Annotated in this window: 56 protein-coding genes (2 of these 56 only partly in view); 38 read left to right on the top strand and 18 right to left on the bottom strand. The window is 69.6% G+C overall.

Annotation, left to right across the window (positions count from 1 at the left end):
- A protein-coding gene (glgX, locus tag EQ874_RS05615) for a glycogen debranching protein GlgX (RefSeq protein WP_064062936.1) crosses the window boundary here: on the bottom strand, nucleotides 1-1,668 show its 5' portion. It extends 606 nt beyond the left edge of the window; 1,668 of the gene's 2,274 nt are visible here — the first part of the coding sequence; its start codon is at nucleotides 1,666-1,668; the stop codon falls past the left edge of the window.
- Between the two features lie 47 nt (nucleotides 1,669-1,715).
- Nucleotides 1,716-3,794, bottom strand: a complete 2,079-nt coding sequence (locus EQ874_RS05610) for an acyltransferase family protein (protein ID WP_129976169.1) — start codon at nucleotides 3,792-3,794, stop codon at nucleotides 1,716-1,718.
- A 150-nt stretch (nucleotides 3,795-3,944) separates the two neighbouring features.
- Between EQ874_RS05610 and EQ874_RS05605 the strand changes: the two genes are divergently transcribed.
- From EQ874_RS05605 to EQ874_RS05575, 7 genes are all read left to right on the top strand, one after another.
- A complete protein-coding gene (locus EQ874_RS05605; RefSeq protein WP_129976167.1) occupies nucleotides 3,945-5,234 on the top strand; it encodes an adenosylmethionine--8-amino-7-oxononanoate transaminase in 1,290 nt (429 codons plus the stop codon).
- A gap of 92 nt (nucleotides 5,235-5,326) precedes the next feature.
- The gene (locus tag EQ874_RS05600) at nucleotides 5,327-6,466 is read left to right on the top strand and encodes an 8-amino-7-oxononanoate synthase (protein WP_129976165.1); all 1,140 of its coding nucleotides are present in this window, start codon (nucleotides 5,327-5,329) and stop codon (nucleotides 6,464-6,466) included.
- A complete protein-coding gene (gene bioD / locus EQ874_RS05595) occupies nucleotides 6,463-7,176 on the top strand; it encodes a dethiobiotin synthase (protein WP_064062940.1) in 714 nt (237 codons plus the stop codon). The genes EQ874_RS05600 and bioD overlap by 4 nt, the downstream gene beginning before the upstream one ends.
- Nucleotides 7,177-7,252: 76 nt before the next feature.
- Complete coding sequence (locus tag EQ874_RS05590; RefSeq protein WP_026003506.1) at nucleotides 7,253-7,540, top strand: hypothetical protein; 288 nt, start codon at nucleotides 7,253-7,255, stop codon at nucleotides 7,538-7,540.
- A complete protein-coding gene (locus tag EQ874_RS05585; RefSeq protein ID WP_064062941.1) occupies nucleotides 7,537-8,373 on the top strand; it encodes a hypothetical protein in 837 nt (278 codons plus the stop codon). Before EQ874_RS05590 ends, EQ874_RS05585 begins: the two co-directional genes overlap by 4 nt.
- 53 nt (nucleotides 8,374-8,426) lie before the next feature.
- Nucleotides 8,427-10,343 (top strand): fumarate reductase/succinate dehydrogenase flavoprotein subunit, encoded by a 1,917-nt coding sequence (locus tag EQ874_RS05580; RefSeq protein ID WP_064062942.1) that lies wholly within the window; start codon nucleotides 8,427-8,429, stop codon nucleotides 10,341-10,343.
- A gap of 1 nt (nucleotide 10,344) precedes the next feature.
- Complete coding sequence (locus tag EQ874_RS05575) at nucleotides 10,345-11,091, top strand: succinate dehydrogenase/fumarate reductase iron-sulfur subunit (protein WP_016935037.1); 747 nt, start codon at nucleotides 10,345-10,347, stop codon at nucleotides 11,089-11,091.
- Nucleotides 11,092-11,109: 18 nt separating this feature from the next.
- On the opposite strand, the gene EQ874_RS05570 is transcribed toward EQ874_RS05575, so the two are convergent.
- Nucleotides 11,110-12,105 (bottom strand): iron-siderophore ABC transporter substrate-binding protein, encoded by a 996-nt coding sequence (locus tag EQ874_RS05570; protein ID WP_129976163.1) that lies wholly within the window; start codon nucleotides 12,103-12,105, stop codon nucleotides 11,110-11,112.
- Nucleotides 12,106-12,128: 23 nt separating this feature from the next.
- Here EQ874_RS05570 and EQ874_RS05565 point away from each other — a divergent pair, with 23 nt between their 5' ends.
- The gene (locus EQ874_RS05565) at nucleotides 12,129-13,820 is read left to right on the top strand and encodes an MFS transporter (protein WP_129976161.1); all 1,692 of its coding nucleotides are present in this window, start codon (nucleotides 12,129-12,131) and stop codon (nucleotides 13,818-13,820) included.
- Nucleotides 13,821-13,857: 37 nt separating this feature from the next.
- Here EQ874_RS05565 and EQ874_RS05560 read toward each other — a convergent pair whose 3' ends face one another.
- From EQ874_RS05560 to EQ874_RS05535, 6 genes are read right to left on the bottom strand one after another with little or no spacing between them, the layout of a single operon-like run.
- Nucleotides 13,858-15,015 (bottom strand): VWA domain-containing protein, encoded by a 1,158-nt coding sequence (locus EQ874_RS05560; protein ID WP_129976159.1) that lies wholly within the window; start codon nucleotides 15,013-15,015, stop codon nucleotides 13,858-13,860.
- A complete protein-coding gene (locus EQ874_RS05555; RefSeq protein ID WP_129976157.1) occupies nucleotides 15,012-17,213 on the bottom strand; it encodes a DUF5682 family protein in 2,202 nt (733 codons plus the stop codon). Before EQ874_RS05555 ends, EQ874_RS05560 begins: the two co-directional genes overlap by 4 nt.
- Nucleotides 17,210-18,337, bottom strand: a complete 1,128-nt coding sequence (locus EQ874_RS05550) for an AAA family ATPase (RefSeq protein ID WP_129976505.1) — start codon at nucleotides 18,335-18,337, stop codon at nucleotides 17,210-17,212. Before EQ874_RS05550 ends, EQ874_RS05555 begins: the two co-directional genes overlap by 4 nt.
- Nucleotides 18,338-18,384: 47 nt before the next feature.
- Entirely contained in the window at nucleotides 18,385-19,785 is a 1,401-nt protein-coding gene (locus EQ874_RS05545) for a DUF5691 domain-containing protein (protein WP_129976155.1), read from the bottom strand.
- Complete coding sequence (locus EQ874_RS23350; RefSeq protein ID WP_129976153.1) at nucleotides 19,782-21,074, bottom strand: SWIM zinc finger family protein; 1,293 nt, start codon at nucleotides 21,072-21,074, stop codon at nucleotides 19,782-19,784. The genes EQ874_RS05545 and EQ874_RS23350 overlap by 4 nt, the downstream gene beginning before the upstream one ends.
- A gap of 42 nt (nucleotides 21,075-21,116) precedes the next feature.
- Nucleotides 21,117-21,743 carry a TetR/AcrR family transcriptional regulator C-terminal domain-containing protein gene (locus tag EQ874_RS05535; protein WP_129976151.1) on the bottom strand — a complete coding sequence of 209 codons (627 nt, stop codon included), beginning with the start codon at nucleotides 21,741-21,743 and terminating at the stop codon, nucleotides 21,117-21,119.
- Between the two features lie 161 nt (nucleotides 21,744-21,904).
- On the opposite strand from EQ874_RS05535, the gene bioB reads away from it, so the two are divergent.
- On the top strand, nucleotides 21,905-22,918 hold the full coding sequence (bioB, locus tag EQ874_RS05530) for a biotin synthase BioB (protein ID WP_016934226.1): 1,014 nt from the start codon (nucleotides 21,905-21,907) through the stop codon (nucleotides 22,916-22,918).
- Nucleotides 22,918-23,118 (top strand): hypothetical protein, encoded by a 201-nt coding sequence (locus EQ874_RS05525; RefSeq protein ID WP_064062949.1) that lies wholly within the window; start codon nucleotides 22,918-22,920, stop codon nucleotides 23,116-23,118. The genes bioB and EQ874_RS05525 overlap by 1 nt, the downstream gene beginning before the upstream one ends.
- Nucleotides 23,119-23,148: 30 nt before the next feature.
- Here EQ874_RS05525 and EQ874_RS05520 read toward each other — a convergent pair whose 3' ends face one another.
- On the bottom strand, nucleotides 23,149-23,715 hold the full coding sequence (locus EQ874_RS05520) for a DUF488 domain-containing protein (RefSeq protein ID WP_026003309.1): 567 nt from the start codon (nucleotides 23,713-23,715) through the stop codon (nucleotides 23,149-23,151).
- A gap of 27 nt (nucleotides 23,716-23,742) precedes the next feature.
- Nucleotides 23,743-24,726 carry an SDR family NAD(P)-dependent oxidoreductase gene (locus EQ874_RS05515; RefSeq protein ID WP_129976149.1) on the bottom strand — a complete coding sequence of 328 codons (984 nt, stop codon included), beginning with the start codon at nucleotides 24,724-24,726 and terminating at the stop codon, nucleotides 23,743-23,745.
- Between the two features lie 110 nt (nucleotides 24,727-24,836).
- Here EQ874_RS05515 and EQ874_RS05510 point away from each other — a divergent pair, with 110 nt between their 5' ends.
- On the top strand, nucleotides 24,837-25,466 hold the full coding sequence (locus EQ874_RS05510) for a TetR/AcrR family transcriptional regulator (RefSeq protein WP_129976147.1): 630 nt from the start codon (nucleotides 24,837-24,839) through the stop codon (nucleotides 25,464-25,466).
- 62 nt (nucleotides 25,467-25,528) lie between these two features.
- The gene (locus tag EQ874_RS22860) at nucleotides 25,529-25,669 is read left to right on the top strand and encodes a hypothetical protein (protein ID WP_016934221.1); all 141 of its coding nucleotides are present in this window, start codon (nucleotides 25,529-25,531) and stop codon (nucleotides 25,667-25,669) included.
- A gap of 15 nt (nucleotides 25,670-25,684) precedes the next feature.
- Here the strand turns inward: EQ874_RS22860 and EQ874_RS05505 are convergent, their stop codons facing one another.
- The gene (locus EQ874_RS05505; protein WP_064062953.1) at nucleotides 25,685-26,395 is read right to left on the bottom strand and encodes an NUDIX domain-containing protein; all 711 of its coding nucleotides are present in this window, start codon (nucleotides 26,393-26,395) and stop codon (nucleotides 25,685-25,687) included.
- 82 nt (nucleotides 26,396-26,477) lie between these two features.
- Between EQ874_RS05505 and nadA the strand changes: the two genes are divergently transcribed.
- The 4 genes from nadA (at nucleotide 26,478) to EQ874_RS05485 (ending at nucleotide 31,609) form a co-directional block, all read left to right on the top strand.
- Nucleotides 26,478-27,509, top strand: a complete 1,032-nt coding sequence (gene nadA / locus EQ874_RS05500) for a quinolinate synthase NadA (RefSeq protein ID WP_064062954.1) — start codon at nucleotides 26,478-26,480, stop codon at nucleotides 27,507-27,509.
- A complete protein-coding gene (locus tag EQ874_RS05495; RefSeq protein ID WP_129976145.1) occupies nucleotides 27,506-29,101 on the top strand; it encodes an L-aspartate oxidase in 1,596 nt (531 codons plus the stop codon). The genes nadA and EQ874_RS05495 overlap by 4 nt, the downstream gene beginning before the upstream one ends.
- Nucleotide 29,102: 1 nt before the next feature.
- Nucleotides 29,103-29,969: a carboxylating nicotinate-nucleotide diphosphorylase gene (gene nadC, locus EQ874_RS05490; protein WP_129976143.1), complete on the top strand. Its 867-nt coding sequence runs from the start codon at nucleotides 29,103-29,105 to the stop codon at nucleotides 29,967-29,969.
- Nucleotides 29,970-30,166: 197 nt separating this feature from the next.
- On the top strand, nucleotides 30,167-31,609 hold the full coding sequence (locus EQ874_RS05485; protein WP_129976141.1) for a wax ester/triacylglycerol synthase family O-acyltransferase: 1,443 nt from the start codon (nucleotides 30,167-30,169) through the stop codon (nucleotides 31,607-31,609).
- 52 nt (nucleotides 31,610-31,661) lie between these two features.
- Here the strand turns inward: EQ874_RS05485 and EQ874_RS05480 are convergent, their stop codons facing one another.
- From EQ874_RS05480 to EQ874_RS05465, 4 genes are all read right to left on the bottom strand, one after another.
- The gene (locus EQ874_RS05480) at nucleotides 31,662-32,780 is read right to left on the bottom strand and encodes an alpha/beta fold hydrolase (protein WP_129976139.1); all 1,119 of its coding nucleotides are present in this window, start codon (nucleotides 32,778-32,780) and stop codon (nucleotides 31,662-31,664) included.
- A gap of 68 nt (nucleotides 32,781-32,848) precedes the next feature.
- Nucleotides 32,849-33,259: a hypothetical protein gene (locus EQ874_RS05475; RefSeq protein ID WP_129976137.1), complete on the bottom strand. Its 411-nt coding sequence runs from the start codon at nucleotides 33,257-33,259 to the stop codon at nucleotides 32,849-32,851.
- A 108-nt stretch (nucleotides 33,260-33,367) separates the two neighbouring features.
- Nucleotides 33,368-35,110 carry an alpha/beta fold hydrolase gene (locus EQ874_RS05470; RefSeq protein WP_242496660.1) on the bottom strand — a complete coding sequence of 581 codons (1,743 nt, stop codon included), beginning with the start codon at nucleotides 35,108-35,110 and terminating at the stop codon, nucleotides 33,368-33,370.
- Between the two features lie 123 nt (nucleotides 35,111-35,233).
- Nucleotides 35,234-35,617 (bottom strand): helix-turn-helix transcriptional regulator, encoded by a 384-nt coding sequence (locus EQ874_RS05465; RefSeq protein WP_129976135.1) that lies wholly within the window; start codon nucleotides 35,615-35,617, stop codon nucleotides 35,234-35,236.
- A 121-nt stretch (nucleotides 35,618-35,738) separates the two neighbouring features.
- Between EQ874_RS05465 and hisD the strand changes: the two genes are divergently transcribed.
- Genes hisD through EQ874_RS05435 form a run of 7 tightly spaced genes read left to right on the top strand, consistent with a single transcriptional unit; the run spans nucleotide 35,739 to nucleotide 41,011 of the window.
- Complete coding sequence (gene hisD, locus EQ874_RS05460; protein WP_064062959.1) at nucleotides 35,739-37,061, top strand: histidinol dehydrogenase; 1,323 nt, start codon at nucleotides 35,739-35,741, stop codon at nucleotides 37,059-37,061.
- Complete coding sequence (locus EQ874_RS05455; protein ID WP_129976133.1) at nucleotides 37,058-38,185, top strand: histidinol-phosphate transaminase; 1,128 nt, start codon at nucleotides 37,058-37,060, stop codon at nucleotides 38,183-38,185. The genes hisD and EQ874_RS05455 overlap by 4 nt, the downstream gene beginning before the upstream one ends.
- A complete protein-coding gene (gene hisB, locus EQ874_RS05450) occupies nucleotides 38,182-38,796 on the top strand; it encodes an imidazoleglycerol-phosphate dehydratase HisB (RefSeq protein ID WP_129976131.1) in 615 nt (204 codons plus the stop codon). Before EQ874_RS05455 ends, hisB begins: the two co-directional genes overlap by 4 nt.
- Nucleotides 38,797-38,799: 3 nt before the next feature.
- A complete protein-coding gene (locus EQ874_RS22855) occupies nucleotides 38,800-38,955 on the top strand; it encodes a hypothetical protein (protein ID WP_016696019.1) in 156 nt (51 codons plus the stop codon).
- Between the two features lies 1 nt (nucleotide 38,956).
- On the top strand, nucleotides 38,957-40,114 hold the full coding sequence (locus tag EQ874_RS05445; RefSeq protein WP_064062962.1) for an MFS transporter: 1,158 nt from the start codon (nucleotides 38,957-38,959) through the stop codon (nucleotides 40,112-40,114).
- A 10-nt stretch (nucleotides 40,115-40,124) separates the two neighbouring features.
- On the top strand, nucleotides 40,125-40,760 hold the full coding sequence (gene hisH / locus EQ874_RS05440; protein WP_129976129.1) for an imidazole glycerol phosphate synthase subunit HisH: 636 nt from the start codon (nucleotides 40,125-40,127) through the stop codon (nucleotides 40,758-40,760).
- Entirely contained in the window at nucleotides 40,757-41,011 is a 255-nt protein-coding gene (locus EQ874_RS05435) for a hypothetical protein (RefSeq protein ID WP_207213497.1), read from the top strand. Before hisH ends, EQ874_RS05435 begins: the two co-directional genes overlap by 4 nt.
- Before the next feature lie 113 nt (nucleotides 41,012-41,124).
- On the opposite strand, the gene EQ874_RS05430 is transcribed toward EQ874_RS05435, so the two are convergent.
- A complete protein-coding gene (locus tag EQ874_RS05430; protein WP_033097642.1) occupies nucleotides 41,125-42,111 on the bottom strand; it encodes a YafY family protein in 987 nt (328 codons plus the stop codon).
- A 62-nt stretch (nucleotides 42,112-42,173) separates the two neighbouring features.
- Between EQ874_RS05430 and EQ874_RS05425 the strand changes: the two genes are divergently transcribed.
- The 6 genes from EQ874_RS05425 (at nucleotide 42,174) to EQ874_RS05400 (ending at nucleotide 47,464) form a co-directional block, all read left to right on the top strand.
- On the top strand, nucleotides 42,174-44,453 hold the full coding sequence (locus EQ874_RS05425) for an excinuclease ABC subunit UvrA (RefSeq protein ID WP_129976127.1): 2,280 nt from the start codon (nucleotides 42,174-42,176) through the stop codon (nucleotides 44,451-44,453).
- A gap of 72 nt (nucleotides 44,454-44,525) precedes the next feature.
- Nucleotides 44,526-45,260 (top strand): bifunctional 1-(5-phosphoribosyl)-5-((5-phosphoribosylamino)methylideneamino)imidazole-4-carboxamide isomerase/phosphoribosylanthranilate isomerase PriA, encoded by a 735-nt coding sequence (gene priA / locus EQ874_RS05420; RefSeq protein ID WP_016934938.1) that lies wholly within the window; start codon nucleotides 44,526-44,528, stop codon nucleotides 45,258-45,260.
- A gap of 3 nt (nucleotides 45,261-45,263) precedes the next feature.
- Nucleotides 45,264-46,106, top strand: coding sequence for an inositol monophosphatase family protein (locus tag EQ874_RS05415; protein WP_129976126.1), 843 nt, complete (start codon nucleotides 45,264-45,266; stop codon nucleotides 46,104-46,106).
- On the top strand, nucleotides 46,103-46,876 hold the full coding sequence (gene hisF / locus EQ874_RS05410) for an imidazole glycerol phosphate synthase subunit HisF (protein ID WP_006554068.1): 774 nt from the start codon (nucleotides 46,103-46,105) through the stop codon (nucleotides 46,874-46,876). The genes EQ874_RS05415 and hisF overlap by 4 nt, the downstream gene beginning before the upstream one ends.
- Complete coding sequence (hisI, locus tag EQ874_RS05405) at nucleotides 46,873-47,238, top strand: phosphoribosyl-AMP cyclohydrolase (protein ID WP_016935787.1); 366 nt, start codon at nucleotides 46,873-46,875, stop codon at nucleotides 47,236-47,238. The genes hisF and hisI overlap by 4 nt, the downstream gene beginning before the upstream one ends.
- Before the next feature lie 46 nt (nucleotides 47,239-47,284).
- On the top strand, nucleotides 47,285-47,464 hold the full coding sequence (locus tag EQ874_RS05400) for a 4-oxalocrotonate tautomerase family protein (RefSeq protein WP_016935788.1): 180 nt from the start codon (nucleotides 47,285-47,287) through the stop codon (nucleotides 47,462-47,464).
- Nucleotides 47,465-47,586: 122 nt separating this feature from the next.
- Here EQ874_RS05400 and EQ874_RS05395 read toward each other — a convergent pair whose 3' ends face one another.
- On the bottom strand, nucleotides 47,587-48,072 hold the full coding sequence (locus tag EQ874_RS05395; protein WP_129976124.1) for a MarR family transcriptional regulator: 486 nt from the start codon (nucleotides 48,070-48,072) through the stop codon (nucleotides 47,587-47,589).
- 106 nt (nucleotides 48,073-48,178) lie between these two features.
- Here EQ874_RS05395 and EQ874_RS05390 point away from each other — a divergent pair, with 106 nt between their 5' ends.
- The 9 genes from EQ874_RS05390 to pyk all read left to right on the top strand — a co-directional run.
- Complete coding sequence (locus EQ874_RS05390; protein WP_129976122.1) at nucleotides 48,179-48,967, top strand: class III extradiol ring-cleavage dioxygenase; 789 nt, start codon at nucleotides 48,179-48,181, stop codon at nucleotides 48,965-48,967.
- Between the two features lie 44 nt (nucleotides 48,968-49,011).
- The gene (locus tag EQ874_RS05385; protein WP_207213496.1) at nucleotides 49,012-50,595 is read left to right on the top strand and encodes an anthranilate synthase component I; all 1,584 of its coding nucleotides are present in this window, start codon (nucleotides 49,012-49,014) and stop codon (nucleotides 50,593-50,595) included.
- Entirely contained in the window at nucleotides 50,592-51,257 is a 666-nt protein-coding gene (locus EQ874_RS05380) for a TIGR02234 family membrane protein (protein ID WP_006554062.1), read from the top strand. The genes EQ874_RS05385 and EQ874_RS05380 overlap by 4 nt, the downstream gene beginning before the upstream one ends.
- Nucleotides 51,258-51,348: 91 nt before the next feature.
- Nucleotides 51,349-52,158 carry an indole-3-glycerol phosphate synthase TrpC gene (gene trpC / locus EQ874_RS05375; protein ID WP_016696041.1) on the top strand — a complete coding sequence of 270 codons (810 nt, stop codon included), beginning with the start codon at nucleotides 51,349-51,351 and terminating at the stop codon, nucleotides 52,156-52,158.
- Between the two features lie 112 nt (nucleotides 52,159-52,270).
- A complete protein-coding gene (trpB, locus tag EQ874_RS05370) occupies nucleotides 52,271-53,533 on the top strand; it encodes a tryptophan synthase subunit beta (protein ID WP_129976503.1) in 1,263 nt (420 codons plus the stop codon).
- Entirely contained in the window at nucleotides 53,530-54,333 is an 804-nt protein-coding gene (gene trpA / locus EQ874_RS05365) for a tryptophan synthase subunit alpha (RefSeq protein ID WP_016935009.1), read from the top strand. The genes trpB and trpA overlap by 4 nt, the downstream gene beginning before the upstream one ends.
- A complete protein-coding gene (gene lgt, locus EQ874_RS05360; protein WP_064062975.1) occupies nucleotides 54,330-55,340 on the top strand; it encodes a prolipoprotein diacylglyceryl transferase in 1,011 nt (336 codons plus the stop codon). The genes trpA and lgt overlap by 4 nt, the downstream gene beginning before the upstream one ends.
- Nucleotides 55,337-56,251, top strand: a complete 915-nt coding sequence (locus EQ874_RS05355; RefSeq protein ID WP_064062976.1) for a TM2 domain-containing protein — start codon at nucleotides 55,337-55,339, stop codon at nucleotides 56,249-56,251. Before lgt ends, EQ874_RS05355 begins: the two co-directional genes overlap by 4 nt.
- A 92-nt stretch (nucleotides 56,252-56,343) precedes the next feature.
- On the top strand, nucleotides 56,344-56,920 hold the beginning of the coding sequence (gene pyk, locus EQ874_RS05350; RefSeq protein WP_064062977.1) for a pyruvate kinase. Its footprint extends 845 nt past the window's final position; the window shows 577 of its 1,422 coding nt (coding positions 1-577); it begins with the start codon at nucleotides 56,344-56,346; its stop codon lies off the right edge, out of view.

The raw sequence follows: 56,920 nt of genomic DNA, 5'->3' as shown, positions 1-56,920 counted from the left end.
CCCGCGCAGCGCGAGGACCTCGGGATCGTCCGTGGGACCTTCCACCCCGCAGTTCCACGACCGGTTGTGCGACTCGCCGTCGCGATTGTCCTCACCGTTGGCGTCGTTGTGCTTCTCGTTGTACGACACCAGATCCGCGAGGGTGAAACCGTCGTGGGCGGTGACGAAGTTGATCGACGCGCCGGGGCGGCGGCCGGTGTCCTCGTACAGATCGGACGAGCCGGTCAGGCGCGACGCGAACTCACCGAGGGTGGCCGGTTCGCCGCGCCAGTAGTCGCGGACCGTGTCGCGGTACTTGCCGTTCCATTCCGTCCACTGACCGGGGAAATTGCCCACCTGGTAGCCACCCTCACCGATGTCCCACGGCTCGGCGATGAGCTTGACCTGCGAAACCACCGGATCCTGCTGGACGAGATCGAAGAAGGCCGACAGGCGGTCGACGTCGTGCAGCTCGCGCGCCAGAGTCGACGCGAGGTCGAAGCGGAAACCGTCGACATGCATCTCGGTGACCCAGTAGCGCAGCGAATCCATGATCAGCTGCAGGGTGTGCGGGTGACGGGCGTTGAGGCTGTTGCCCGTTCCCGTGTAGTCCATGTAGTAGGCCTTGTCGTCGTCGACGAGGCGGTAGTAGGCGGCGTTGTCGATGCCGCGGAAGCTGATGGTGGGACCGAGATGGTTCCCCTCGGCGGTGTGGTTGTAGACCACGTCGAGAATCACCTCGATGCCGGCCTCGTGGAAGGTCCGCACCATCGCCTTGAACTCGGCGACCACCGCGCTCGGCTTGTTCGACGACGAGTACTCGGCGTGCGGCGCGAAGAACCCGAAGGTGTTGTACCCCCAGTAGTTCCGCAGGCCCTGGTCGAGCAGCACCTGGTCGTGCATGAACTGGTGCACCGGCATCAGCTCGATCGCGGTGACCCCGAGGTCGAGGAGATGGTCGATGATCGCCGGATGCGCGAGCCCGGCGTAGGTGCCCCGCATGTGCTCGGGGACGTCCGGGTGCGTCGCCGTCATGCCCTTGACATGAGCCTCGTAGATGACGGTCTCGTTGTAGGGACGCCGGGGCTGGCGATCCATCGCCCAGTCGAAGAACGGGTTGATCACCACCGTCGTCATGGTGTGGCCCAGCGAGTCCAGTGCGGGCAGATCCGCGGCCGCGTCGGAGGTCCGTCCCGTCGCGATCGCCTCGGGTTCGGCGGTGTCGTCGGGCGCGGTGGCGCCGCCGTCGGTGTCCTCCGATGCCTCGTCCGTGGCCGGGCCGGTCTCGGGCTCGGCGCCGGGCAGCGGGTAGGAGAACAGCGACGGATCGCCGTCGAACGAACCGTCGAATGCCTTCCCGTACGGATCGAGGAGCAGTTTGCTCGGATCGCATCGGTGTCCGTTCTCGGGGTCGAACGGGCCGTGCACGCGATAGCCGTAGCGCTGGCCGGGTGAGACCGTGGGAAGGTATGCGTGCCAGACGTATCCGTCGACCTCTTCGAGAGGGATGCGGGTCTCCGTCCCCTCGCGTGAGATGAGGCACAGTTCGACCTTCTCGGCGATCTCGGAGAACAGCGCGAAATTCGTGCCGGCCCCGTCGTAGGTCGCTCCGAGGGGGTACGGGGATCCCGGCCACACTTCCAGCGTCTCGGGCATCTCGTCGGTAGCACTCGCTTCGGTGGACTCCATGCCCGCCAACAGTAGTCTTCCGGCGGCCCGGGCACCGGGTGAGCGCGTCACCACCAGCCGGTGGCGGGACCGAGTTGTCTGCCGAGCTCGGGCGTCAGCGTGCGGACGTAGGTGGTGGTGAGGTGGTTCTCGTCGCGGTAGATGAGGATGTTGCCCTCCACCGCCCGGCACAGGTCCGGGCGGCAGAACTGGTCGGACAGGTCGAGCAGCGACACGGTGGGCAGGTGCGCGGAGGCGGCGACGGCCGGGTCGACCGGGTCCAGCGCCTCGCCCCGGGGCACCCCGCACGTCTCGGCGTTGCCGCCCCCGGCGAGGCAGTCGGCGGCCCGGTACGCGACATCGTCGCGGAAGAGCCACGGGTTGTCGCGGATCGCGATCACCGGGATGCCGTAGTCGGCGAGCGTCTGCCACAGGTCGATGTACCAGAACGGAACGAAGTCGCCCGGCCCTTCGCCCTGATCCTTGGTGCGCGTCGAGGTGGTGAACACGTAGTCGGGCGGATCCGCGCGCAGTTCCGCGAGCACGGCGGTCGACCACGTGTCGCACTCGATCGTCGGGGACTCCTCGACGAGCGGGGCGAGCGGATCGGACAACGGGCACCCCACCTTGAGATAGGTGTCGAGGCGGAAACCGTGTTCGATACCGAGCGCGTCGAGCGCGGCGAGCCAGTGCTCCGAATGCGACCCGCCGGCGAGCACCATGCGGCGCGTCGCGAGCGGATCGCCGTAGGTGCAGGTCAACGGCGTGCGATTGGTGTGCTGGGCGATGCAGTTGTCGAGTGTCGCAGGAGGCAGGTCGCGATGGGCGACCAGTAGCGGTGGTTGCACCGGCTGCGGCTCGGTGGAGACGGCGGGATCGAAGACGGCGGCGCCCGGATACAGCTCCGCCGGCAACGCCGAGGTGCGCTCGACCGTCTCGGCCGAGCGGTCGACGTAGGTGTGCCAGAGATTGCCGGCCCCGACGAGCGCGACGGCCGCGACCGTCACGAGACCGAGCACGGCCGTCCGGGACGGCCGAGGAGGGGCGACGCGACGGAGGGGCTCCTCGAACCACCGGGTCGACGCCTCGGCGAGCAACAGCGACAGGACGATCACACCGAGCCCGCCCACGAGACCGGCCGACGGGTGCCCGCGCACGATCAGGTAGCCGATGAGGAGCGGCCAGTGCCACAGGTACAGCGAGTAGGCGATCGCCCCCAGACGCACCATCGGTGCGGACGCCAGCAGTCGCGCCGACGGGGTGTCGTGGTCGGGACCGGAGCCGACTCCCGCCACGACGAGAGCCATCGCCGCGCCGACGGGCACGAGCGCCCACGGACCGGGGAACAGGGCGTTGCCGTCGAGGACGAAACCGCACGCGAGCAGCACGACGAGTGCGAGCCCACCGAGCACGATCCGCAGCACACGCGGAACCCGCAGCCACGGTGACAGGCACACGAGCAGTCCGCCGAGGGTCAACTCCCAGGCGCGGGCGGCACTGTCGTAGTACAGCCACGACTGCGCCCGGTCGGACAGCACCGCGTACGCCAGCGAGGATGCGGTGAGTGCCGTGAGCAGCACCGTCAGCGGGATACGCACCGGCATCGACATCCGGCGCAGCAGCCATGCGAAACCGAACACCACCACGAGCGCCGCGACGTAGAACTGGCCCTGCACCGCGATCGACCACAGGTGCTGGAGCGGGCTGACCATGGGATCCGCGGCCAGATAGTCACTGGCGGTGAGGGCGAGGTACCAGTTCTGGACGAAGAGCAGCGACGCCCCGGTCTGGTCGGCCACCGCGAGCCACTGTGTGAACGGCTGCAACACGACCGTGGCGACGGCGACGGCGCTGAGCACGAGGACGAGCGGGGGCAGCAGACGCCTGCCGATCCTCCGCAGGACGGGACGCGGGTCGAGCGGCGCCGGGGATTCGGCGGTCCGCAGCAGCGAGCCCACGAAGAAGAAGCCGGACAGTGCCAGGAAGACGTCGACCCCTCCCGAGACGCGGCCGAACCAGACGTGGAAGATCACCACGAGCGCGATCGCCAGTCCGCGCAGTCCGTCGAGATCGGCGCGCCGCGCGGGGCGGGTGCCCGCCGTCCGCGCGGCACTCTCGAGTTCTCGTCCCGAGGTGTGGACGGACATGTGACGGATACCCCCGGTGTCATGCGTGTTCGGCTGTACTGCCGCCCGGCGCCGATCGGTGCACCGGACGATTGCCGTGAGTGTTGTTCACGGCAACTCGGCAGACTACGCGGCTGCGGTGGGGGGCGGCCAACCGCCTACAGTCTGGGCGTGAGCAACTCCTCCCTCTCTCTCGAACGGATTCGCACTCTCGACAGCCGGCACCTGTGGCATCCCTACGGCGCGTTTCCGGCGCCCGCCGAATCGCTCGTGGTCGACCGCGCCCACGGTACCCGGCTCGTTCTCGCCGATGGACGCGAGCTGATCGACGGGATGAGTTCGTGGTGGGCGGCAGTGCACGGATATCGCCATCCGGTTCTCGACGCCGCGGTCCGGGACCAGCTCGAACGGATGAGTCACGTGATGTTCGGCGGCCTCACCCACGAGCCCGCCGCGCGGCTCGCGGAACTGCTCGTCGACATCACCCCCGAGGGTCTCGACACGGTCTTCCTCGCCGATTCGGGCTCGGTGGCGGTCGAGGTCGCCGTGAAGATGGCGGTGCAGTACCAGCGCGCTGTCGGCAGGCCCGGACGGCGTCGTCTGCTCACCTGGCGGGGCGGCTACCACGGCGACACCTTCGCCCCGATGAGCGTGTGCGATCCGGAGGGCGGCATGCATGCGCTGTGGACCGACATGCTGGCGCGGCAGATCTTCGCTCCCGCCCCACCGGCGCATTTCGATCCCGGCTACGTCGCGCAGTTCGAGGCGGTCCTGCTCGAGCACGCCGACGAGCTCGCGGCGATCGTCGTCGAACCGGTCGTCCAGGGCGCCGGCGGTATGCGCTTCCACGACCCGCTCTATCTGCGTGAGCTACGCAGGATGTGCGACGAGCACGGACTGGTGTTGATCTTCGACGAGATCGCGACCGGTTTCGGGCGCACCGGGGAACTGTTCGCGGCCGACCACGCGCAGGTGAGCCCGGACGTGATGTGCGTGGGCAAGGCGCTCACCGGCGGGTACATGACACTCGCCGCGACGCTGTGCACCCGGGCCGTCGCCGAAGCGATCAGCGCCGGCGAGGGCGGCGGCGTGATGCACGGCCCGACCTTCATGGGCAACCCGCTCGCGTGCGCCGTCGCGGTCGCGGCCGTCGAATTGCTGCTCTCCCGCGACTGGCGCGCCGAGGTGGGGGCACTGAACGCGGGCCTGACGGAGGGGCTCGCCCCGGCCCGCGAGCTGCCGGGGGTCACGGATGTTCGGGTACTCGGGGGTATCGGTGTGATCGAACTCACCGAGCCGGTGGACATGCGTGCGGCGACCGACGCGACGGTCGCGGCCGGTGTGTGGCTTCGTCCGTTCCGCAATCTCGTCTACGCCATGCCTCCTTACGTGTGCTCCACCGCCGACGTCGCGGAGATCACGTCGGGGATGATCGCCGCGGCGGGCGCCCAGGTCGGGTAAGCCGCCGCGGGGGCATGCCGCGGGACGTTCGACGCGGCATCGACGCGGGCCGGCGCGCCGACTTGAACAGCGTTCAAGTATGGTTACCGTTCATGACCGCACATCCCGCCCTGGCGTGGCTCGACGACACCGCGGCGGCGCGACGCGCAGCGGGTCTGCACCGGGAACCCGTCGTCCGAACCCCCGGCTCGGCCGTCGTCGACCTCGCGTCCAACGACTATCTCGGTCTGTCCCGCCATCCGGAGGTCCTCGCGGGGGCCACCGCCGCACTGCGGCGCTGGGGAGCCGGTGCCACCGGATCGCGGCTGGTCACCGGCACCACCGCCGAACACGAACTGCTCGAACGCGAACTCGCCGACTTCGTCGGGGCGGACAGCGGTCTGGTGTTCTCGAGCGGATACGCCGCGAATCTCGGTGCCGTCGCCGCCCTCGGCGGCAAGGACGCGCTGATCGTCTCCGACGCCGGGGGGCACGCGTCGCTCGTCGACGCGTGCCGGCTGTCCCGCTCGAGAATCGTCGTCACTCCTCACAACGACGTCGACGCGGTCGCGCACGCCCTCGCGACCCGCGCCGAGGCGCGCGCGCTCGTCCTGACCGACTCGGTGTTCAGTACCGACGGAGACCTCGCCCCGTTGCGGCGGCTGCACCGCATCTGCCGCTCGCACGACGCGTTGCTCCTCGTCGACGAGGCCCACGGGGTGGGAGTCCGCGGCGCGGGGGGCCGCGGACTCGTCCACGAAATGGGTCTCGCCGGCGAACCCGACGTGGTCGTCACCGCGACGCTGTCGAAATCCCTTGCGTCCCAAGGAGGAGTGGTGCTGGCCGACCGGCGTGTGCGCGAACACCTCGTGGACACCGCCCGAACGTTCATCTTCGACACCGGCCTGGCACCGGCCGCGGTCGGTGCCGCCCGGGGAGCGTTGAAGGTGTTGCGCGCCGAACCCGCCCGTGCCGCGGCCGTACTCGAGCAGGCCGCGCACCTCGCGCGCGTCACAGGCGTCGACGCACCGCCGTCCGCGGTGGTGTCGGTGATCCTCGGCGACCCGCATGTCGCCGCCGATGCTGCTGCGCAGTGCCGCGAACGCGGTGTGCATGTCGGCTGCTTCCGGCCGCCGTCGGTACCGGCCGGCACCTCGCGGCTGCGGCTGACCGCCCGCGCGAACCTCACCACCGACGAACGCGCACTCGTCGACGAGGTGCTCACCGATGTCCTCGCGGGGGCCCGCGCGTGAGCATCCTCGTCGTCACCGGTACGTCGACCGATGTGGGAAAGACCGTCGCGACCGCCGCGCTGGCCGCGAGCGCCGTGGCGGCGGGGCTGCGGGTCGCGGTGTGCAAGCCCGCCCAGACCGGAGTGGCGGACGACGGCCCGGGCGACCTGCAGGAAGTCCGCCGGCTGGTCGGGGGCTCCGTCCACCTCGTCGAACTCGCTCGGTACCCCGACCCGCTCGCACCCGATACCGCCGCGCGGCGCAGTGGACGCCGGTTGCTCGACCTCGACGAGGTCGTCGACGCCGTCCGGAGTCTCGACGCCGGATACGACCTCACCCTCGTCGAAGGCGCCGGCGGCCTGCTCGTCCGCCTCGGCGCCGGGGGCTTCACTCTCGCCGACGTCGCTGCGGCGCTGGGCGCACCCGCGGTGGTCGTCGCGGCGGCAGGGCTGGGCACGCTCAACCACACGGCGCTCACCGTGGCCGCACTCCGCGCGGCGGGGATCGCCTGTCCGGGAGTGATCATCGGATCCTGGCCCGCAGCACCGGATCTGGCGGAGCAGTGCAATCTCGACGACCTCCCGGCCGTCACCGGCGTCCCCGTGGTCGGCAGGATCCCGGCCGGCAGCGGGGCGATCGACGCGGCCCGCTTCGCTGTCCGGGCCTCCGAGTGGCTGGCGCCGCCGCTCCGGACGAAACGGCATGCGAGCGAAGCTTCCGCTGTACTGTGATGGATGCCACACTGCAACGGCCTGTCCCATCGTGTCGGCCGGCGCGACATGCCGACCGCTCGGCCCGGAGGTACGGATGTCCACCAGCGAAGTGCAGGAACTCCAGCGCACCGCCGCCCACCTGCGCCACTGCCTCGGATCACTACGATCGCGCTACGGGGACGCAGCCCCCGTCCGGAGGCTGGCGAACGACCTCGAACGCCTCGACATCGACATACGCGACTTCGCCGAACATCCTCCACGCGAGGCCGTCAACAGTCTCGGTGAACGCATCCCGATCCCCGACACGCCGTACGACGACTCGTTGTTCCGCGGAACGGATACGGACGACGAAGGTCTCGGCGGGCTGCACGGCTCGCGGTGAGCACGTCCGAGGCGTCACCGGCGGCCCGCGGCACGCCCGCGACCGGCGTGCGCTCCGCGGGCCGCGCACGGATCGCCGCACGTACGCTGCGGAACGACCGCTGGTGGCAGACCCCCGCACTCACCGTGCTCGGCCTCGGTGTGTTCGTGGTGTACGCGACGATCCGCTCGTTCGTGCGCAGCGCCTACTACGTCGAGGACTACCACTATCTGACGCCGTTCTACTCTCCGTGCGTGAGCGCGTCCTGCGTGGACGGTGCCCGCCATTTCGGAACGTGGGTCGGCGAACTCCCGATGTGGATTCCGCTCGCGTTCCTGTCGCTCCCGCTTCTCCTCGGTTTCCGACTGACCTGCTATTACTACCGCAAGGCCTACTACCGCTCGTTCTGGTTGTCGCCGCCCGCGTGCGCGGTGGCCGAACCCCACCGGCGCTACACCGGCGAAACGCGGTTGCCGCTGATCCTGCAGAACTCGCACCGCTACTTCTTCTACGCCGGTTTCGTGGTGTCACTGATCAACACCTACGACATGATCGCGGCCTTCCGTAGTCCGAGCGGATTCGGCATCGGGCTCGGCAACCTCATCCTGCTGATCAACGTGATACTGCTCTGGGGATACACGCTCTCGTGCCATTCGTGTCGGCACGTCACCGGAGGGCGGCTGCGGCACTTTTCGAAACATCCTGTGCGGTACAGGATCTGGACGTTCCTGTCGAGGCTCAACGTCAGGCACATGCAGTTCGCGTGGATCACGCTGGGCACCCTGATCCTCACGGACTTCTACATCATGCTCGTGGCGAGCGAGACCATCACGGATCTCCGGTTCGTCGGCTGACGGACCCGAGCAGTACGGCGGAAGGGCAGGCGACCGGAAGAGGGGAAGCTCAGATGGTGGATGTCGAACGGCACAAGGTCGACGTCGTGGTGATCGGAGCGGGTGGCGCCGGACTCCGCGCGGTCATCGAGGCGCGGCAACGCGGTTTCTCCGTCGCCGTGGTGTGCAAGTCGCTGTTCGGTAAGGCCCACACCGTGATGGCCGAAGGCGGGTGCGCCGCCGCGATGGGCAACGCCAATCCCCGCGACTCCTGGCAGATCCACTTCCAGGACACGATGCGCGGCGGCAAGTTTCTCAACAACTGGCGGATGGCCGAACTGCACGCGCGCGAAGCGCCCGACCGGGTGTGGGAACTGGAAACCTACGGAGCGCTGTTCGACCGGACACCCGACGGACGGATCAGCCAGCGCAATTTCGGTGGCCACACCTATCCACGACTCGCCCACGTCGGCGATCGCACCGGACTCGAACTCATCCGCACGATGCAGCAGAAGATAGTGTCGCTGCAGCAGGAGGACCACGCCGAACACGGGGATTACGAGGCGCGGGTGCGGGTCTTCGCCGAATGCACCATCACCGAACTGGTGAAGGACGCGGAGGGTCGCATCGCCGGAGCGTTCGGATACTGGCGTGAGACCGGGCGATTCGTGTTGTTCGAGGCGCCCGCCGTCGTCATCGCCACCGGCGGCATCGGCAAGTCGTGGAAGGTGACGTCGAACTCGTGGGAGTACACGGGCGACGGTCATGCGCTCGCCCTGCGCGCCGGTGCCGCCCTGATCAACATGGAGTTCGTCCAGTTCCACCCCACCGGGATGATCTGGCCGCCCAGCGTCAAGGGCATCCTCGTCACGGAGGGCGTCCGCGGCGACGGCGGGGTGCTGAAGAACTCCGAGGGGGAGCGGTTCATGTTCTCCTACATCCCTCCGGTGTTCAAAGGCCAGTACGCCGAAACCGAGGAGGAGGCCGACCGCTGGTACGACGATCAGGAGAACAATCGCCGTACCCCCGATCTGCTCCCGCGCGACGAAGTGGCCCGCGCCATCAATTCGGAGGTCAAGGAGGGCCGCGGCACCCCGCACGGCGGAGTCTTCCTCGACATCGCCTCGCGGATGCCGGCCGCCGAGATCATGCGGCGGCTGCCGTCGATGCACCACCAGTTCAAGGAACTCGCCGACGTCGACATCACTGCCGAAGCGATGGAGGTCGGCCCGACCTGCCACTACGTGATGGGTGGAATCGAGGTCGACCCCGACACCGGCGCGGCCTCCGTGCCGGGACTGTTCGCGGCCGGGGAGTGCTCGGGCGGGATGCACGGGTCGAACCGCCTGGGCGGAAATTCGCTGTCGGACCTGCTGGTCTTCGGCCGCCGGGCCGGTATCGGCGCGGCCGACTACGTCCAGGGCCTGACGACGCGACCGGCCGTGATCGAAGCCGACGTCGACGCCGCGGCACGCGCGGCACTCGCTCCCTTCGATCCGGCCGAGGCCGACCGCGCCGAGAACCCGTACACCCTGCACACCGATCTGCAGCAGGTCATGCAGGATCTCGTGGGCATCATCCGCCGCGCGGACGAGGTCGAACGCGCGCTCGCCGAACTCGACGGGCTACGGTCCCGGATCCGAAACGTCGCAGTGGAGGGACACCGCCAGTTCAACCCGGGCTGGCATCTCGCCCTGGACCTGCGGAACATGCTGCTCGTGTGCGAATGCGTCGCACGAGCTGCGTTGCAGCGCACCGAGAGTCGCGGAGGGCACACCCGCGACGACTATCCGTCGATGGATGCGCAGTGGCGTCGCACACTGCTCACCTGCCGCCTCGACGGGGGCGACCCGTTCGTCCCGGACGTCTCGGTCACCGCCGAGCGGCAGGAGCCGATGCGCCCCGACCTGCTGGAACTGTTCGACATCGACGAACTCGGCAAGTACTACACCGACGAGGAACTCGCGGATCATCCCGGACGGAGGGGTTGAGATGGGATATCGGGCGGCGTTCAGGATCTGGCGGGGCGACGCCGACGGTGGACAGTTGCGCGACTACACCGTCGAGGTCAACGAGGGTGAGGTCGTCCTCGACATCCTGCACCGCCTGCAGGCCACCCAGGCACCGGATCTCGCCGTGCGCTGGAACTGCAAGGCGGGCAAGTGCGGATCCTGCTCGGCGGAGGTCGACGGCCGCCCGCGCCTGACGTGCATGACCCGCATGTCGCTGTTCGATCCCGACGCGACCGTCACGGTGACGCCGATGCGCACCTTCCCGATCATCCGCGATCTCGTCACCGACGTCTCGTTCAACTACCGGAAGGCACGCGAGATACCGGCCTTCGCGCCGCCCCCGGATCTCGCGCCGGGGGAGTACCGGATGCAGCAGGTCGATGTGCAGCGCTCTCAGGAGTTCCGCAAGTGCATCGAATGCTATCTGTGCCAGAACGTCTGCCACGTGGTGCGCGACCACGAGGAGAACAAGGAGGCCTTCGCCGGTCCCCGCTATCTCATGCGCATCGCGGAACTCGAGATGCACCCGCTCGACGTCGCCGATCGGCGCGACGTGGCGCAGGACGAGCACGGCCTGGGCATGTGCAACATCACCAAGTGCTGCACCGAGGTGTGCCCGGAGAACATCCACATCACCGACAACGCGCTGATCCCGATGAAGGAACGCGTCGCCGGCCGCCGCTACGACCCGATCGTCTGGCTCGGCAACAAGCTGTTCCGGCGCTGAGTCACAAGCAGAGAGGGCTCAGTTCACGCGTTCGGCGACCAGCGGAACCAGCTCGTCGAGCGCGAACGGCACCGACAGCACCGAGTTCGTCGAGAACGCCGCAGAGATGTCGGAATCACTGTCGAGCACGAGGAACCGGCCGTCGCGCACCGCCGGGATCTGCCGGAAGACCGGATTGTCGGTCACCTCCGCCGCCGGTACGTAGATCGGCAGCACGATCAGTAGATCCGCATCGAGCAGGTTCAGGTTCTCGTCGGAGACGGTGATGAAGAAGTCGTCCGACGCCGCGGCCTGCACCTGCGGATTGTTCACGAAGCCGAGTTCGGTCATGAAGTCCACGCGCGAATCGCCGACGACGTAGGCGCCCCACCCCTCCGACGTGTACGAGGCGACGGTGACGGTCCTGCCCGCGAACTCGGGATTGTCGGCCGCGGCCTGCTCGAAATCCGCATCGATCTGCGACAGCAACTCGGCACCCTTGTCCGGGACGCCGAGAGCCGCTGCCACGGTGGTCACCTGGTCGTCGAGCGACGTGAGGTAGGCGTCGCTGCCTTCCGGGCCGGCGACGGTCGGGGCGATCCCCGAGAGCGTCTCGTAGCGGGCCGGCTCACCGGAGCTCTTGGTGTCGAGGATCAGATCGGGATCCTGTGCCGCGAGCAGCTCGAAGGACGGCTCGATCGTGCCGATGAGCTCCGGCGGCGAGTCGTACAGCCCCTGCGCCCACGGCCCGACGCCGTCGCCACCGAAGTCGAGCCAGTCGCTCGCGGCCACCGGCCGAACACCGAGTGCCAGTGCGGTTTCCGCGTCGCCCCAGCCCAGAGCCGCGACACGCTCGGGGGCGGACTCGACGGTGACCTCCCCGAATTTCGTGTCGACGGTGACGGGGAAGGCGCCGTCGGACGCGGCCGAGCCGGACTCCGTCTCCGTGTCGGACGATCCGCACGCGGTCAGCGCGATCGCGGTGGCCGTGAACAGGGCGGCGGAACGGAGCAGCGCGGCGGATCGGCGTGTCATCGGGGCCTCGAGTCTGTCGAACAATGAGTGAGGTGATCCTAACCCGGCAGGATGGGCAAGGTGAAAACCCGTCGGAAACCGCGCAGGACAGCGGCCCGAGCGCGCACTATGTGTCCGTGACCCCACCCGAGGACGGTCGTCCTGCGCAGGCGAGCCTGGTGCTGGCCTCGCTGATCCTCGTCGCCGCAGTGGCGAACCTGAACCTCGCCGTCGCGAACGTGGCGCTACCCGACATCGGGAAAGCGTTCGACGCGAGCCAGACCGAACTGAATCTCGTCGCGGTCGGCTATTCCGTCGGCCTCGCTGCGTCGGTGCTGTACCTCGGGGCCGTCGGCGACCGCTACGGGCGCAAGACGATGCTCCTTACCGGCATGGCGTTGTCGGTGCCCGCCTCGGCGGTCGCCGGGTTCGCACCGAACGTCGATGTGCTGTTCGCCGCCCGGGTGCTCGGCGGCGTCTCCGCCGGTCTGGCGTTCCCCACCACCCTGGCGCTGATCACCGCGTTGTGGTCGGGCGCAGCACGGACCCGCGCGATCGCACTGTGGTCGTCGATCGGGGGTGGTCTCACCGCATTGGGCCCGCTCGTCGCCGGCACCCTGCTCGAACAGTTCTTCTGGGGATCGGTCTTCCTCGTGACGATCCCGCTGGCGTTGATCGCCCTTGTGTCGACCTGGGTGTTCGTGCCGAGTCACGTCAACGAGTCGACCGAGCCGGTCGATCATCTCGGCGGGATCGTCTCGGTGGTGCTCGTCGGCTCGCTCGTCCTGGGCATCAATTTCGTGCCCGTCGACGGGATGGAGACCATCGCGGTGTCCGCCCTCGTGATCGCTCTCGTCGCGGTGATCCTCTTCGTGATGCGCCAGCTGCGCGCGGCGAATCCCCTGTTCGACCTGCGCGTCGCGCGGCGCCGGGTGTTCTGGGTCGCGGCCGTGGCGGGCATCATCGTGTTCGGCACCCTCATGGGAACGATGTACATCAGCCAGCAGTACCTGCAGAACGTGCTCGGCTACTCGACGCTCGCGGCCGGATCGGCGGCGCTGCCCGCCGCATTCGTGATGGTGCTGGTGGCACCGCAGTCGGCGAAACTCGTCGGGTCTCGCGGTTCTCGTTTCACCCTGCTGTCGGGTTACGTCGCGATCGTGGCCGGACTCGTCGTCGCGCTGATTCTGTGGGACGAGGACGCGCACTACTGGGTGATCGCCCTCGGATACATGTGCCTGGGAGCCGGTGTCGGTCTCGCCGGTACCCCGGCCTCGCATTCGCTCACGGGATCGGTGCCGGTTTCCCGCGCCGGAATGGCCTCCGGCACGGCCGATCTGCAACGCGACCTCGGTGGAGCGATCGTCCAGTCGATCCTCGGCGCGCTGCTCACGGCCGGATACTCGGCCTCGCTCGCGGCGACGATCGCGGCGAGTCCGCAGGCCGCGTCGGTCGACGAGCAGACCGAGACCGCGTTGGAGAAGTCGTTCGCGGGCGCCGTCGGCATCAGCGAGCACTATCCGCAGTACGCGCCACAGATCATTGCGGCCGCCCGCACGGCGTTCCTCGACGGCGACACCCGCGCCTACACCGCCGCGATCGCCATCGTGCTGATCGGAGCGGCACTGGTGGCCTTCGCCTTCCCCTCCCACACGGCCGAGACGGCGCTGCTCGCCCGGTACGCCGAGGAGGACGGTGACGCGCAGGCCGATTCCTCCGGCGAACCGGCCCGCTGATCCCGGGCCGTCACGCCGTTCGGGGCCGGTCCGGCGTTCACCTCGACTGCGACCAGCGCCCGACGTCGCCCCGTTCGAGCGCGACGGCGAGCAGCTCCGGGAAACGGTCGGGTGTGCACGCGAAGACGGGCACGCCGAGTGCGGCGAGCGCCGCCGCGTTGTCGCGGTCGAAGGACGGCGCCCCGTCGTCGGACAGGGCCGGCAACACCACGACCTGCACACCTGCCCCGACCATCTCCCGGATACGGGAGAGCATCTCGGCGCGGATACCGCCCTCGTACAGATCGGAGATGAGCACGAACAGCGAATCGGCCGGCCGGGTGATCAGCGACCTGCTGTAGGCGATCGCCCGATTGATGTCGGTGCCGCCACCGAGCTGGGTGCCGAACAGCACATCCACCGGATCGGCGAGCAGGTCGGTCAGATCCACCACGGAGGTGTCGAAGACGACCAGCGACGTGCGCAACGCCCGCATCGAGGCCAGGACCGCCGCGAACACCGACGCGTACACGACGCTCGACGCCATCGACCCGGACTGGTCCACCGCGAGCACCACATCGCGTTTCACCGCCCGGGAACGACGCCCGTAGCCCACCAGCTTCTCGGGCACCACCGTGCGATGCTCCGGCAGGTAGTGGGCGAGGTTCGCACGAATCGTGCGGTCCCAGTCGATGTCGCGCGGCTTCGGATTCGACGTCCGCGACGACCGGTCGAGTGCACCCGTGACGGCGGTACGGGTGTGCTGCTCGATGCGGGCCTCGATCTCACGCACGACCTTCTCGACGACCGTGCGTGCCGTCGCCTTGGTGGTCTCCGGCATCACACGGTTCAGGCTCAACAGCGTGCCCACCAGGTGCACGTCCGGTTCGACGGCCTCGAGCATCTCGGGTTCGAGGAGCAGCCGGGTCAACCCGAGCCGATCCACCGCGTCGCGCTGCATCACCTGGACGACGGACGTGGGGAAGTAGGTGCGGATGTCGCCGAGCCAGCGTGCCACCCGGGGCGCGGATGCGCCGAGACCGGCGGTGCGCGGCGCGGTGCCGTCGCCCGGCGCGGTGTCGTACAGGGCGGCGAGCGCGGCGTCCATGGCGGTGTCGTCGGCCGAGGACAGGGAGCCCGTGGAGTCCTCGGCGGCCTCACCGAGTGCGAGCCGCCAGCGGCGCAGACGTTCGGTGTCTCCGGATTCGGTTGTCATGCCGACACTCCCAGGATCGACGCGGTGGCGGTCAGGGCGATCCGGCCGCGGTCCACCGCGGGCGGTGCCTCCGTGCGACGGGTGCGTTCACCGCGCACCGTCTGCCCGAGCAGGCGTCGCTCCCCGAAGGCGAAGGACCCGAAGGTGCGTCGGAGGACGGGCAGGACGTCGACGAAATCGTCGTCGGTGAGTCCGCTGATCCAGCCGTCCACGAGATCGAACAGGGCGCCGTCGTGGACCAGCAGGAGCCCGCCGCCGCCGAGGAAACCGTCGATCCAGCGCGCTTTCGCGGGCGCGGGTGACCCCACGGACAACGCTCGCGCGACCCGCACGGCCGCATCGTGCTCGCCGAGCCGGCCGGCGTCGCGCAGCATCCGGGTGGTGCGGCCGACGAGCAGACCGTCGACGTCGTCGCGCTCGCTCACCGATGTCAGCGTGTCCAGCCACCGGACGGTCGCGGTCGGGTCCTCGCGCAACGCGAGCGCGAGATGCACGCCGTCGATCGCGGTGCGCAGCGCATCGGCGGCGTCGTGGTCGAGACCGGTGACCGCCGCCGGGAGGCCGGCGCAGACACGCGCGAGCAGAGCGTCGCAGACGTGGTCCAGGGAGGACAGATCGGTGCCCCGCACGTCGCCGTAACGGACGGTCCGCACGAGGGTCGGTAGTGCGCTCATCAGGTGCAGCACATCGTGATCGAGAGCGGCCGCCGCGTCGATCGCCCTCACCAGCGACGGGATCGTGGTGCGTAGGTCGGCGAGCAACGCCCGTTCGAGGAGTTCGGTGAGGTCGGCGAGCGCGATCCCGGAGCGAGCGGCACGGTCGGCCACCGTGGCACCCGCGGCGGATCCCACCGTCGTGCCCCACCGGGACGCCTCGACGATCGCCACCGACAACTCGGGCTCCCACCGCAACGTCCAGGTTTCGCGGAACGTGCCGGTCGAGCGCACCTCGCTCTGCGTGGGCGTACCCCAGTCGATCCCGAGCAGCGCCAGCCGGTGCAGCAGTCGCGACCGCGCAACGTCGATTTCCCGGCGCAGGTCCAGATCGAGGTTCTTCGCTTCGCTGGACCGCTTGAGACGCAACGACTTCGCCTGTCGCTGCAGGTCGGTGTCGAGCGGGACGGTGGGGGTGTCCTCGGAGACGGATCCGAGTGCCTCCCCGACGACGAGCCGCCGCGTGACGAGGTCGAGCAGGACGTCGTCGCCGTCGCACAGCACCGATCGGGTCGCTTCGACGACCTCGTCGAGTCCGGCCACCGCGCGACCGCGCAGCGCAGCGAGCGTGTCGGCGAGGCGCGTCGCCTCGATGACGTGGGCACTCGAGACGGGCAGATCCTCCTCGCGCAGAACACGGGCCACGCGGGTGAACCAGCGCGCGGTCGTGTCCGCGGGCTGGGTGAACAGGTGGTGGTACCAGCCGGGTGAGGTGATGCCGGCGCCGTAGCCCGACGACAACGACAACCGGGAGTGGCTCCACGGCACCCAGGTGAGGGTGGTCTTCACTTTGGGTAGGCCCTTGAGCAGACGCGCGTCGGGCGCGGCCGGTCCGAGCCGGCCGGTGAGTGCGGGGGCGTGCATCGCCCCGCACACCACAGCGATCGCGCGGGCCCCGGCCTTGACCGTCGCGCGCAGCACCTGCCGCATGTGCGCCTCGCGTCGCGCGGTGTGGTCGTCGATCCCGACGTCCTCTCGCAGCGCCCGCATCGCGTCGGTGATCTCGTCGAAGGCCTGTGCGGTGCCGTGCTCGACCACCGCGTCCCACCACTGCTCGAAGTCCGCGTAGCCGCCGGCGCGGGCGAGCATGCCGAGCAGATCGTCGGTCGCGCGGTCGCCGACCTCGCGTTCGGCGGCGAGCGACATCGCCGCCGGAAGGTCGCAGAACCGCACGTCCGCGTCGTGCAGATACGCCCAGCGCAACGCCTGCCACTCGGGCGAGAAGGCCGCGACCGGCCAGAACGCCGCCCGCGCCGGTTCGTCGCGAGCGTAGGCCAGCAGTGCGACCGGCGGAACCATGTCGTCGGCCGCGGCGAGCGCAAGTACCGGATCGGCGTCCGACGGACCCTCGATGAGGACGGTGTCGGGTTCGAACTCTGCGAGTGCCTGCAGGACCGCGCGCGCCGAACCCGGCCCGTGGTGCCGGATGCCGAAGACCCGGATCTCCGCGGGCGCATCCGCGCGGTCGAAGAGAGCGTCGGTCACCCGGTGATCTCCCGGCACGCCCGGTAGAAGTCGGTCCAGTCGCCGCGTTCCCGGACGACGGCCTCGAGATATTCGTTCCAGACGACGCGATCGGAGACCGGGTCCTTGACCACCGAACCGAGGATGCCGGCCGCGACATCGGACGGACGCAGCACGCCGTCGCCGAAGTGCGCCGACAGTGCCAGACCACCCGTCACGACCGAGATCGCCTCGGCGGTGGACAGCGTGCCCGACGGGGACTTCAGCTTGGTGCGGCCGTCGGTGGTGACGCCGCTGCGCAGCTCGCGGAACACCGTGACGACGCGGCGGATCTCCTCCGCGGCCGCGGGCACGGCGGGCAGTTCGAGTGCGGCGCCGAGTTGTTCGACGCGGCGGGTGACGATCGCGACCTCGTCCTCCTCTCTCGCCGGCAACGGCAACACGACGGTGTTGAACCGTCGGCGCAGCGCGGACGACAGGTCGTTGACCCCGCGGTCGCGATCGTTGGCGGTGGCGATGACGTTGAACCCCTTCGTCGCCTGCACTTCGGTGCCGAGTTCGGGGACGGGCAGAGTCTTCTCCGACAGGATGGTGATCAGCGCGTCCTGCACGTCCGCGGGAATGCGGGTGAGTTCCTCGATACGTGCCACGGCGCCGTCGCGCATCGCCGTCATGACCGGGGAGGCGACCAGCGCGGCGGAGCTCGGCCCTTCGGCGAGCAGCCGCGCGTAGTTCCAGCCGTAGCGCACCGACTCCTCGGTCGTGCCCGCTGTTCCCTGCACGAGCCGGGTCGACGAACCGCTGATCGCGGCGGCGAGATGCTCGGACACCCAGGTCTTCGCGGTGCCCGGCACGCCGAGCAGCAACAGTGCCCGGTCGGTCGCCAGGGTGGCGACGGCCACCTCCATCAACCGGCGCGGACCGACGTACTTCGGGCTGATCACGGTGCCGTCGGCCAGTTCACCGCCGAGCAGGTAGGTCACCACCGCCCATGGCGACAGCTGCCACGACGGTGGGCGCGGCCGGTCGTCGAGTCGCGCGAGCACCGCGAGTTCGTGCGCGTACTGCTGCTCGGCGTGCGGACGCAGCAGGCCGGTATCGGGCGCGGCGGTATCGGGCGTGCCGGACCCGGTGGGGCCGGACACCTCGGGCTCATCGATGCCGACAACTGCGGGGGTCGACTCGGTGTCGGTCAACTCAGCTCCTCGTGGATCGTCTTGCGCAGGGTCAGGGTGTCGGCTGCACTGGCGAACAGGTGCAGACGACCGAGGTCGTCGGTGCGGTTCGCGGCGTCGGCCAGCAGGTCGGCGAGATCGAAAGGGGCCCGGCGGGCGAGCAGGATCAGGACGTCGCGGACGACACGGGTGGTCGTCGACTTCGTGTACAGCGCGGTGAGCACCTTCTCGGCGAGATCACGCGGCCACGGCGCGGGGAGGGCGGCAAGCAGCGCGTCGTCGAGGATCGCGGACGCCGGCGCCTCGCGCAGGTGCATGAGCAGGACGTCGAGGGGGACGACCCGCGCGACGTCCGCGTCGACGCTGCCGTCGCGTCGCAGCAATGCGGCAGCCCACTCACCGTTGCGCTGCCGGACCGCCGCACGGCCCCACGCGGCCGTCAACGCGGTGCGGACGGTGTCGTCGACGTCGAACTCCGGCAGCACCGTGGCCCGGGCGTGCTCGTGCCACACCGACAGCGGAGCGGCCGCGACTGCCGCCATCAGCAGATCGTGGACCGGACCGTCGGAGAGACCGTCGCGGAGTGCGCTCTCGTCCGGCCGGTCGGGGACGGCGAGGGTGACGGTCGAGCCGTCGACGAGCAGCCACTGCCGCACCCGCTCGGCCATACGCTGCGCGAAGGCGGAATCCGGCAGGCGCGGAAGAAGCTCGAGCGCCACGGCGCGGACCTTGCGGCTGCGGTCGTCCAGTGCGCGTTCGAGCAGGGCTTCGTCGTGCGGGCCGAGCCTCACCGCGAGCAGGGCGAGCAACTCGGCTCGCTGGGCGGCGGTCTGCGCGCCCCACGATGCCGCGAGTGTCGCGGTGGCCGCCGCCGGGTCGTGCGTGCGGAGCGTCTCGAACCACCGGCGGCGCCGGGCGGGTGGGCCGGCGTGCCAGGGTGTGTCGTCGAGCGGGTGGGGAGGCAGCAGTTCGGCCCATTCCGGGTTGCGTGCGGCCACCCAGCGTCCCCGTGTGCCGGTGAGCGCGACGAGCCGGTCGCGGTGCACCGCGTCGGTGGTCGCGACGGTCAGCAGATCGACCACGACGTCGTGCGACGCGCGAAATCGGGCGGCCACCTCGAACCACTCGTCGAGCAGCGGGGAGCGGACGGCGAGCAGTGCGCGCAGGCGTTCGGCAGCGGCGCCGGGCAGGACGGGACGGTCGTCGTCCGGGGCCGGTGACGGCAGCTCGCGGACCACGGGCGCGGTCGCTGCGGTGAGGAAGGTCGCCTCCAGTGCGACAGCGGCGAGCAGTGTCGCCGCGGGGTCTCCGGCCAGTCGGCCCGCGGCGTCGGCCGTGTGCAGCGCGTCGAACTCGGGCGCGGAGCGTGCCGTGCCGAGAAGTGCTGCGGTCGTCAGCGATTCGGGCAACGCGGTCACCAGGTCAGCACCTGTCCTTCGGTGAACAGGGACACCGGGGTGAGAGTGGTTCCGTCCCAGTCGCCGCAGACCGTCACCGGACGGCCACCCGCGACCGTGTGCAGCCGCCAGCGGCTGTCGTCGTCTCCGGCCAGCGGCAGTGCCCGTCCGGACGGGTCGACGACGTACCAGCCGTCCTCGCTGGGGGTGGGAGTGACTGCGTCGAGCAACACGGGCCAGGTGCGCAACCACGGGTCGGACCCACGCATGCGGGCGTACTCGCCCAGCGCGGCGTCGAGTCCGGTGGCGGGCAGTGTCGTGAACGGCTCGGCCTCGCCGTGCTGCCGGCCGAGCATGGCACGCAGCGGGGCGGCGCCTGGGCAGAAGTGCAGATCGGCGTCGACGAGCGAACCCGGGAAGGGGATCGGTGTGCCGAAACGTGCTGTGCCGTGCGCGAAATCGAGAACCATGGCCCATCGGCCGCTCGATCGTCCGCGCAACCACGTCCTGCGGGTGAACATCCGGCTCTCCTCGGTGACACGCACCGCGAGGACCTGCCACCGGTCGCGCACGGCCGGTTCGGCACGCACCTCCTCGCTGCGGGTACCGAAACCGAGATGGGTCTGCAGCGAATACAGGAGCGGCCGGGGCAGTTCGTCGCGCCGCCGGTACGCGACGGCCATCAGGTGCAGACGCGCGTATTCGGTGAGCAATCTGGCGGGCCAATCCGTTTCGTCGGTCACGACGGTCGCCAGTGCGCGCAGCGCGGAGGCCGCACCGGGGGCCTGGGCATCGACCATGCGGGCGGCGATCGTCTCGTAGGTCTCGTAGCCGTGGTCGACCGCCCCGAGACCGTGCCTGATCCGGTCGGTCAGCCAGCGGTCGAGATCCTCGAGTCCTGCCGCGACCCGCTCCGCGCGACGCTGGGCGGTCGCCGGGTCGGGGGTCCTGACCGGCTCGTCGTCCGCGGGGGCGCGCAGTGCGGTGGACGCGGCGCGGGAGGCGAGCCAGCGGGTGACGGAATCGGGCGCCTTCCCGGCGGGCACGGCGCCCTCCGACCAGCACACGAGCAACGACAGGGCGTGCTTGCAGGGCAGCTTCCGGCTCGGGCACGTGCACGAGTAGGCGGGAGCCCTCGGATCGATCGCGGTGCGGTACGGCGTCGTGCCGCGGCCGCGGCACAGGCCCCACAGAGCTGCGTCGTCGTGACCGGTTTCGAGCCATGCGGAGGCGACGCCGCGCGCAGCCGTCATCGAGGACGGATCGGGTGCGACGGCGTTGATCTGCTGGAGGGTCCAGGGTGCGGTCACGAGCGTCGAAGATAGGAGACGGGTCCGACAGGAGTGGCGGGATCAGGATGTCGCACGGGTCTCCAGACGTGCGCGGATGCCGTCGACGAACAACTGCAGACCGAACTCGAACCGGACGGCGGGATCGCCGTCGAGCAGGTCGTCGTCGGCCTCGGCCGGCTGCTCGGTCGCGACATCGGGGGAGAGGGGAGCGCGGGTGAGCGCGCCGAGTTCCTCGAGCTGCGCGCGGGACTGCTCGTCGACGGTGTGGCCGAGCACGTAGTGCAGCAGCGCGTAGCCGGTGAGCTCGGCGTATGCCTGCGACAGGCCGGCACGTCCGGCGGTCCCCACGAAGGCGTCGCGGGCCCGGGAGGTGGTGAGCCGCGATGCGTAGCTCGACGCGACGAGTTCCGCGCCGTCGCGGTGAGCGAGCAGCGCGGCGCGGAAACGGTGCGCGAGTTCGGCGAGCGCGCCGTCCCAGGCGTCGCTTGCGGGAGGTTCGTCGACACCGTCGAGGATGCGGTCGGCCATAGCCCCGAGCAGGGTCTGCTTGTTCGGGAAGTGCCAGTACAGCGCGCCGGGCTGGACGCCGAGCGACGATGCGAGCTTGCGCATCGTCAGGTCGCCGAGTCCGTACTCGTCGAGGATCGCCATGGCGCCGTCGAGGACGTCGCCGCGTCGCAACTGCACTGCTTCTTCGCTCCTGATTCTCCTGCCGTCCGCGGCGGTACCGCTCCGCCGGGGATCCGAACCGATGGATTCGTGCCTTTGACACTATCGGACGGTTCGCTCTAACCTGAACGCTGTTCAATTGAACGACGTTCAAGTTCTCGCCACCCCAGGAGACGGCAGTGACCCAGGCGCCCGCCCGCACCGACATCCTCGACATCGCCCGCGACCAGGTGCTCGCCCGCGGAATCGGATTCGACCGCGACCAGACCCTCGAGGTCCTGCAGCTGCCCGACGATCGCATCGACGATCTTCTGGCGGTCGCCCACGACGTGCGCATGGCGTGGTGCGGACCGGAGGTGGAGGTCGAGGGGATCATCAGCCTCAAGACCGGCGGCTGCCCCGAGGACTGCCATTTCTGCTCACAGTCGGGCCTGTTCGCCTCCCCGGTGCGCGCCGCCCGGCTCGACATCCCGTCACTCGTCGAGGCCGCGAAGCAGACCGCGAAGACCGGAGCCACCGAATTCTGCATCGTCGCGGCCGTGCGCGGACCCGACGAACGACTCCTCGCGCAGGTCGCGGCCGGCATCGAAGCGATCCGCAACGAGGTCGACATCCAGATCGCGTGCTCGCTCGGCATGCTCACCCAGGATCAGGTCGACCGGCTCGTCGCGATGGGCGTGCACCGCTACAACCACAATCTCGAGACCGCCCGCTCACACTTCCCGAACGTCGTCACCACCCACACCTGGGAGGAGCGCTTCGAGACGCTGCGGATGGTGCGCGAGGCAGGTATGGAGGTGTGCTGCGGCGGCATTCTCGGGATGGGTGAAACCGTCGAGCAGCGAGCCGAATTCGCAGCCGACCTCGCGGCGCTCGAACCCGACGAGGTGCCGCTGAACTTCCTCAATCCGCGCCCCGGCACTCCCTTCGGGGACCTCGAGGTGCTGCCCGCCACCGAGGCGCTCAAGGCCGTGGCGGCCTTCCGGCTGGCGTTGCCGCGCACCATCCTCCGATTCGCCGGCGGCCGCGAGATCACGCTCGGCGACCTCGGCGCGCAGAAGGGGATCCTCGGCGGGATCAACGCCGTCATCGTCGGCAACTACCTCACCACGCTCGGCCGGCCCGCGGAGACCGACCTCGATCTGCTCGGCGAACTGAAGATGCCGATCAAGGCCCTGGGCGAGACGATCTGATGTTCGATCCGTTCACCGGCGAAACGATCGTCGACGGGACGGTCCGAACCCATTCCGCAGCAGTGCAGCTCGGCCTCGAACCGCCGCGGTTCTGCACGCAGTGCGGCCGGCGGATGATCGTGCAGATCGCACCGGACGGATGGTGGGCGCGGTGTTCGCGCCACGGGACCGTCGACTCCGTGATGAGCGAACAGCGGTGACGAGCGAACAGCGGTGACGAGTGGCAGCGCTCACGAATCGTCGCCGGACTCCCCGGGGTAGGTGACCACGCCATCGGGACCCACCGAGGGCGTCGCACCCCACTGTCCCAGTTCGTGCGGGCGCGGTGTCGCGTTGTTGACGAGATGGACGACGGCCCATCCCCGCGCGGTGAGGGTGTTCGCGATCAACAGGCGGTGACAGCGCCAGGGCATCGGCTCACCGCACATGATGGCGACGTGCCGGTGCTCGGCCAGTTCGGTGAGGCGTCGCAGTCCGGCCTCGAAGTCGTCGGTGAGCGTGTAATCGGCGTAGTTCTTGAAACTCGCGTTCTTCCATCCCGCATTGATCGCCGGATCGACGTCCTTCCGTTTCGGCCGCCTGCCACCGAGTTCGGTGAGGTGCAGGTAGCCGATCCCGGCGCTGTCGAGCCAGGACGGCATCTCGTCGGCGTCGAACTGCGGGCTGCGGCGTGAGCCGGGCATCTTCCGTACGTCGACGACGACGTCGATGTCCGCCGAAGTCAGTGTGTCGAGCAGGACGGACTGCGGACACGTCCAGTGGCCGATGGTCCACAGGACACGGGAGTCGGCACTCATGGTGCCCATCGTCTCATCTCGTGTGCGTCACCCACGCGTAGTTTCTCGGCTCCGTCGCGCTCCGGTCGGGACCACCTGATCTGGGTCCACCGGACACATGGTTCGCACATTCCGGATCGCGGATCGTTCCCCACTCACGGATTCCGGTGCCGGTACGGGGTCCTCCGCGGCCCGGCTCACCGATTCCCATTCGAGCCAGGTGGCGACCTTCTCCCGGGTGGCGGCCACGGCCGCGTCCAGGACGGCGCTGCCCAGGACGATGCGTCGCGGCGGTCGGTCGGCGTCGACGACCGCGAGGAGTGCCCGCGCGGCCAGGGCGGGGTGGCTGTCGATGCTCGTGGACGCGCTCTGCTTCTCGAGCTCGGCTCGCAGGGAGTCGTAGTCCGATCGCGGAGTGCTCACCGTCATGGTGCTGTAGAGATCGGTCCAGTAGCCGCCCGGCTCGACGATCGTCACGTCGACGCCGAAATGCGCGGCCTCGACGGCCAGTGCTTCGCTGAGTCCCTCGAGGGCGAACTTGCTCGCGCTGTAGAGCCCTGTGCCGGGCCCGCTCAGTACGCCCCCGATGCTCGAGATCTGCACGAGATGCCCGCGTCCTCGACCGCGGAAGGCCGCCATGGCGGCCTGGCTGACCCACATCGCTCCGAAGAAGTTCGTCTCGAACTGCGCACGCGCCTGCTCCTCGGTGAACTCCTCGACGAATCCGTAGGCCATGGTGCCCGCATTGTCGACGACGATGTCGATGCCTCCGAAACGGTCGCGCGCCCTGTCGAAAGTGGCGAACACCGCCGTGCGGTCGGTGACGTCGGCCGGGAGCCGGAGGAGGCGCCCCGGATCCCGGGGGAGATCGGCCGACCCGATCGATCGTGAGACGGCCACGACGTTGTCACCGCTCGACAGCGCGGCGCGGACGAACTCCCTGCCCAGGCCGCGGCTCGCGCCGGTGATCAACCAGGTGCGGGGACGCATGCCGGGGGTGGCGGGGTACGCGGTCGTCGGTCGGATCGTCATGCATACCTCCTGATCGATACGAGACGGTCCGTCTCGTTCATCCGAGAATGACCCTTCGAGGGATGTCTGTCAAGACGCAACGTCTCGTCTCGATGCGATATCGTCGACCCATGCCCGCGCGCCCCGAACCCGGAAACTCCCGGCGGAACCCCGCCTCGCGGAAAGCGATCCTCGATGCCGCTTTCGACTTGGTCGCCGAGGTCGGCTACTCGAAACTCGGTATCGAGGCGATCGCCGTCCGGGCCGGCGTGGGGAAGCAGACGATCTATCGCTGGTGGCCGTCGAAAGGAGCCGTGCTCCTCGATGCGTATCTGGCGCACACGCAGGGCGATGCCGGGGACGAGGCGGCGCTGCCCGACACCGGCGACCTCCGCGCGGACCTCATCGCGGTGCTGCAGGCCACCGTGGCGGAGCTGCAGGACCCCAAGTTCGCCGTCCCGCTGCGCGCATTGACCGTCGCGGTGCTCGAAGACCCCGAACTCGCAGCGGAATACGAATGCCGCCTCGACACGCCGATGCGGGAGATGAAGAAGGCCAGGCTCCGGGCCGCGCAGAGTGCGGGGCAACTGCCGGACGACCTCGATCTCGATGTCGCCGTGGACATGCTGTTCGCCCCTGTCGCCCAGAAATGGTCGGCCACCGGCGAACCCCCGTCGAACGACTACGTCCGCACTCTGGTCGAGACCGTCCTCTCCGGCCTGACGCGTCCGTCCGAGGGCATCCCGTCCGCGAGCATGTAACGCACGATTCCTCCTGTCCGACACACACGTCGGAATCACATGACGATCAGGGGAGGGGCACCATGGGTTCGGTCGACGTTCTGGAATGGATCCGCGAAGGTTATCTGGCGGGCGATCCGCTGCGCTCGGCGTTGTTCGTCGGCTCGGCCTTCCTGACGATGCCGCTGCAGTTGCTCGAGGTCATCCTGGGCCGGCCTTTCTGACCTCCTCGGGGAGGTTCACACCGGTGGACGCAGGGCGGCGAATTCGTCCGTCACGCGCAGCCGGGAGTCGGTGAAGCGGTAGAGCGCCGGGGGCCGGCCTCCCGCTTTTCCGGAGGGTGCGGTGTTGCCGGTGCGGGTGAGCACGTTCCGCCGCGCCAGCACCCGCTGAAGATTGGTGGCATCCACTTCGTATCCCAGTGCCGCGCAATAGATGTCGCGCAGAGTCGACATGGAGAACTCCGCCGGCGCGAGGCCGAACGCGATGTTCGTGTACGACAGCTTCGCGGCCAGGCGCGCATGGGCGTTCGTCACCATCACTCCGTGGTCGAAGGACATGTCGGGAAGATCCGAGACCGGATGCCAGGCGGTGTCGGACGGCAGTTGAGGATCCGAGGTCAGGGGGATCAGACCGAGATAGGTCGACGCGATGGTGCGCGGACCCGGCACGCGCGTCGGGTCGGAGAAGACCGACAACTGCTCGAGATGCGCGACCTTGCGGACGTCGACCTTCTCCGCCAGCTGGCGCCGGGCCGACGTCGTGAGGTCCTCGTCGCTGCGTAGTCGTCCGCCGGGGAGCGACCATGTGCCGGCCTGTGGATCGAGCGCCCGCTGCCACAGCAACACCCCGAGTTCGGGCTCGCCGCGGAAGGCTCCCGAGGCGTCCGGGAAGTGCCGAACCTGGAACACGGCGATGAGCACTTCGTGACGGGTGTTACCATGTGTCATGTTTTCGATCCTAAGTCGAAAACCTCGAACACGGAAATTCCGGTACAACCCGCCGGGATGACACCCTCGAAGGAGCAAGGCCATGACCACGACCGAGTGGGCGGGAGCCTCCACCATCGTCGACGGCCCCGGCGGTTACACGGGCGTCGAGGCGACGCCGGAGTGGGCCGAGGAGGTCCGTCGGTTGGCCCGTGAGCGCAACGCCACGCTGCTCGCGCACAACTACCAGCTTCCCGCGATCCAGGACGTCGCCGATCACGTCGGCGACTCGCTCGCGCTCTCGCGTATCGCCGCCGAGGCCGAGGAGGACACCATCGTCTTCTGCGGTGTGCACTTCATGGCCGAGACCGCGAAGATCCTCAGCCCGAACAAGACGGTGCTCATCCCGGACGAGCGAGCCGGCTGCTCGCTCGCCGACTCGATCACCGCCGACCAGCTGCGCGAGTGGAAGGCCGACCACCCCGACGCCGTGGTGGTCTCGTACGTCAACACCACCGCCGAGGTCAAAGGCCTGACCGACATCTGCTGCACCTCGTCGAACGCCGTCGACGTCGTGGCGTCCATCGACCCCGACCGCGAGGTGTTGTTCCTGCCCGACCAGTTCCTCGGCGCCCACGTCAAGCGCGTCACCGGTCGCGAGAACATGCACATCTGGGCCGGAGAGTGCCACGTGCACGCCGGCATCAACGGCGACGAACTCGCCGCCCAGGCCAAGGCGCACCCCGACGCCGACCTGTTCGTCCACCCCGAATGCGGCTGCGCGACATCGGCGCTCTACCTCGCCGGGGAGGGCTTCGTGCCCGACGACAAGGTCAAGATCCTGTCCACCGGCGGCATGATCGACGCCGCCCGTGAGACGGGGGCGAAGCAGGTCCTCGTCGCCACCGAGGTCGGCATGTTGCATCAGCTCCGCAAGGCCGCGCCCGGCATCGACTTCCAGGCCGTCAACGACCGCGCGTCGTGCCCCTACATGAAGATGATCACTCCCGCCGCGCTGCTGCGCTGCCTGCAGGAGGGACGCGACGAGGTCCACGTCGAGGCCGACGTCGCCGAGCGGGCCCGCCTGTCGGTGCAGCGCATGATCGCCATCGGCAACCCGGGCAGCGGCGAGTGACCACCTCCATCACGGTCGCGTGGGAGGACCACGCCGACCTGGTGGTCGTCGGGGGTGGTGTCGCCGGCCTCACGGCCGCGCGCGCCGCCTCCCGACGTGGCGCGCGTGTGCTCACGGTGAGCAAGGGTGGCCCCACCGACACGGCCACCCAGTACGCCCAGGGCGGTATCGCCGTGGTGGCGCCGGTGGGCGACAGCGTCGACGCCCACGTGGCCGACACCCTCGCCGCGGGCGGGGGGCTGTGCGAGGAGGACGCGGTGCGCTCGATCGTCACCGCCGGTCCCGATGCGGTCACCGCACTGCGCGATCTCGGTGCGGTCTTCGACACCGGGGGTGACGGCGACATCGCCCGCACCCGCGAGGGAGGGCACAGCACCCGCCGCATCATCCACGCCGGTGGCGACGCGACCGGCGCCGAGGTGCAGCGCGCCCTCGGCGCGGCGGCACAACGCGCTCTCGGCGCGGCGGGCCTGCCCGTCCTGTTCGGTGCCGCCGCTGCCCGCGTGCTCACCGACGACCGTGGTGTCACCGGACTTCTGGTCCTCGACGGCCGCGGCTTCGGCATCGTCCACGCGCCGGCCGTGCTCCTCGCGACCGGGGGCCTCGGGCAACTGTACGCGTGCAGTACGAATCCGCCCGGTGCCACCGCCGACGGTGTCGCGCTGGCCCTGACCGCCGGTGCCGGGGTCGCCGACCTCGAGTTCGTCCAGTTCCATCCGACCGTGCTGTTCGCCGAAGGCGGCACCGGACGGCGGCCGCTCATCAGCGAAGCGGTGCGCGGCGAGGGTGCACGCCTCGTCGACTCCCGCGGTCGCTCGATCACCGAGGGCGTGCACCCGCTCGGCGACCTCGCGCCTCGCGACGTCGTCTCGCGGGCCATCGCCGAGCGTCTCACCGCGCTCGGTGAGGATCACGTCTACCTCGACGCTCGTCACCTCGGCGGGTTCGCTACCCGATTCCCGACCATCACGGCGATGTGCGCCGACGCAGGCCTCGATCCCGCCCGGGATCTGCTGCCCGTCGCTCCCGCCGCGCACTACTCGTGCGGGGGTGTCGTCACCGACGTGCACGGCCGCACCCGCATTCCCGGCTTGTACGCGGCGGGCGAAGTGGCGCGCACCGGCCTGCACGGCGCGAACCGGCTCGCCTCCAACAGCCTTCTCGAAGGACTCGTGCTCGGAGAGAGGGCGGGAGCGGCTGCGGTTCTCGAGCGGGCCGGGCTGCGCTCCGAGTCCACCGGCATTCCCGGTGTCGTCTCGGCCGTGTGCGACCGCGCGCGTCTGCAACACCTCATGACGCGGCACGCGCTCGTCGTGCGCGACGCCGACGGGCTGGCCACTGCCGCAGTCGAACTCGACGGCGCGAGCACGACCGGACCGTGCGCCGACGCGGATCGGCTCGAGGACGCGGCGCTCACCGTCACCGCGCGGGCACTGCTGCTCGCGGCTCGGCGCCGCACCGAGTCGCGGGGATGTCACACCCGCAGCGACCACCGGGACACCGACCCCGCGCAGGCCCGCAGCCTCGAACTACGCCTCGATGGAAACGGCGAGTTGTCCTTCACCACACCGGAACTGACAGGAGTCAACTGAGATGACCACCGTGCTGCCCGACGGACTCGACCTCGCCGAAACCCGCGAGCTGGTCCGGAAGGCACTCGACGAGGACCTGCGCTACGGGCCGGACGTCACCACCGACGCCACCGTGCCCGCCGACGCCGTCGCCACCGCCTCGGTGGTCGCGCGGCAGGCCGGCACCCTCGCCGGTCTCGACGTCGGGCTGCTCGTCCTCGACGAGGTCATCGGCGCCGATCACTACCGCGTGCTCGACCGCAGGTCCGACGGTGAGCGGGTGTTGCCCGGGGATTCGGTCCTGACCGTCGAGGCGCCGACCCGTGGTCTGCTCACCGCCGAGCGCACGATGCTCAACCTCCTGTGTCACCTGTCGGGCATCGCCACGGCCACCTCGCACTGGGTCGATGCGGTGACGGGCACCGAAGCGAAGATCCGCGACAGCCGCAAGACCCTGCCGGGAATGCGCGCGCTGCAGAAGTACGCGGTACGGATGGGGGGCGGTGTCAACCATCGCATGGGACTCGGCGACGAGGCACTGATCAAGGACAACCACGTCGCCGCGGCGGGCTCGGTGGTCGCCGCGCTGCGCGCCGTCCGGGACCATGCTCCCGACATCGCGTGCGAAGTGGAGGTCGACACCCTCGAGCAGTTCGACGAGGTACTCGCCGAGAACGTCGAGTTGATCCTGCTCGACAACTTCCCCCTGTGGCAGACGCAGATCGCGGTGCAGCGGCGCAACACCCACGCGCCGAAGACGCGGCTCGAATCCTCCGGCGGCCTGTCCCTCGACGTCGCCGCGGACTACGCACGCACGGGCGTCGACTTCCTCGCGGTGGGCGCGCTCACCCATTCGGTGACCGTGCTCGACTTCGGGCTGGACATGTAGTGCGTAGATCGCGTGTCGCCGGACGGGCGACTCGGACGCGGCACCGGAATATTCGTCGGTGAGACGGTCCCCTTGCTCGCGTCTTCTGAGGTAGAACTGACACACATCGACGTGCCGGGACCGGTCACGTGGGGGCGGGCTCCGGTGGTGGCCGGTGCCGTGTGGGGGAGGAAGACAGAAACGCGATGCGGTTACCGATGGCACCGACCGACTCGATGTTCCTGCTCGGCGAGTCGCGCGATCACCCGATGCATGTCGGCGGTCTCCTTCTGTTCCAGCCGCCGGAAGGCAAGGACGCGAGCGACCTGCGATCGATGTTCGCCGAGGCGCTCGCCCGTGAGGAACCCGCCGGGCCGCTGTGGTGCAAGCGGCCCACCCGCTCGCTGTTCACCCTCGGGCAATGGGCCTGGGAGGACGATCCGCGTTTCTCGATCGACTACCACGTCCGGTTCAACGCGCTGCCGTCCCCGGGCACGATGGACGATCTGTGGGAACTCGTCTCCCGCCTGCACGCCTCGCTGCTCGACCGCACGCGACCACTGTGGGAGATGCATCTGATCGAAGGGCTGGCAGACGGTCGCTACGCCCTGTACGTGAAGATCCACCACGCGCTCGCCGACGGGGTGGGGGCCATGCGTCTGATGCGCCGCGCGCTCAGCACCGACCCGGAACGCACCGACATGCCGGCGCCGTGGGCGGTCGACGACGCCCGGTCGCCGAGCCGCTCGGCGATGGGTACCGCGATCGGGTTCCCCGGTGCGGTCGTCCGTGCGGCGACCGGCGTGGTGAACGACGCGGTGAACGTGGTGTCCGAGGCGATGGCTCTGGTCCCGGCGCTCGTCGGCACCGTCGACCGGGCACTGCACAATCGCGGGGGTTCGTTGTCGCTGGGCGCTCCGAACACCATCCTCAACCGTCAGATCTCCGGATCGCGCAGGTTCGCGGCCCGGTCGTGGCCGATCGAACGCCTGCGCATGGTGGCCAAGGCGGCCGACGCGACACTCAACGACGTCGTCCTCGAACTGTCGGGTGGGGCTCTGCGGGCGTTCCTCACCGAACACGATGCGCTGCCGGACGATTCGCTGGTCGCCATGGTTCCGGTGTCGTTGCGCCAGAGCACGAACTCGTCGGGCAACGAGATCGGCATTCTCATGTGCACGCTCGGCACGCAGTGCGCCGACCCGGTGGAACGGCTTGCGCGCGTGCGGGGTTCGATGATCGAGGGCAAGCATGCGATGAATTCGATGTCGAAGCTCGGTCGTCTCGCGACGAGCGCGGTGGGCGTGGCACCCCTTGCGGTGGGGGTGCTCACCGGCAACCGGGCGCTCCCACGTCCGCCGTTCAACGTGATCGTCTCGAACGTGCCGGGACCCGATTCGCCGCTGTACTGGAACGGCGCCCGCGTCGACGCGTTGTATCCGCTGTCGGTGCCCGTCGACGGACAGGCGCTGAACATCACGTGCACGAGTACCGACGACGAGATCGCCTTCGGGCTGACGGCGTGCGGCCGCACGGTGCCGGACCTCGCCCGGCTGCTCGATCACCTCGACGACGAACTCGGGGCCCTGGAATCCGCTCTCGGAGTCCGGGTGGAGGTCGACGACGAGGGGAGCGGGGAGGGCGACGCCGGGAACGACTGACCGCGTCGTTTCGAGAATCGTCGCGCCGCATCGCCGAACGGCCCGGGACGAGTCAGGACGTCGCCGCCACGCGGCGGGCGTGCGGCGTCCACACTTCGGTGAGGGTGCGGCGGCCGATGAACAGCCCGATGTGACCGGCATCGGCGACGGTGGTGGTGATCCTCTGCGGCGGGGTCGACACGTACTCCGCGAGCGCGGTGACCTGCCGGGGAGTCGCGATCGGGTCGGCGGAGCCGGCGATCAGATGGACCGGGCAGTCGACGGCCGCGAGATCGACGACGCGTCCCTCGGCCCTCAGTGTGCCGACGACGAGTTCGTTGCCCACGAACAGGTGGCGCATGATCCATGCGCGGAACGCCGAGGGGATCTCCTGTTTCCAGGCGAACCAGTGTCGTTCGGCTTCCCAACGCGCGACCTCGTCGGGGTCGTCGAGCAGGCCGAGCAGCGTCATCGCACGCTCGATCTCGCCGATCGGGTCCGTGGTCGGCATCCCCACGGCCCGCGCCGCCCCGTACCAGAAGTCGATCGTCGAGGCCGCCGCCGTGCGGGGCGCATGGGCCAGCACCGACAGCGCGGGCTGGTCGACGTGGAAGTCGATCGGTGCCCCCGCCACGGTCAACGAGTGCACGGTCCCGGGGTGCAGCGCCGCGTAGACGGTGCCGAGCCACCCGCCCTGGCTGTCGCCGATCAGGTTCACCCTGCCGCCGAGATGAGCGACGGCGTCGGCCACGACGGCCAGATGCTCGTCGATCGAGCAATCGTCCGTGGCGGTGGTCGCGGGCGCCCAATCGAGACAGTGCAGACGGGTGAGACCGCCGGCTCTGAGCGCTTCGACCTGACTGCGGTCGGCGGAATGGTCGACGATGCACGAATGGGTGCCGGCCTGCGGCGGCAGCAGCAGCGTCGGGATCTCGTCGCGTGCGGGGTCGGAGGTGCTGCAATCACGCAGACCGCCGAGGGACCACCGGCGCACCACCGGCCAGTCCGTGGTCCAGCGTGGCAGCGTGGCCGAGGTCAGTGCCCGGCTGTACCGGTTCGCGTCGGAGACCAACGTGCACGGTGTGGCGCCGCGTCGTACGAGGCCGGCGAGATAGGCGCTCCAACCGGCGATCGCCGCGGTCCCGAGACGAATCGGGGCCGCGGCGATCCTGGCGGGTGTCAGTGACTGCATGCACTGCACCGGAGAACGCCCGCTGATGCGGTGTTCGGGTTCGACAACTGCATCGAGGGAGTCGTCGATTACTTGAGGAGGTCGCGAGCGGTGCTCGTGACGGTGGTGGTGAGCTCGCGAGCGAAGGAGACCTGAGCCTTGGTGAGCTCGGCGACCCACTCGACGGGGGTGGCCTCGGCGACCTTCTCCTGCAGATCCAGGATGCTCGAGACGGCCTTCTCGTAGGTGTCGACGCCGAGGTTCCCGCTCTGCTTCGCAGCGTCGATGAACTTCGCGTTGAACTCCTGGAAGCGCTCGGTGGCCTCGTCGACGGTCCTGGTGAACTCGGTGGCGGCCTTGTCGGCGACCGCGGCGGCCGTCGAGGTCAGCTTCTCGGCCGACTGCTGGGCCGTTGCGGTGGCCTCGGTGGCGGCCTTCGTGGCGGCTTCGGTGGCCTTGGTGCCGGCGTTCGCGGCGGTGGTCTTGGTCGGTGCGGTCATGATGTGTACCTTCCGTGGGCGCTCGTGACGGGAGCGGAACTTCCCCTGTGGGGTGCGCTCGGATCGGCGCTGTTAGCAGGTTAGCAAGACGATAGCTAACTCGCAATATCACTCGAAGACATAGGTGCCCGGCGCATCGCACAGGGGCGGATGCTGCGCGCTGCCCATCGCCGGCGGCGCGACGAGGTCACCGGCACGCTTCGCCGACCATGCCGTCCAGTCCTCCCACCACGAACCGGTGGTGCGGGTGGTCTTCTCGGCCCAGGCCTTCGGATCCTCGGGCAGCTTCGGCAGCTCGTCTGCGTCGGGGGTGCCGACGGCGTCGAACCACGCCTTCGGGCTCGGGGGATTGACCGCGCCGGCCACGTGGCCGCCGCTGGTCAGCACGTACCGGACCGAGCCACCGAGCAACCCCGTGGCCTTGTACGACGAGGTCCACGGCACGATGTGATCGTTGATCGCGCCGACCACGTAGGTATCGCACGTGATGTCCGAGAGGTCGAGGACCTCGCCGTCGAGCTCGTACACACCGCGCGCGAGCTCGTTGCGTCCGTACAGCGACCGCAGGTAATGCGAGTGCATCTTCGCCGGCATACGGGTGCTGTCCTCGTTCCACGCGAGGATGTCGAAGGCGGCGGGCTTCTCGCCCTTCATCCATCGCGATACCCAGTAGTTGAAGATCAGATCCCGCGCGCGGATCATGTCGAAACTGCCGGCCATCTCGTTATCCGAGAGGAAGCCCTGCCTGCTCATCCGGAACTCGACGCGGTCGAGCGTCGCCGGGTCGGTGAGCAGTGCCAGCTCGCCGACCTCGCTGTAGTCGAGGAGCGTGTTGAGCATGGTGAACGCGCTGATCCGCTCGTCGCCGAGCTTGCCCATCCGGGCCGCCGTCATCGCCGCCATCGCGCCACCGAGGCAGATCGAGAGCACCTCGATTCGTGACGACCCGGTGATCTCCTCGACGACGTCGAGTGCCGCCGAAACACCCTGCCGGTAGTAGTCGTCCATCGTGATCTCGTGCATCGACTCGTCCGGGTTACGGTACGAGATCGCGAACACGGTGCGGTTGTGCTGCACGGCCCACTCGATGAGGCTGCGCTGCGGCGCGAGATCGAGGATGTAGTACTTGTTGATCCACGGCGGCGCGGCCAGGATCGGGATCTCGTGCACCTCGCCGGTCTGTGGCGCGTACTGGATGACCTCGATCAGGTCGTTGCGGAAGACGACCGTGCCCGGGGTCGCGGCCATGTTCTCGCCGAGAGTGAACGCCTCCCGGTCGACCTTGAGCGGCAGGCCCTTCCGGTGCACGACATCCTCGACGGCGTACTTCGCGCCGCGGAACAGGCTCGCTCCACCGGTGTCGAGCGCGCGCACGAGCACACCCGGGTTGATGAGGAAGTTCGACGGCGCGAGCGCGTCGAACATCAGATTCGCGAACTGGCGTGCCTTGCCGTCCTGGACCGGGTCACCTGCGCCGGCGTCGGCGAGATCCTCGACGTATTCGCGGGTGGCGAGATAACTCTGCAGTAGTGAGAAGTAGGCAGGATTCTCCTTCCACGCGGCGTCGGAGAACCGGCGATCCTTCGGATCCGGGGCGACCGGGGCCTGAGGATCGCGGGCACTCCACACGCGCGTCGCCGCCGCCGGGATGTTCGCCAGACGGTAGGCGTAGTCCGTGGTCGCCTCCGCCACGGCCCGCGGATTCTTCGCGGCGCGACCGGCGACCGAAGCGACGGCCGGGCCCCAGCCGATCGGGTCGAGCGAGGAAGTGAGCTTCTTCTGCAGATGGTTGAGCACCGAGCAACTCCAGAACTGGGTGGATGGTCCGGAGCCGAGATTGACACCGCCCACGAGGGCGCGCACCTTACCCCCAGGTACGTGCTACCTGCATGTTCGTCGCACATGCCGCGAAATCGGGCTGACCTGGATTGCTGCGTGACGAACAGGCCTCGGCACTACTCGATGTGAAAATGCTCACTCTTGATCGGATTCGGGTCCTCCGCCACGCCGCCGGCGCGCGACGGTCACCTCCCGGAATGCCTCGTACATCTCCTCGAGCGACCGCCGCTGGGCGTTGGTGAGGTCGGGATCCTCGCGAATCGCCCGCAGGACCGCGGACTCCGCTCCGTCGTCGGCCTGCGCGTGGGCCGCGAGGGTGTCGGCGGACAGGTGCAACTGGTCGGCGATCGCTTGCAGCACACGCTCGCTCGGCGCCCGCAGGTTCCGTTCGATCTGCGACAGGTACGGATTCGAGATGCCCACCATCGACGCGAGCTGACGCATGGGAAGTTCTGCGAGCTCACGCTGGCGGCGGATCAATTCGCCCAAGGTGCTCGGGCGTGACTCGTCCTCGTCCATGCCGACAGCATAAGCACGGTGATCCGTGTCGAGAGACACCTCACCCGGGTGCAACTTCGAACGGCACCACTCGATGCGGGATAGTAGGGGGTGATCCCTGTTCTGCGAGAGAGGACACCTCATGCTTGCCCGCACCGACCTACGCGGTCGTACTCCCACCACTGCTGAGCTCAGGGGCGCGCTGCCCCGTGGCGGAGTGGACGTGGACGCGGTGCTCCATCAGGTCCGTCCCGTCGTCGACGACATCCGCGCTCGCGGTGCCGAGGCCGCACTCGACTACTGCGAGAAGTTCGACGGGGTCCGCCCCGCCACGGTGCGCGTTCCCGCCGCGGAACTCGAACGCGCCCTCGCCGAACTCGAACCCGCGATCCGCGCCGCCCTGGAGGAGGCCGTCGAGCGCACGCGCGTCGTGCACGCGGCCCAGCGCCGCACCGATGTCACCACCGAGGTCGTCCCCGGCGGCACCGTCACAGAACGCTGGGTGCCGGTCGAACGTGTGGGCCTCTACGTGCCCGGCGGCAACGCGGTCTACCCGTCGTCGGTCGTGATGAACGTCGTTCCGGCGCAGGCCGCGGGCGTCGAATCGCTCGTCATCGCCTCGCCACCGCAGAAGAACTTCGGTGGACTGCCGCACCCGACCATCCTCGCCGCGGCCGCACTGCTCGGTGTCGACGAGGTGTGGGCCGTCGGCGGCGCCCAGGGCGTGGCACTGCTGTCCTACGGCGGCACCGACACCGACGGCGCCGAACTCGCCCCGGTCGACATGATCACCGGCCCCGGCAACATCTACGTCACCGCCGCCAAGCGGCTGTGCCGCGCCGTGGTCGGCATCGACGCCGAGGCGGGCCCCACCGAGATCGCGATCCTCGCCGACGACACCGCCGACCCCGTGCACGTCGCCGCCGATCTCATCAGCCAGGCCGAACACGACGTCATGGCCGCCTCGGTGCTCGTCACCACCAGCACCGAACTGGCCGACGCCGTCGACACCGCGCTCGCCGCCCAGCTCGAACTCACCAAGCACCGCGAGCGTGTGACCACCGCGCTGTCCGGCAGCCAGTCCGGCATCGTCCTCGTCGACGACATCGAGCAGGGCCTGAAGGTCGTCGACGCGTACGCCGCCGAGCACCTCGAGATCCAGACCGAGAACGCCTCCGCGGTCGCCGCACGCGTGCGCTCGGCCGGCGCGATCTTCGTCGGGCCGTGGGCGCCGGTCTCTCTCGGCGATTACTGCGCCGGATCGAACCACGTGCTGCCCACCGCCGGTTGTGCCCGGCACTCGTCGGGCCTGAGCGTGCAGACCTTCCTGCGCGGCATCCACGTCGTCGAGTACACCGAGGCGGCCCTGAAGGACGTCTCCGGTCACGTCATCACTCTCGCGAACGCCGAGGACCTGCCCGCCCACGGTGAAGCCGTCCGTCTGCGATTCGAGGCGCTCAAGTGACCCGGATCCCCGGCGCCCGCATCACCCTCGACGACCTGCCGCTGCGCGAGAACCTGCGCGGTAAGTCGCCCTACGGTGCGCCGCAACTGACGGTGCCGGTCCAGCTCAACACCAACGAGAACCCGCACCCCCCCACGCAGGCGCTCGTCGACGATGTCGCCGAGGCCGTGCGCGAGGCGGCCACGCAGCTGCACCGCTATCCCGACCGCGACGCGGTCGCGCTGCGCACCGATCTCGCCGCCTACCTCAGGCAGGCGTCCGGGGTCCCGATCGGAGTCGAGAACATCTGGGCCGCAAACGGTTCCAACGAGGTCCTGCAGCAGCTCCTGCAGGCGTTCGGTGGTCCCGGGCGTACCTCGATGGGTTTCGTGCCGTCGTACTCGATGCACCCGATCATCGCCGACGGCACGCAGACCGAGTGGCTGCCCACCTACCGGCGCGACGACTTCACCCTCGACGTCGACGCATCCGCGGCGGCCATCCGTGAGCGACGGCCCGACGTCGTCTTCGTCACCAGCCCCAACAATCCGACGGGACACAGCATCCCGCTCGACGAGTTGCGGGTGATCCTCGACGCCGCACCCGGCATCGTGATCGTCGACGAGGCGTACGTCGAGTTCTCCTCGCAGCCGAGCGCTCTGAGCCTGATCGACGAGTACCCGGCGAAGATCGTCGTCTCGCGGACGATGAGCAAGGCGTTCGCCTTCGCCGGCGGGCGCCTCGGCTATCTCGCCGCCGCCCCCGCGGTGATCGAGGCTCTGCTGCTCGTGCGCCTGCCCTACCACCTGTCGGTCGTCACCCAGGCCGCCGCGCGCGCGGCTCTGCGGCACGCCGACGACACCCTCGCGTCGGTCGCGGAACTGGCCGCCGAGCGCGACCGCGTCGCCGCCGAACTCGCCCGGTTCGGCTACGACGTGATCCCGTCCGACGCCAACTTCATCCTGTTCGGCCGCTTCGCCGATGCAGCTGCCACGTGGCAGCGGTATCTGGACGACGGGGTGCTCATCCGTGACGTCGGGATGCCCGGCTACCTGCGCACCACGATCGGCCTGGCCCATGAGAACGACGAGTTGCTGCGAGTGAGCGAGAAGCTCGCGGCCACGGAAATCGAGGAAACCCGATGAGCGACCGCACCGCACGCGTCGAACGCGCCACCAAGGAATCGAGCATCACCGTCGAGATCGACCTCGACGGCACCGGTCGCACCGAGATCTCCACGGGGATCCCGTTCTACGACCACATGCTCACCGCGCTCGGCCAGCACGGTTCGTTCGACCTCACCGTGCAGGCGCAGGGCGACATCGAGATCGAGGCCCACCACACCGTCGAGGACACCGCGATCGTGCTCGGGCAGGCCTTCGGCCGGGCCCTCGGCGACAAGCGCGGCATCCGCCGTTTCGGCGACTGCTTCATCCCGATGGACGAAACCCTCGCGCACGCCTCCGTCGACGTCTCCGGCCGTCCCTACTGCGTGTTCACCGGCGAACCCGACTACATGGTGCACTCGGTGATCGGGGGATATCCCGGCGTGCCCTATTCGACGGTGATCAACCGGCACGTGTTCGAGTCGTTCGCCTTCCACGCCCGTATCGCACTGCACGTGCGGGTTCTCTACGGCCGCGATCCGCACCACATCACCGAAGCCGAGTTCAAGGCGGTCGCCCGCGCGCTGCGCGAGGCCGTCGAACCCGACCCGCGTGTGTCCGGCATCCCGTCGACGAAGGGCAGTCTCTGACACATGGATGTCGTCCTCACCTATCTGTGCTTCATCGTGGCCGGATTCGCCGCCGGCGGAACGTGGTCGATGTGGAAGGCCCGCAACACGTTGTTCGCGGGTGTGCTGCTGGCTCTGACCGTGCTGGCAGCCGCCGCGGGCGTCTTCCGGTTGCTCTGACGTGGCGGAACAACAAGGGCTGTTCACCGTTCGTGGTCTGATCCCGGCATGGTCGACGTCCGCGGCGGCCTTCGGAGGCTTCTCGCTGCTGCTGCCGGTCGTGCCGTGGGCGATCGCCGAGGCCGGTGGCAGCGACACGCTCGCCGGATCGGTGACGGCGGTGTTCATGCTCACCACCGTTCTCACGCAACTCGCGATGCCGCGACTGCTGCGTGCGTTCGGTCACCGCGCGACACTCGCAGCCGGCTGCCTGTTCCTCGGGCCACCGTCGCTGCTGTTCCTCGTGTCGATCGCCCCGGCAGCGGTGCTCGGGATCTCCGGGCTCCGCGGTATCGGCTTCGGGATGATCACCGTGGCGTCGGCCGCACTCGTCGGCGAACTGGCGCCGCCGAGGTTGCTCGGCCGTGCCACCGGCATGCTCGGCATCGCCATTGCCGCGTCGCAGACGATCGGCCTGCCCGCCGGGTTGGCGATCGCCGAGCGGTTCTCCACCACGCCGGTCTTCGTGCTCGGTGCGATCATCTCGTCCGCAGGTCTGCTCGCCGCGATCCGTCTGCCACGGCTGACCGCGAAGCAGGCCCGGACGGCGCGACGCGTGCCCCCGGTCGTGCTGCTGTTCCCGTTGGTCGCCGTGGGTGCGGGCGCGATCGCCTACGGTGGTCTCACCTCGCTGTTGCGCATCGCGGTCGCCGGCCTGCCCGTCGCGGCGGCCTTGGCCGTACTCAGCGCGTCCTCGCTGATCGGGCGGTATGCGGCAGGTTCCGTCGCGGATCGGATCGGCGCCGGCAAGCTGTTGCCCGTCGGTCTCGGCCTGGCGGGCCTGGCGATGATTCCCTTCGCCCTCGTCGCCGACGACCGAGGGGGAGCGGTCCTGCTGATCGTCGCTGCGATCGCCTTCGGTCTCGGATTCGGTGTCGTCCAGAACGAAGCACTGCTCGTCGCGTTCCGCCGTGCCGGCGCAGGCAACACCGGCTCCGCGAGCGCCGCCTGGAACATCGGTTTCGACGCCGGCACGGGTGCGGGGTCGTTCGCGCTCGGCGCGCTGGCAGCGGCGGCGGGATATCCCGTCGCATTCACCGTGGCCGCAGTGCTGGTCCCGACGCTGCCCCTGCTCGCCCGGCTGGCCGGGCCGTCGGAACGTCCCCGTCCCACCACATAGAATCGACATCATGAGCGCAACCACGGTCGCCGTCCTCGACTACGGCTCGGGTAACCTCCACTCCGCCACGCGGGCAGTCGCCCGTACCGGCGTGCACGTGGAGGTCACCGCCGACCCGAAGATCGCGCTCGCCGCCGACGGGCTCGTCGTCCCCGGCGTCGGTGCCTTCGACGCGTGCATGAAGGGCCTGCGCAGCGTCGGCGGAGACAAGATCATCGGTACCCGCCTCGCCGGTGGACGCCCGGTGCTCGGCATCTGCGTCGGCATGCAGATCCTGTTCGAACGCGGCGTCGAGCACGGCATCGAGACCGAGGGCTGCGGCGAGTGGCCGGGCACGGTCGAGCGTCTGGACGCGGCGGTGCTGCCGCACATGGGCTGGAACACCGTCGAGGCCCCCGCCGATTCGGTGCTCTTCGCCGGCATGGACGCCGACACCCGTTTCTATTTCGTCCACACCTACGCCGCCCGCACGTGGGAACTGGATGCCCCCGAGCGCCTCGCCCCGCCGAAGGTGACCTGGGCCGAACACGGCAGCCGGTTCGTCGCCGCCGTGGAGAACGGTCCGCTCTCGGCCACCCAGTTCCACCCGGAGAAGTCCGGCGACGCCGGCGCGCAGCTGCTGCAGAACTGGGTCGACTCGTTGTGACCGACCCGCGGCGCGGCCGGTCGAGCGGAGACTTCTCCTTCGGCCGTCACGCCCTGATGTCCGTCGGCACGGCGACCGTCGTGCTGCTCGTCACCGCGATCGTCGTGGTGGCGGTCCGGCCCACGCCGGTCGTCGGGCTCGTCATCGCACTCGTCGGCATCGTGGTGGCCGTCGTGGCGATGGGTGTCGTGTCGACGCGGTCGGCCCGCCGCGCCTTCGGTCCCGGCGAGGACGACCGCCCCGGAAGCTGACGCGCCGAACCGGATTTCGCCCGGCGTGTTGCGGTAGCGAACCCCGGTCGGGCGCGCGAGGAGCTGCGTAACGCAGCTGTGCGGAACTCGAAATCGATCTGCCGCGCCCAGATTCACCTCGCGCCGTCCTCGGAGGGGACGACGGCGTCCTGCGCCGCCGCGCGCAGACGATCGGCGAACACCGCGCAGGCCCGGACGATCTCCGGGTCCGCGCGCATCCGGACGTCGGCGTCGAGGGTGGCGAGCGCGAGGACGAGCCACTGCCACGACTCGACCGCGAGGTGCACCTCGGTCCGGTCGTCACCCGTCGGCCGGATCTCGGCGTCTTGGTACTTCAGCGCGTCGGCGACGTGCGTGGCCGAGGCCGCCACGTCCAGGTGCACCGGTGTCCGGCCCTGCCGGAGTCCTTGCCGCAGGTATTCCGTGGCGGACCCGGCGGGAAGTCGGCGGGGTGCGAACCGTCGGCCGGTGCGGAGCAGGTCGCGCACACGATCGAGGCGGAAGACCCGCCAGTCCTCGCGATCGACGTCCCATCCGAGGAGGTACCACCGCAGCAGGTGGTGGACCTGCCGGTACGGCTCGACCCTGCGCGAGGTCGGCGAGCCCTGCGCGTCGACGTAGTCGAAGGTGAGCGTGTCACACCGCGCGATCGCCTCCGCCACGGAGCCGAGCAGCTCCGCCGACACGCTGGGCGCCTGCAGCGCACTCGTCTCCACCGCGCTGCGGACGGCCGCGACCCGCGGGCGCAGCCGCGCGGGCAGGAACTGGTCGAGCTTGCCGTAGGCGCGGGTGGCAGCGTCGTCCAGTCCGCCTTCGGCCGGCCCGGTCGCGGCGAGAGCGCCGAGCCCCAGCAGCACCGCGACGGCCTCGTCGTCGTCGAGCACCAGCGGCGGCATCGAACGTCCCGACGCGAGACGGTAGAAACCGCCGGGCCCGGAGCGGGTTTCGACGGGATATCCGTAGCCGCGCAGCCGGTCGACGTCGCGGCGGAGCGTCCGGCGGCTCACCTGCAGCCGCCGGGCCAGCTCGTCCCCGCCGATCGCGCGTCCGGTCTGCAGGATCGACAACAACGCGAGCATCCGCTCGGTGACGTCCGCCATGCCGTCATCCTCCCACCGGTTGCGGTCAGGATCCGGCCGCAACCGGTCGTAGCGTCGAATCCATGACCACCACCGTCACGACCACCGAGGCGGCAGTGCGAGGCCGCGCCATCACGATCCGTCGCGCCCGCACCCACAACCTGGCCGACGTCGATCTGACCGTTCCGCGCAACCGGCTCGTGGTGATCGTCGGGGTGTCCGGCTCCGGGAAGTCGTCGCTCGTCTTCGACACGATCGCCGCGGAGGCCGGCTACCAGCTCAACGAGACGTACCCGCCGTTCACGCGCAATCGGTTGCCGAAGTGGACACGACCCGACGTCGACCACATCGACGGTCTGACGCCGGTGATCGTCGTCGACCAGCGCCGCCTCGGCGGCAACGCCCGCTCGACGGTCGGCACCATCACCGACACCTGGACCTATCTGCGGCTGCTGTATTCCCGGGTGGGCACACCCGTCCTCGGGGAGTCGAACCGCTTCTCGTTCAACGACCCCACCGGGATGTGCCCGACCTGCTCCGGGCTCGGCGAGATCGTCGTCAGTGCCGTCGAGCGGTTCCTCGATCTCGACAGGTCCCTCGCCGAGGGCGCGATCCTGGTGCCCGGCTTCGGCAACGGTGGGTACTGGTACTCCCAGTACACCGACATCGGTTCCTTCGACGCGGACACACCCCTGCGCGAGTGGAAGCCCGCCGAGCGGGAGGCACTGCTCTACGGCGGCGAGGCCGCAGCGGCGCTGGGCCACAAACCGCCGGACGGATACGAGGGCGTCGTCGAGAGGTTCGAGCGCATCCACCTGCATACCTCCGACAACCTCTCCGAACGCAAACAGGACGTCATCCGACGTTTCACCCGCGCCGAGACGTGCCCGGACTGCGCCGGAGAACGGCTGAACGCGGCCGCGCGGGCGGTCACCCTTCGCGGCCGCACGATCGGGGAGCTGTCCCGCCTCGAGATCATCGAGCTGCTCGAATTCGTGCGCACGATCGACGACTCGCGCGCCGCACCTGTGGTGTCCGCACTGGTGGGCCGTCTCGAGGCGATGGTGACGATCGGCCTCGGCTATCTCGCGCTCGCCCGGGCGACCACCACGCTCTCGGGCGGCGAATCGCAACGGATCAAGTTGGTCCGGCACCTCGGGTCGAGCCTGACGGAGATGACCTATGTCGTCGACGAACCAACGGTCGGTCTGCATCCCGCCGACGTGGAGACGATGATCGACCTCCTTGAACGGCTCCGCGACAGCGGCAACACCGTCCTCGTCGTCGAACACGACCCGAGCGTGATGGCCCGGGCCGACCAGGTGATCGAGATCGGTCCCGGTGCGGGCTCGTCCGGTGGTCGCCTCGTCTTCCAGGGCACTTTCGACCGGCTCCGAACGGCCGACACTCCCACCGGCCGATCGCTGCGGCGCGACATCGGCCGCGGTCACCCCGCCCGCGAGGCGACCGGTCGTCTCACGATCGCCGATGCGTGTCGCAACAACCTCCGCGACCTGACGGTGCGGATCCCCACCGGCGTGCTCACCGTATTCACCGGGGTCGCTGGTTCGGGAAAGTCCAGTCTCGCAGCTGAACTCGTCGATCAGTACGACGCCACGGTGATCGACCAGCGGCCGGTGAGCACCAATCGCCGCTCCACCCCGATCACCTACACCGGCATCGCACCCACCCTGCGGCGGATGTTCGCCGAACACAACGGTGTGCCGGCGAGCCTGTTCAGCGCGAACTCGGCGGGTGCGTGCCCGACCTGCACGGGGGCCGGTGTCGTGTACATCGACCTCGCCTTCATGGACGGACGCGAGGTCGTTTGCGACACCTGCCACGGCCGCCGGTTCACCGCCGAGGTGCTCGGGCACACCGTGAATGGCCTGTCGATCGCCGATGTCGACGACCTCACCGTCGGTCGCGCCATCGAGGAACTGCCGCACGCGGAGATCGCGCACCGACTGAGTGCGCTCGCCGGGGTGGGCCTCGACTACCTCCGCCTCGGACAGTCGCTCGACACGCTCTCCGGTGGCGAGTGTCAACGGGTGAAGATCGCCAAGGAACTCGGACGAGCGAAGACGCCGACCCTCTACGTCCTCGACGAGCCGACCACCGGCCTGCACGCCGAGGACGTCGGCACCCTCCTGTGCGTCTTCGACGACCTCGTCGACCGAGGGCACACCGTCGTCGTCATCGAACACCACCTCGACGTGATCCGGCACGCCGACCACATCGTCGACCTCGGGCCGGGACCTGGACGGCACGGCGGAACCGTGCTGTACGAGGGTCCCGTCGACGAGTACGCCGGCCGTCCGACCCCGACCTGCCGGGCCCTCGACGCGGCACGGTCGGCATGACGCACGGCGCTTTCCCGACGCCCCGGCCACGCGTTTGGTGATGTCACAGGTACAGGCACTAATGTGTACGCAGTGAGCCTGGTCCTTTTGCCCGCAGTCGACGTCGTCAACGGTGAAGCAGTTCGCCTCGTTCAGGGAGAGGCGGGCAGCGAGACCGGATACGGTTCGCCCCGCGATGCCGCCCTCGAATGGCAGAACGCCGGAGCCGAATGGGTGCACATGGTCGATCTCGACGCGGCGTTCGGCCGCGGCGACAACCGTGCACTCCTCGCCGACGTCGTCGGCGAACTCGACGTGAAGGTCGAGCTGTCGGGTGGCATCCGCGACGACGAGACCCTCGCCGCGGCCCTCGCGACGGGGTGCGCCCGCGTGAACCTCGGCACCGCCGCGATCGAGAACCCCGAGTGGTGCTCCCGCGTCATCGGTGAGTTCGGCGACCGGATCGCCGTGGGCCTCGACGTCAAGTTCCTGGACGGCCGGTGGCGGCTGCGCGGCCGCGGCTGGGTCTCCGACGGCGGCGACCTGTGGGAGGTACTCGAGCGTCTCGAACGCGACGGTTGTTCGCGCTACGTCGTCACCGACGTGACCAAGGACGGCACGCTCAGCGGCCCGAATCTCGATCTGCTCCGCGAGGTGTGCGCGGCCACCGACGCGCCGGTCGTCGCGTCCGGCGGCGTCTCGACCGTCGACGACCTGCGTGCCATTGCGACGCTCACCGACGAGGGCGTCGAAGGCGCCATCATCGGAAAGGCGCTCTACGCGGGCCGATTCACCCTGACCGAAGCGCTCGACGCCGTCTCGCGCTGACCGATGGCCGATCCCGCCGACCTGAACCGGCTGCTCGCGATCGCGAGCGGTGTGCTCGACGAGGTCTCGGAACGGTTCGTCGCCGGGCACGGTGCGCCGCGCTCCGTCGACAAGGGCCCGAACGATTTCGCGACCGACCTCGATCTCGAACTCGAACGGCGGATCTCCGGTGCCCTCGCCGAGCGCACCGGTATCGCCGTGCACGGTGAGGAATTCGGCGGCCCGTCCGCGGAGGAGGGCACCGTCTGGTTGCTCGATCCGATCGACGGCACGATCAACTACTCCGCCGGGTTGCCGATGGCCGGGATCCTCCTCGCGCTCGTCGAGAACGGGGAGCCGATCCTCGGACTCACGTGGCTGCCCCTCACGAAGCAGCGTTTCGCGGGAATCGCCGAGGGGCCGCTGCTCGTGAACGGAACGCCCACCGAACCGCTGCAGCCGGCACGGCTCGAGGACGTGATGATCGCCGTCGGAAGTTTCGACATCGACAGTCGCGGTCGCGTTCCCGGCACCCGCCGCCTCGCCGTGATCACCGAGCTGAGCCGGCGGGTCGCACGGTTGCGGATGCACGGCTCCACGGGTGCGGACCTGGCATTCACAGCGGGAGGTGCGATCGGCGGTTCGGTCGTGTTCGGCCACCACCCGTGGGACAACGCGGCCGGTGTCGCGCTGGTGCGGGCGGCCGGTGGGATCGCCACCGACTTCGCGGGCGAACCGTGGCGGATCGGCTCCGGATCGGTGGTCGCCGCAGCGCCCGGAGTGCACGGCGAGATACTGGAGATTGTGCAGTCGGCGACGGAACGGTCCGTGGCCGAGCAGTCGGGTTCCGAAGGAGATCGAACATGACACTGGCCGTGCGGGTCATCCCGTGCCTCGACGTGGACGCGGGGCGGGTGGTCAAGGGTGTCAACTTCGAGAACCTGCGCGATGCGGGTGACCCGGTCGAACTCGCCGCGCTCTACAACGAGCAGGGTGCCGACGAACTGACCTTCCTCGACGTCACCGCGTCGAGCGGCGACCGGGGCACCATGCTCGACGTCGTCACGCGCACCGCCGAGCAGGTGTTCATCCCGCTCACCGTGGGAGGTGGCGTCCGTACCGTCGAGGACGTCGACCGGCTGCTGCGTGCCGGCGCCGACAAGGTCTCGGTCAACACCGCGGCCATCGCCCGGCCCGAGGTGCTGCGCGAGATGTCCGAGCGCTTCGGCTCGCAGTGCATCGTGCTGTCGGTCGACGCGCGCACCGTGCCCGCCGGTCAGGAACCGACGCCGAGCGGCTGGGAGGTCACCACGCACGGCGGTCGCCGCGGTACGGGGATCGACGCGGTCGAGTGGGCCCGGCGCGGCGAGGAACTCGGGGTCGGCGAGATCCTGCTCAATTCGATGGACGCCGACGGCACGAAGAACGGATTCGACCTGAAGATGATCGAGGCCGTGCGCGGGGCCGTGCACGTGCCCGTCATCGCTTCCGGGGGTGCCGGAGCCGTCGAGCATTTCGCGCCCGCCGTGCAGGCCGGTGCCGACGCGGTGCTCGCCGCGAGCGTCTTCCACTTCCGGGAGCTGACGATCGGCGAGGTCAAGGACGCGATGCGTGCGGAAGGGATCACGGTTCGATGAGCAGCGACATCCTGAATCCGGCGATCGCCGCCCGGCTGAAGCGCAACGACGACGGTCTGTTCGCCGCCGTCGTGCAGGAGCGGGCCACCGGCGCCGTGCTGATGATGGCGTGGATGGACGACGAGGCGCTCGCCCGCACCCTGGCGACCCGCAAGGCCACCTACTACTCGCGGTCGCGGCAGCAGTACTGGGTCAAGGGCGAGACGTCCGGGCACACCCAGTACGTGCACGAGGTGCGCCTCGACTGCGACGGCGACACGGTGTTGCTGGTCGTCGACCAGGTCGGTGCCGCCTGCCACACCGGCACGCACACCTGCTTCGACACCGACGTCCTGCTCGAAACGCCGCAGATCGCCGAATAGCCGGGACCGATCGGCGGCTCGTGCGGCGGGCTGCGACAATGCCCGCATGCCTCTCATCCAGATCAGTCAGACGCCGGGCCTGTCCGACGAGCAGAAGGCCGAGGTGATCTCCGCGGTGACCCGCGCGTACGCCGAGGCCTCGGGCAAGAATCCGTCGTCGGTGTGGGTGACGATCACCGAGGTGCCCCGCGAGAACTGGGGTGTGGGCGGAACTCCGCTCGGCTGAACACCATCGGTTACGAGGTCACCGACGCGAGCGGTGCCGTCCGGGACGAGCGCAGCCACGACCCGACCATGTCGTTCCGGGACGTACCGAGGAGCCGCCCCACCACGTGACGGTGGGACGGCTCAGGCCTTGCCGATACCGCCGGCGATTCCCTCGTCGATCTGCTCGACCAGAGCGGAACCGAGACGCGCGAGCGCGCGCACCTGCTGGTCGTCGAGACCGTCGAACACCAGCCTGCGCACGGCGTCGACATGGGTCGGCGCCGCCTCGGCGACGGTGTCGTAGCCGGCCTCGGTGAGCACGGCGTACGAACCGCGACTGCCCGGAACCGGTTCGCGTCGCACCCAGCCGCGCTTCTCGAGGCGGGTGACGACGTGGGACAGCCGCGACAGCGACGCGTTGGCCTCGGCGGCGAGGGCGTTGAGACGGAGCCTGCGCTCGGGGTGCTCGGAGAGCAGTGCGAGGACGAAGTACTCGAAGTGGGTCATGTCGGAGTCGCGCTGCATCTGGGTGTCGAGCGCTGCCGGCAATCGCGTGATGACGGAGACGAGTGCGCGCCAGGCGTTCTGCTGCGTCGGATCGAGCCACCGGGGGTCCTCGTTGCTCATGCGTTCTCCTCGCTCGTTCGGTCTCGCCGCCGCCCCCCGGGAACAGAATGCCCTCAGGGCGGGTTGTCCTTCATAATACTTGAAGCTTCAACCCGAAAGGGATGTCATGAGCACCGATTCCGCGACCACGCCCGCCCTGTTCCTCAGTCACGGCGCTCCGCCGCTCGTCGACAGCGAGCTGTGGGTCTCGCAGCTGCAGCGCTGGGCGGCCGACCTGCCGCGCCCCACGGCGATCCTCGTGGTCTCGGCGCACTGGGAATCCGCACCGCTGACCATCGGCTCGACCACCACGGGCACCCCGCTCGTGTACGACTTCGGGGGCTTCCCGCGCCGCTTCTACGAGGTGACCTACACCAGCCCCGGCGCGCCCGAACTGGCCCGGCAGGTCGCGGCACTGATGCCCGACGACGAACCGGTGGTGCAGCAGCCGAACCGAGGACTCGACCACGGTGCCTACGTGCCCCTGACCGTCATGTACCCGGACGCCGACATTCCGGTGCTGCAGATCTCCCTGCCCACTCTCGATCCGGGACGGCTGCTGCACCTCGGCGCCCGGCTACGCCCGCTGCGTGAGCAGGGCGTACTGATCATCGGCTCCGGGTTCACCACTCACGGTCTGCCCTTCCTGCGCGACCCGCGGCCCGAGGCCGCCGCGCCGGGCTGGTCGTCGGAGTTCGACCACTGGACCGCCGAGCAACTCGCGCGCGGCGACGTCGACGCTCTGCTGGACTTCCGGCACCGCGCACCGGGCATGCCCTACGCGCATCCGTCGGTCGAGCACTTCGCTCCGCTGTTCGTCACCCTCGGTGCCTCCGACGCCCCCGGCCGCGGCATCGACCAGGTCGTCGACGGCTTCTGGATGGGCCTGGCCAAGCGCTCGTTCCAGGTCGCCTGACGGCGGCTGCAGAGCCGGACGAGGTCCCTGGGATGATGGGGCGCATGTCCGGCGAGCCCACCACCATTCCCGCAGCCACCACCGACTCCTCGGGTGGCGGCCGTTCCGATTCGACGACCACCCGCGAGCAGTTCCGCCAGCTGGCCGCCGAGCACCGCGTGGTCCCGGTGACCCGCAAGGTGCTCGCGGACGCGGAGACCCCGCTGTCGGCCTACCGCAAGCTCGCGGCCGACCGCCCCGGAACCTTCCTGCTCGAGTCGGCGGAGAACGGCCGGTCGTGGTCGCGGTGGTCCTTCATCGGCGCCGGGAGCCCGGCCGCGCTGACCGTCGTCGATGGCGACGCTGCCTGGTACGGCAACGTCCCGGCCGGCGCGCCCACGGGTGGCAACCCCGTCGACGTCCTCGGTGAGACGCTGCAGCTGCTCCACACCGACCGCATCCACGGACTGCCGCCCCTGACCAGCGGCATGGTCGGTTATCTCGGCTACGACGTCGTCCGCTATCTCGAGAAGCTGCCGACGCTCGCCGAGGACGATCTGCAGATCCCCGAGATGGTGATGCTGCTGGCCACCGACCTCGCGGCCGTGGACCATCACGAGGGCATGATCTGGCTCATCGCCAACGCCGTGAACTGGGACGGCTCGGACGAGCGCGTCGACGAAGCCTACGACGACGCGGTGGCCCGTCTCGACCGCATGACCGAGGCGCTCGCCGCGCCTGCTCCGGCCACCGTCGCGACCTACTCGCGGCCCGAACCCGACTACCGCCGCCAGCGCACCACCGAGTCGTTCTGCACGGACGTCCGCAAACTGATCGGCGACATCGAGGCCGGTGAGGCCTTCCAGGTGGTGCTCTCGCAGCGCTTCGAGATCGACTGCGAGGCAGCACCGATCGACGTGTACCGGATGCTCCGCGCGTCCAACCCCAGCCCGTACATGTTCCTGCTCCACATTCCCGGCCCGGACGGCGAGACGGCCTTCTCGATCGTCGGATCGAGCCCGGAGGCGCTCGTGACGGTCTCGGACGGGGTGGCCACCACCCATCCCATCGCCGGGACCCGGTGGCGCGGCGCGGACGAGGAGGAGGATCTCCTGCTCGAGAAGGACCTCGTCCACGACGAGAAGGAGAACGCCGAGCACCTCATGCTCGTCGACCTCGGCCGCAACGATCTCGGCCGGGTGTGCGCACCGGGCACCGTCGAAGTGCACGACTACCGGCACATCGAGCGGTACAGCCACGTGATGCACCTGGTCTCCACGGTCACCGGACGGCTCGCGGAGGGCAAGCACGCCCTCGACGCCGTCACCGCGTGTTTCCCCGCCGGCACCCTGTCGGGCGCGCCGAAGGTACGCGCGATGGAACTGATCGAGGAACTCGAACCCACCCGCCGCGGTATCTACGGCGGCATCGTCGGCTACCTCGATTTCGCAGGCGACGCCGACACCGCGATCGCGATCCGTTCCGCTCTCGTCAAGGACGGCATCGCCTACGTACAGGCAGGTGCGGGCATCGTCGCAGACTCCGATCCGGAGGCCGAGGACACCGAGGCCCGCAACAAGGCCATGTCCGCACTCGCCGCCGTGGCCGCCGCGTCCACCCTCACCACCTACGGCGGTGACGCGCGGTGACCGCGGAGACGCCGGACGCCGGCCCCACCACCGGACGCCGGCGCCGGCCGACCGTGATCGCCGCCCTGCTGCTCGGGGTCGGTGCGGCCCTGTTGTGGGCATCGAGCCGGATGACGTGGGTGACCGCGGTCTCGTCCGACGGACTCGGGATCGACCGCGTCGACGACCTCGAGGGTGGCCGCTGGGCGGCGGCACTGACCCCGCTCGCTCTCGTGCTGCTCGCGGCGGTCGCCGCCGTCTTCGCGGTGCGCGGACTCGCGCTGCGTCTCGTCTCGCTCGTGGTCGCGGCCGTCGCCGTCGCCGCCGCGATCCCCGCCGTCCGGTTGCTCACCGGCGACGCAGACCCCGAGACCGCGGCCGGTGTGGCCGCGCTGCCCGACCGCGCGACCGTGACCGCCGTCGAGACCTATCCGTTGCCCGCCGTCCTTGCGATCGTCGGCGCCGTCGCGGCCCTCGCCGCGGCGGTGACGCTGTGGCGCACCCCGCGCGAGGCGGCCGGACTGTCGTCGAAGTACGACGCCCCGGCAGCACGTCGCGAGGCGGCCGCCCGGCGCGCCGAGAACGATGAACCCCTGTCCGAACGCGGTCTGTGGGACGCACTGGACGCAGGTGAGGATCCCACCGACGACGGTGGCGAGGGTGATACGGGCACCCGCCGGTGACCGCTGTAAACCACTTCACTACTCTTCTAGACAGATCCGATGAGCTTGATCACATCGGGATTGAGCAGGGTGGGAAAGGACTCGAGCCACGATGACAGTTCTCGATTCGATTCTCGAAGGAGTGCGAGCAGACGTCGCCGCCCGTGAGGCGGCCCTCGATCTCGCCTCCGTCAAGGCTGCCGCCGCAGCCGCGCCCCCACCGATCGACGCCAAGGCCGCGCTGCGCGAACCGGGCATCGCGGTCATCGCCGAAGTGAAGCGTGCCAGCCCCTCGAAGGGTGCTCTCGCCGACATCGCCGATCCCGCCGAGCTCGCTGCAGCGTACGAGTCCGGAGGCGCTCGCGCCATCAGCGTTCTCACCGAGGAACGCCGATTCCACGGCAGCCTCGCCGACCTCGACGCCGTCCGTCGCGCTGTCCGTATTCCCGTACTGCGCAAGGATTTCGTGGTCGGTCCCTACCAGATCCACGAGGCGCGGGCACACGGCGCCGACATCGTGCTCCTCATCGTCGCGGCCCTCGAGCAGACCGTGCTGACGGCGCTGATCGACCGCGTCGAGTCGCTCGGCATGACCGCGCTGGTAGAGGCGCACACCGAGGAGGAGGCCGACCGTGCCCTCGAGGCGGGCGCCACCGTCATCGGGATCAACGCCCGCAACCTCAAGACCCTCGAGGTCGACAAGACGACCTTCTCGCGCATCGCGCCGGGCCTGCCCAGCAACGTGCTCAAGATCGCCGAGTCGGGTGTTCGCGGCCCGGCCGATCTGCTCGCGTACGCGGGCGCGGGTGCCGACGCGGTGCTCGTCGGAGAGGGACTGGTGACCAGTGGGGATCCGCGCCAGGCAGTCGCCGAACTGGTGACGGTAGGCACGCATCCGTCGTGCCCCAAGCCCGCACGCTGACCGTCCCGGCAGGTCCGGACCCCCACGTGATCCGCGTCGCGTGGTGGGGCAGACTGGACGCGTGACTGCAGACGATTCCGCACTTTCCGCCAAGGGCCGAGGGCTTCCCTCGATGAGCGAAGCCCTCGGCACTCCGACCGCGCACGAACCCGACGTCCGCGGCCATTTCGGAGTCTTCGGTGGCCGCTATGTGCCCGAGGCGCTCATGGCGGTGATCGAGGAGGTCACCGCCGCCTACGAGAAGGAACGCGTCGACCCCGGCTTCCTCGCCGAACTCGATCGGCTGCAGCGCGAGTACACCGGTCGCCCGTCCCCGGTCTACGAGGCCACTCGTCTCAGCGAACACGCGGGAGGCGCGCGCATCTTCCTCAAGCGCGAGGATCTCAACCACACCGGCTCGCACAAGATCAACAATGTGCTCGGGCAGGTGCTGCTCGCCAAGCGCATGGGCAAGACCCGCGTGATCGCCGAGACCGGCGCCGGCCAGCACGGCGTCGCCACCGCGACCGCGTGCGCCCTGTTCGGTCTCGAATGCCGGGTCTACATGGGCGAGGTCGACACCGAGCGGCAGGCGCTCAACGTCGCGCGCATGCGTCTGCTCGGCGCCGAGGTCATCGCTGCCAAGACCGGCTCGCGCACCCTCAAGGACGCGATCAACGAAGCGATGCGCGACTGGGTCACCAACGCCGACAACACCTATTACTGCTTCGGCACCGCCGCCGGTCCGCATCCCTTCCCGGCGATGGTCCGCGACTTCCAGCGCATCATCGGCCTCGAGGCACGCGTCCAGATCCGCGAGCTCACCGGTCGTCTGCCCGACGCCGTCGTCGCCTGCGTCGGCGGAGGGTCGAACGCGATCGGCATCTTCCATCCGTTCATCGACGACCCGTCCGTCAAGCTCGTCGGCTGCGAGGCCGGGGGAGACGGGGTCGAGACCGGACGCCACGCCGCCACCATCGGCGGCGGCACCCACGGTGCTCTGCACGGCGCGTACTCGTACCTGTTGCAGAACGAGGACGGCCAGACCATCGAATCGCATTCGATCTCCGCGGGGCTCGACTATCCCGGCGTCGGCCCCGAGCACGCCTGGCTCGCCGACACCGGCCGGGCCGAGTACCGCGCCGTCACCGACAGCGAGGCGATGGACGCCTTCGCGTTGCTGTGCCGCACCGAGGGCATCATCCCCGCTATCGAGTCGGCCCACGCCGTCGCCGGTGCCGTGAAGCTCGGCCCCGAACTCGGCAAGGGCGCCATCGTCCTCGTCAACCTGTCCGGTCGCGGAGACAAGGACGTCGACACCGCCGCCAAGTGGTTCGGTTACCTGCCGACCGACGAGTCCGCCGACAAGACCGGCCCCGAAGGAGCAGCCCAGTGAGCGCCCCGCACGAACGCCTGACCGAGATCTTCGCGACCTGCCGCGCCGAGAACCGCGCCGCGCTCGTCGGCTACCTCCCGGTCGGCTATCCGACCGTCGAGCGTTCCGTCGAGGCGATGAAGGTCCTCGTCGAGGGTGGCTGCGACCTCGTCGAGGTCGGCATCCCGTACAGCGACCCCGTCATGGACGGCACCACCATCCAGAACGCTGCGTTCGAGGCGATCGCCAACGGCGTCCGGGTCCGCGACGTCTTCCCCGCGGTCGAAGCGATCACCGCCGCCGGTGGCGCCGCAGTCGTGATGACCTACTGGAATCTCGTGAGCAAGTACGGCGTCGAGAACTTCGCGCGCGACCTCGCGGCGGCGGGCGGACTCGGCATCATCACACCGGATCTCGTGCCGGACGAGGCCGAGGAGTGGATCGCCGCCGCCGACAAGTACGGGCTCGGCCGGATCTTCCTGGTCGCACCGTCGTCGACCAACGAACGCCTCGCGATCACCCTCGACAAGTGCCGTGGCTTCGTCTACGCCACGTCGACGATGGGTGTCACCGGCGCTCGCGACAGTGTCGACAACCGCGCGCCGGAGATCGTCGCCCGGGTGCGCACGCACTCCGACATCCCGGTCGGCGTCGGCCTCGGTGTGCGCAACGGTGCACAGGCCGCGGAGATCGCGGGTTACGCCGACGGCGTGATCGTCGGTTCGGCGCTGGTCTCCGCAGTCGCGGAGGGACACGACGCGCTGCTCGCCCTCACACAGGATCTCGCGAAGGGCGTTCGCTCCGCTAACGTGCACTCGTGACATCCACTGCGTCTGTTCTGGCATATCTGCCGAGTCCGCCGCAGGGCGTCTGGTACCTCGGGCCCTTCGCCCTCCGTGCCTACGCCCTGTGCATCATCGTCGGGATCGTCGTAGCGATCTGGTGGGGCGACCGCCGCTGGGTCGCACGCGGCGGGCAGGCGGGCACCGTCCTCGACATCGCCGTGTGGGCGGTGCCCTTCGGCCTGATCGGCGGGCGGCTCTATCACGTCGCCACCGATTGGCAGAAGTACTTCGGAGCCGGGGCGGACCCGGTCGACGCCCTGAAGATATGGGAGGGCGGCCTCGGTATCTGGGGCGCCGTCGCGTTCGGTGCGCTGGGTGCGTGGATCGGGTGCCGCCGGCGCGGGATCCCGCTGCCCGCCTTCGGGGACGCGCTCGCCCCGGCGATCCTGCTGGCGCAGGCCATCGGGCGCCTCGGCAACTGGTTCAACCAGGAACTCTACGGCCGCGAGACCACGGTCCCGTGGGGACTCGAGATCTACGAGCGGCGCAACGGCGCGGGACAGGTCGCTCCCGGGCTGGTCGACGGTGTGTCCACGGGTGAGGTGGCCTTCGTCGTGCACCCGACCTTCCTCTACGAACTGCTGTGGAACCTCGCCGTGGTGCTGTTGCTGGTGCTCGTCGACCGGAAGTTCACGATCGGCCACGGACGACTGTTCGCCCTCTACGTGGCCGGGTACTGCGCGGGCCGGTTCTGGATCGAACTCATGCGCACGGACGCCGCCACCGAGATCGCGGGCATCCGGATCAACACGTTCACCTCGGGCATCGTGTTCGTGCTCGCGGTCGCGTACTTCGTCCTCGCGCGCAAGGGTCGCGAGGAGCCTTCGACATTGAATCCGGGGGCGGCAGCGCACGCGGCCGACCCGGCGGCCGAGGACGAGACGGCCGGGACCTCGCCTGCCGCCGGCACCGCCGGCCCCTCGCCTGCCGCCGGTAGAGTCGACGAGGCGACGTCCGGAGACAACAAGGGGGATCACTCGTGACCACACAGGACCCGGGAGCTGCGGGAGCACCCGATTCGGAGCCTGCCAAGCCGGACCTGACGAAGCGGACCGGGTCCGGACCCGGCGCGGACGCCCCGGATCGGTCGGAGAGCGACCAGACGCCGCCGCCCGATCTCGGGCGCGCCTTCGACTACGACGCCACCGCGCAGGCCTCGCTGTCGGCGCAACCGCCCACCCTCGACTCCCTCGGTGGTGCCACCGGCACTCCGGGGCCCGGATGGGACACCTATTCCGGTGTCGGCAACGGACCGGGTTGGGGCAACACCCCGAGTTACCCGCCGCCGGCCGAGCACCAGTCCGACTATCCGCCCCCGGGCGACTACCCCTACGGCGAGCATCCGGGCCGGACCGAGTCCGGGGCCGGGCCGGTCTACGGGACACCCGATCCGCACTTTCCGATCGGGTCCCCGCAACAGGACCCTTCGCAGGGCGGGTACACCGGTCCGCAGGGATCGCACCAGGCGCAGGGATACGGTCCGCCGCAGGGTGGGTACACCGGTCCGCAGGGATCGCACCAGGCGCAGAGTTACGGCCCGCCGCAGGGTGGACAGGGATACGGCCCGCCGCCCGGTTACGGGGTGATGCCCGCCTACGGCTACCCCGACCCGTCGAACCCGTACGGACGCGACGCCGCAGCGCCCTTCGGCCGCGATCCCTACACCGGTGAGCCCTATTCCGACAAGAGCAAGGTCACCGCGGGCGTGCTCGAGATCCTGCTCGGTGCCTTCGGTGCCGGACGCTTCTATCTCGACCAGCCGGGCGTGGCGGTCGCGCAGATCGCCGTCACCTGGCTCACCTGTGGTATCGGTGGCATCTGGCCGTTGATCGACGGCATCCTGATGCTCACCGGCAAGGTCCGCGACAAGAACGGACGTCAACTTCGTCCGTGATGCCCCGGCATCGCCCGTCTCACGGGCACCCCGGCGACACGCGCCGGGGTGCTGAGATGGAGGGTCCGGGCGTCGAGGGCTAGGCTCGAACCGTGACCCGACGCACCAAGATCGTTTGCACTATGGGGCCGGCCACCGCCGACCCCGATGTCCTGCGGAATCTCGTCGACGCCGGAATGGACGTCGCCCGCCTGAATTTCAGCCACGGCGAACACGCCGACCACGAGGGCCACTACAACCGGGTCCGCGCTGCGTCGGAGGCCTCCGGGCACGCCGTAGGCATCCTCGCCGATCTCCAAGGGCCGAAGATCCGGCTCGGACGATTCGCAGAGGACCGCACCGTATGGGAGCACGGTGAGGTCGTCCGCATCACCGTCGACGACGTGATGGGCGACCACGACCGCGTCTCGACCACCTACAAGGAACTCGCGCAGGACGCCGTCGCCGGCGACCGGCTGCTCGTCGACGACGGCAAGGTCGGATTGGTCGTCGAGGCCGTCGAAGGCAACGACGTCGTCTGCCGGGTCATCGAGGGCGGACCGGTCAGCAACAACAAGGGTGTCTCCCTGCCGGGGATGAATGTTTCCGTTCCGGCCATGTCGGAGAAGGACATCGAGGATCTCGAGTTCGCGCTCCGTCTCGGTGTCGACTTCATCGCCCTGTCGTTCG

It is taken from the genome of Rhodococcus sp. Q1 (assembly GCF_004153645.1).
Taxonomy (GTDB): domain Bacteria; phylum Actinomycetota; class Actinomycetes; order Mycobacteriales; family Mycobacteriaceae; genus Rhodococcus; species Rhodococcus gordoniae.
The sequence above is the reverse complement of the archived record's forward strand: the minus strand, read 5'-3'. Positions and strand labels throughout refer to the sequence as shown.

Coding starts and splice junctions, on each gene's coding strand:
- hisH (WP_129976129.1), top strand. CDS start 40,125: ATGAGCGCAACCACGGTCGCCGTCCTCGACTACGGCTCGGGTAACCTC.
- EQ874_RS05510 (WP_129976147.1), top strand. CDS start 24,837: ATGCCCGCGCGCCCCGAACCCGGAAACTCCCGGCGGAACCCCGCCTCG.
- EQ874_RS05590 (WP_026003506.1), top strand. CDS start 7,253: ATGTCCACCAGCGAAGTGCAGGAACTCCAGCGCACCGCCGCCCACCTG.
- EQ874_RS05465 (WP_129976135.1), bottom strand. CDS start 35,617: ATGGACGAGGACGAGTCACGCCCGAGCACCTTGGGCGAATTGATCCGC.
- nadC (WP_129976143.1), top strand. CDS start 29,103: ATGACCACCGTGCTGCCCGACGGACTCGACCTCGCCGAAACCCGCGAG.
- EQ874_RS05480 (WP_129976139.1), bottom strand. CDS start 32,780: ATGCAGTCACTGACACCCGCCAGGATCGCCGCGGCCCCGATTCGTCTC.
- EQ874_RS05525 (WP_064062949.1), top strand. CDS start 22,918: ATGTTCGATCCGTTCACCGGCGAAACGATCGTCGACGGGACGGTCCGA.
- EQ874_RS05570 (WP_129976163.1), bottom strand. CDS start 12,105: ATGACACGCCGATCCGCCGCGCTGCTCCGTTCCGCCGCCCTGTTCACG.
- nadA (WP_064062954.1), top strand. CDS start 26,478: ATGACCACGACCGAGTGGGCGGGAGCCTCCACCATCGTCGACGGCCCC.
- EQ874_RS05475 (WP_129976137.1), bottom strand. CDS start 33,259: ATGACCGCACCGACCAAGACCACCGCCGCGAACGCCGGCACCAAGGCC.
- EQ874_RS22860 (WP_016934221.1), top strand. CDS start 25,529: ATGGGTTCGGTCGACGTTCTGGAATGGATCCGCGAAGGTTATCTGGCG.
- EQ874_RS22855 (WP_016696019.1), top strand. CDS start 38,800: ATGGATGTCGTCCTCACCTATCTGTGCTTCATCGTGGCCGGATTCGCC.
- EQ874_RS05610 (WP_129976169.1), bottom strand. CDS start 3,794: ATGTCCGTCCACACCTCGGGACGAGAACTCGAGAGTGCCGCGCGGACG.
- EQ874_RS05575 (WP_016935037.1), top strand. CDS start 10,345: ATGGGATATCGGGCGGCGTTCAGGATCTGGCGGGGCGACGCCGACGGT.
- EQ874_RS05515 (WP_129976149.1), bottom strand. CDS start 24,726: ATGACGATCCGACCGACGACCGCGTACCCCGCCACCCCCGGCATGCGT.
- EQ874_RS05425 (WP_129976127.1), top strand. CDS start 42,174: ATGACCACCACCGTCACGACCACCGAGGCGGCAGTGCGAGGCCGCGCC.
- hisD (WP_064062959.1), top strand. CDS start 35,739: ATGCTTGCCCGCACCGACCTACGCGGTCGTACTCCCACCACTGCTGAG.
- EQ874_RS05415 (WP_129976126.1), top strand. CDS start 45,264: ATGGCCGATCCCGCCGACCTGAACCGGCTGCTCGCGATCGCGAGCGGT.
- EQ874_RS05560 (WP_129976159.1), bottom strand. CDS start 15,015: ATGACAACCGAATCCGGAGACACCGAACGTCTGCGCCGCTGGCGGCTC.
- EQ874_RS05390 (WP_129976122.1), top strand. CDS start 48,179: ATGAGCACCGATTCCGCGACCACGCCCGCCCTGTTCCTCAGTCACGGC.
- EQ874_RS05395 (WP_129976124.1), bottom strand. CDS start 48,072: ATGAGCAACGAGGACCCCCGGTGGCTCGATCCGACGCAGCAGAACGCC.
- trpB (WP_129976503.1), top strand. CDS start 52,271: ATGAGCGAAGCCCTCGGCACTCCGACCGCGCACGAACCCGACGTCCGC.
- hisF (WP_006554068.1), top strand. CDS start 46,103: ATGACACTGGCCGTGCGGGTCATCCCGTGCCTCGACGTGGACGCGGGG.
- EQ874_RS05505 (WP_064062953.1), bottom strand. CDS start 26,395: ATGACACATGGTAACACCCGTCACGAAGTGCTCATCGCCGTGTTCCAG.
- EQ874_RS05600 (WP_129976165.1), top strand. CDS start 5,327: ATGACCGCACATCCCGCCCTGGCGTGGCTCGACGACACCGCGGCGGCG.
- EQ874_RS05385 (WP_207213496.1), top strand. CDS start 49,012: ATGTCCGGCGAGCCCACCACCATTCCCGCAGCCACCACCGACTCCTCG.
- hisB (WP_129976131.1), top strand. CDS start 38,182: ATGAGCGACCGCACCGCACGCGTCGAACGCGCCACCAAGGAATCGAGC.
- EQ874_RS05520 (WP_026003309.1), bottom strand. CDS start 23,715: ATGAGTGCCGACTCCCGTGTCCTGTGGACCATCGGCCACTGGACGTGT.
- EQ874_RS05580 (WP_064062942.1), top strand. CDS start 8,427: ATGGTGGATGTCGAACGGCACAAGGTCGACGTCGTGGTGATCGGAGCG.
- EQ874_RS05565 (WP_129976161.1), top strand. CDS start 12,129: ATGAGTGAGGTGATCCTAACCCGGCAGGATGGGCAAGGTGAAAACCCG.
- EQ874_RS05430 (WP_033097642.1), bottom strand. CDS start 42,111: ATGGCGGACGTCACCGAGCGGATGCTCGCGTTGTTGTCGATCCTGCAG.
- trpC (WP_016696041.1), top strand. CDS start 51,349: ATGACAGTTCTCGATTCGATTCTCGAAGGAGTGCGAGCAGACGTCGCC.
- EQ874_RS05400 (WP_016935788.1), top strand. CDS start 47,285: ATGCCTCTCATCCAGATCAGTCAGACGCCGGGCCTGTCCGACGAGCAG.
- EQ874_RS05485 (WP_129976141.1), top strand. CDS start 30,167: ATGGCACCGACCGACTCGATGTTCCTGCTCGGCGAGTCGCGCGATCAC.
- hisI (WP_016935787.1), top strand. CDS start 46,873: ATGAGCAGCGACATCCTGAATCCGGCGATCGCCGCCCGGCTGAAGCGC.